The organism is Enterobacter cloacae complex sp. 2024EL-00214 (genome assembly GCF_043945575.1).
Taxonomy (GTDB): Bacteria; Pseudomonadota; Gammaproteobacteria; order Enterobacterales; family Enterobacteriaceae; genus Enterobacter; species Enterobacter cloacae_P.
On record NZ_JBIMRC010000009.1, the window covers coordinates 112,231 to 169,901 of the forward strand.

Here is a 57,671-nt window from a genome sequence, read left to right on the forward strand (position 1 = left end):
ATACGCTGGCGTAGCGAATTCAGCGCTTGCCCTTCAGTTATGAATGACGAGTGATCATAGTTACGCAGATTTTCAATGGTCAGGGGTTCGCTAAGCGCCGGGTGGTTCTGGCGACAAACAAGCACCAGACTGTCGGCATAGAGAACATGTTGCCCCAGTGCTCTGGCGCTGAAATGACTAATATCAATCACCACGTCGGTCTGGAACTGCGCAAGCTGAATTTCTGGTTCGTTGAGGGGAACATTGTGCAGCAGGAGCTGTGGCACATGGGATTTCATAGCCTGGAAGATCGCCGGCATCACCTGCACGCCTACTGAAGGGGTACAGCCGATGGTGATGGTTCTCTGTTTATCATAGCTTCCGGTTAAATCCAGTGCGCCCAGAATCGATTCCAGCCCCTGGCTGATGTACTCATGAAGATGCGTGGCATAGGCCGTTGGCGTGACGCCCTGACCTTTACGAATAAATAACGGATCGGGAAATATAGCGCGCAATTTCTGAATTGACTGGCTAATTGCAGAGGGCGTGAGATTGAGAATTTTCGCAGCGTTTACGATACCCTTGTGGACATATACAGCCTCAAAAATGGTCAGTAAATTGAGATCAATATTACGTAAAGTCCGAAAAATTTGCGGCTTGTCTTCTCCACCGGATTCATTCAGGCGCTTGGCTGGTAAATTATGATACACCACGCTTTCACTCCGTATACATTCACAATATGAATGATAGTTGAATTTATTTATTATGCTTGTAGAGATTCGTAAAGTGCTGGTTGTGTTTCACTTGTTTATCAAAAACAAACAATTGTGCGATTATCAGACAAGTTACATTGGTTCCGCAGGCAGCATTGTCTTGAGGTTAAATAATATGTAACGCTAATATTCGGGCGATTCGAAAATATAGAAGATGGGGATTATTGTAAAGCGTAAAAGCGGCAAATAAGCAGTGGCCCGTCAAATAATCGAGCCATGAGGTATGATATATTAAGCAGTGATATATTCGTGAGGAGGATTGTTAAGCAGTGCTAACATATTGTTCAACAGCACGGGACGAATATTATCTGGCGTAGCAGTTGCAACCCACTGGCGCATTTGCGTCATTTCCATTCCGGCATAGCCGCAAGGGTTAATGCGCTGAAAAGGCGTAAGATCCATATTAATATTCAGTGCCAGACCGTGGAATGAGCAGCCTTTACGAATACGCAGACCGAGTGAGCAGATCTTCATTTCCCCGACATAGACGCCCGGAGCATCGGCTCGCGGATGGGCATCAATACCATATTCAGCCAGCGTGTTGACGACAGTTTGTTCCAGCAGGGTCACCAGTTCACGCACGCCCAGCTTTCTGCGTTTCAGGTTAAGCAGGACATACATAACCTGCTGGCCAGGGCCGTGGTAAGTTACCTGCCCGCCGCGATCGCTCTGAATGACCGGTATATCACCCGTCATCAACAGGTGTTCGGCTTTTCCCGCCTGTCCCTGGGTAAATACCGGCAGGTGTTCTACCAGCCAGATCTCATCAGGTGTGGTGTCATCGCGTGAGTCGGTGAAGTCATGCATAGCCTGGGAGACAGGCTCGTAGGGTTGCAGCCCGAGATGACGGACAAGAATTTTATCCTGGTACAAAACAGCGTCTCCGAAGACGAGGGACAAAAGGTGAAGCGAGTATATCACAGGGGGGCGATGGGTTACCCGGCTAACCGGGTAACCGCAGAGGGTTACAGCACCATACGAACAATATCGATATTACCTAACTCTTCGTACAGTGTTTCAACCTGCTCAATGTGTGTAGCCGTAATAGTAATGGAAACTGAGTGATAGTTACCTTTACTGCTTGGTTTTACGGTTGGAGAGTAGTCACCTGGCGCATGGCGCTGTACCACTTCAACCACCTGATCAACCAGCTCAGGCAACGCCTGCCCCATTACTTTGTAAGTAAATGGAGTAGGGAATTCAAGCAGTTCGTTAAGTTTGGTTTTCATGTCAGCTCCGGCTTATGTGTAAAAAATAATAACTCCCGCCACAGGGCGGGAGTTTTACTGATACATAGTATATGGGGATCAAAATCACACTTTCAAGTGTTCAATTTTTATCCAAACCAGTGATGGAACATCAGCTTAATGTAATCAATGATTTTGCCGAAGAAATTGCCTTCAGGAATTTCCTGCAGAACAACGAGTGGGCGCTGATCGATAGTTTTGCCATCCAGCTGGAAGTTGATGGTACCCACAACCTGGTTTTTCTGCAGCGGTGCGTGCAGTTCGGTGGTGTTCAGCACGTAGCTGGCTTTCAGATCCTTCATACGACCACGAGGAATGGTCAGGTAGAGGTCTTTATCCACACCCAGGGAAGCACGGTCGTTGTTACCGAACCAGACTGGCTCAGAGGCGAACTCTTTGCCTGCTTTCAGTGGGTTCACGGTTTCGAAGAAACGGAAGCCCCAGGTCAGCAGTTTTTTGCTTTCTGTTTCACGGCCTTTAAAGGTACGGCCACCCATCACGGCAGAGATCAGACGCATCTGACCTTCTGTGGCAGAGGCCACCAGGTTGTAACCGGCTTTGTCGGTATGGCCCGTTTTGATGCCGTCAACGTTCAGGCTGTTATCCCACAGCAGACCGTTACGGTTGGTCTGGCGGATCCCGTTGAAGGTGAACTCTTTCTCTTTATAAATGGAGTATTCGTTCGGCACGTCACGGATCAGCGCCTGGCCAATCAGCGCCATGTCGCGTGCTGAACTGTACTGCCCATCGGCATCCAGGCCGTGAACGGTCTGGAAGTGGCTGTTTTTCAGGCCGAGTGCAGTAACGTAGCTGTTCATCAGACCGACAAACGCATCCTGGCTGCCTGCCGAGAAATCAGCCATTGCGACACAGGCGTCGTTACCGGACTGCAGGTTAATACCGCGGATCAGCTGAGAAACAGGAACCTGCATGCCAGGTTTCAGGAACATCAGTGATGAACCCTTGAACACCGGGTTTCCGGTTGCCCAGGCATCGTTACCGATCGTCACCATGTCGGATTCTTTAAATTTACCTGCCTTCATGGCCTGACCGATAACATAGCTGGTCATCATTTTGGTCAGGCTGGCCGGATCGCGGCGAGCGTCGGCATTCTGTTCTGCCAGAACTTTGCCAGAGTTGTAATCGATCAGGATGTAGGATTCCGCGTCTATTTGCGGAACGCCAGGGATCATGGTCTTGATATTCAGGTCATCGGCGTGAGCTGCAGAAAGAGCAGCTGCGCAAAGGGCCGTGGTCAGCGCCATGCGCTGCACAAAACGAGCAGAAAAAGTGGTCTTCATGGTCAGAACTACGACATCCGTGATGGAATTAAAAAAAGTGCCTTACTATAGCAAATGCTATACAGGCAGGCATCCGACTTTCAGTATGACTTTGTGAACGTGAGTTACACAAACCGACAATTCGGATACCGCCGATTACTTACTTCGCAACAGCAATAAAGGACTGCAGTTGCGCTTCATTTTGCAGACGCTGCTGCAGGGAGGCGGCCTGTGATTTGCTGGCAAACGGCCCCATCTGAATACGCCAGACGGCTCCGTTTTGCTCAACGCGCCCAGGTACACCAAACTGCTGGCTTAAGCGTTGCTGATACTGCTGCGCACGTGCCCGATCGCTGACCGCACCCACCTGAACCACGAAACCACCGCTGGCAGCTGCAGGAGCAGAAACGGCTGTACCAGGCGTGCTGGCTGGAGCCGTGACAGGCGCGGGCTGTGTGACAGGAGTGGACTGCGTGACAGGAGTGGCAACAGGAGCTGGCGTCGGTTCGCTGCCTTCCAGTACGCCCGGGGCTAAGGCCGTCGGAGCCCCCAGGAAGCCGCTACTCTTTACCGGTGCACCCGTGCTGTCATCGCTTTGCAGCGTATCGTTGCTGATTGCGTGGACATCTCCCCCTGCCTGAGCAGGCTCAGCGGGGGAAGAGGCACTCCCCATTCCGCCGTTCAGATCCGGGCGATCGGGAAGGGCGTACGTCTGTTTCGCCACAGTCGTACAGGCCGTACCCGGCCCGGAGAGCGAGCCGTCCTGCGCCACGATAATTGGGTCGATACGGACTTTGGTATTGTTCGACGTGTTCAGACGGTCTGCTGCAGCGCGAGACAACGAAATTACACGGTCGTTACCGTATGGACCACGATCGTTGATGCGTACCACGATCATTCGGCCATTTGCCAGGTTAGTGATGCGGGCATAGCTCGGAATGGGCAGCGTTGGGTGTGCCGCCGTGATCTGCACCGGGTCGAACGCTTCACCTGATGCGGTCAGGTTGCTACCGGGTTCAGCATCATAAATGGCGGCAAAGCCAGCCTGGCTGAAACGGGAAGGATCCTTAACGATTTTGTAGCTCTTGCCGTCGCGCTCATAATCCTGATTCGCGCTGGCATTCAGCGGTTCGTAAACGGGATCGGCTCCGCTGATTTCAACAATCGGGCCATTACAGACAGCAGGCTGCGGCGGCGCGACAGTCGCCTGTTGCTGACCATCATTTGTACAGGCCGCAAGTAAACTTGCTGCGATGCAGATACCCAGCCACTGCTTACGCATTCCTATCCCCTTATTTTTATACGCTTTTTGACAACATTTTTCTGTGAGTATGGATCGACATCACGATACCAAACCCGGCCATCAACACGATCAGTGCCGAGCCTCCGTAACTCACCAGCGGTAGCGGTACGCCTACAACCGGCAGAATACCACTCACCATACCAATATTTACGAAGACATAAACGAATAAAATCAACATCAACCCGCCCGCCATGACGCGGCCAAAGGTGGTTTGCGCGCGTGCGGCAATCCACAGTCCTCGCATGATCAGTAGCACGTAAAGCGCCAGCAGGATTAAGATGCCAACCAGTCCCAGCTCTTCCGCCAGTACCGCAAAGATAAAGTCGGTGTGGCGTTCCGGCAAGAATTCCAGCTGCGATTGGGTTCCGTGCAGCCAGCCTTTACCGCGCAGGCCACCGGAGCCAATAGCAATCTTCGACTGAATAATATGATAGCCCGCGCCCAGCGGATCGGTTTCTGGATCGAGCAGCATCATGACGCGCTGGCGCTGGTAATCATGCATCAGGAAGAACCAGAGTACAGGGATAAAGGCCGCGATCAGCACCACTGCGATACCAATCAGACGCCAGCTTAGCCCCGACAGGAACAGTACAAACAGGCCGGACAGGACGATAAGAATTGAGGTGCCGAGGTCAGGTTGTGCTGCTACCAGCAATGTTGGCAGGAAAATTAGCGCCAGTGCGATTGCGGTGTTTTTTAGCGAAGGTGGACAGACGTCGCGGTTGATAAAGCGCGCCACCATCAAGGGTACGGCAATTTTAGCAATTTCAGACGGCTGGAAGCGCACAACCCCCAGATCAAGCCAGCGCTGAGCCCCTTTTGAGATCGCACCAAAGGCGTCTACGGCGACCAGCAGGATAATACAGAAAATGTAGAGATAGGGTGCCCAGCCTTCGTAGACGCGTGGCGGTATTTGCGCCATGACGACCATAATGACCAGACCCATTGCGATCTGACCAATTTTACGCTCCATCATGCCGATGTCCTGGCCGCTGGCGCTCCAGATAACCAGCGCGCTGTAGGTCAGCAAAGCCAGCAGAATCAGAAGCATCGCTGGGTCGATGTGGATTTTATCCCACAGCGATTTTTTATTTGGATTATCCGTCATGATTATTGGTCCTCCGCCGCAGCGGATGCCGGGGTTTCAGTCGGCAGTTCGGTGTTGTTATCGCCCAGCATAATGTGGTCGAGGATTTGGCGCATGATGGTACCTACCGCCGGTCCAGCACCACCGTTTTCCAGAATCATTGCTACCGCAACCTGCGGGTTATCAAAAGGAGCAAACGCTGTCATGAGTTTATGGTCACGCAGACGTTCAGCAATTCTGTGCGCGTTATAGGTTTCATTCGCCTTCAGACCAAAGACCTGAGCGGTACCTGATTTGGCGGCCACCTTATACGGCGTTCCGGTAAAATACTTATGTGCTGTACCGTTCGGACGATTTGCTACGCCGTACATCCCGTCTTTGGCGATTTCCCAGAAGCCGGAGTGAATGTCACCCACTGGCGCTTCATGGGGCTGGTTCCACGGCACTTTTTTGCCGTCTTCAACCGTGCTCATCAGCAGGTGAGGCACTTTCACCACGCCATCATTGATGAGGATCATCATCGCTTTGTTCATTTGCAGCGGTGTGGCTGTCCAGTAGCCCTGACCGATCCCCACCGGAATGGTATCACCCTGGTACCACGGCTTTTTAAAGCGCTTCAGCTTCCATTCGCGGGTTGGCATGTTGCCTGAACGCTCTTCGGCGAGGTCAACACCGGTGTAATGTCCGTAGCCGAACTTGCTCATCCACTCCGAGAGGCGGTCGATACCCATGTCATACGCCACCTGGTAGAAGAAGGTATCCGCAGATTCTTCCAGCGACTTGGTGACGTTCAGATGACCGTGACCCCATTTTTTCCAGTCGCGGTAGCGCTTATCGGAACCCGGTAGCTGCCACCAACCCGGGTCAAACAGGCTGGTATTACGGTTGATGACGCCCGCGCTCAACGCCGAGACGGCCACGTACGGTTTAACCGTTGATGCCGGAGGGTAAACCCCCTGCGTCGCACGGTTCACCAGCGGGGTGTTCGGGTCATTAAGCAGACCGGAGTAGTCTTTACTGGAGATGCCATCAACAAAGAGGTTTGGGTCGTAGCTTGGCATGGAAACCATCGCCAGAATGCCGCCGGTACGAGGATCGGTGACGACAACGGCTGCACGGCTACCGGCCAGTAGTGTTTCGATATATTGCTGGAGCTTAAGGTCGAGCGTTAAATAGACGTCATGTCCCGCCTGCGGCGGCACCTCTTTCAACTGGCGAATAACGCGGCCGCGGTTGTTGACTTCAACCTCTTCATAGCCGGTCTGTCCGTGCAGGACATCTTCATAATAGCGTTCGATCCCCAGTTTACCGATATCGTGCGTGGCGGCGTAGTTCGCCAGCTTGCCGTCTTTATCGAGACGGTCGACGTCTTTATCGTTAATCTTGGATACGTAGCCAATCACGTGCGTCAGCGCAGAGCCATACGGGTAATAGCGTCGCTTATAGCCTTTGACTTCTACGCCGGGAAAACGGTATTGGTTTACGGCAAAACGCGCGACCTGGACTTCTGTCAGGTTCGTTTTGACCGGAATAGAGGTGAAACGGTGCGAACGGGCACGTTCCTTCTTAAAGGCGGCAATATCGTCATCGTTGAGATCGACAACGTTTTTTAGCGCATCCAGCGTATCCTGCACATTATCGACTTTCTCCGGCATCATCTCAATTTGATAGATGGTGCGGTTTAACGCCAGCGGTGTGCCGTTACGGTCGTAGATAATGCCGCGGCTGGGGGCGATAGGCACCAGCTTGATACGGTTTTCGTTTGAGCGCGTCTGGTAATCCGTAAAACGGACAATTTGCAGATTATAAAGGTTGGCGATCAGCACGCCGGTAAGCAGCAAAACCCCCGTAAAGGCGACCAGCGCCCGGCGCACAAACAGCGCGGACTCAGCCGTATAGTCGCGAAAAGAATTCTGTAGTTTCATCCGCTGCTTAATCTACCCTGGTCAAGTCACTATTCGCGGTGATAGGGGTGGTTAGTCGTAATACTCCACGCGCGATACAGGCTTTCTGCCACCAGAACCCGAACGAGCGGGTGGGGAAGCGTCAACGCGGAGAGAGACCAACTTTGTTCTGCCGCTGCTTTGCAGGCAGGGGACAACCCTTCAGGCCCGCCAATCAACAGACTGACGTCGCGACCATCCTGCTTCCAGCGCTCCAGTTCGTGCGCCAGCTGCGGTGTATCCCAGGGTTTGCCTGGAATATCGAGGGTGACGATGCGGTTTTTGCCTGCGGCTGCCAGCATCAGCTCACCCTCTTTATCGAGAATACGTTTGATATCGGCGTTCTTGCCGCGCTTTCCGGCGGGGATCTCCACCAGTTCGAACGGCATATCTTTCGGGAAACGACGCAGATACTCAGTAAAACCGGTTTGTACCCAGTCTGGCATTTTGGTGCCGACGGCGACCAGCTGCAACTTCACGCATTAACCCCAGAGTTTTTCCAGCTCATACAGGCGACGGCTCTCTTCCTGCATGACATGGACAATCACATCGCCAAGATCAACAACCACCCAGTCAGCGGTCGCTTCACCTTCAACGCCAAGCGGTAACAGCCCTGCTGCGCGAGATTCCTGAACAACGTGATCAGCAATTGAAACAACATGGCGAGTAGATGTACCGGTGCAGATAATCATGCAGTCGGTGATGCTGGATTTACCCTTAACATCGATAGCGATGATGTCCTGACCTTTCAGGTCATCAATTTTGTCGATAACAAAATCCTGGAGTGCTTTACCCTGCAAGTTTTCCCCCTGGGTGAATGAGATTGTGTAACTATGAATTCGTGGCCAGACAGTATACCTGAACTGACGCCAGTGTCGGGACAAATGTCACCGGCCGGGCTTTTGAAGGCGGGTATCATCCCACCCTCCGCCTGAGATTGCATCGCCATTTTTGTAAAACAATTTCTGTAAAGCAATGTACCGGCGGGAAAGTCTGGCAGCGGAGGATAACAGTATGGCTTAACCTGTCAAGGCAGGATAATCAATAACGTGCTTTTTCGTATCCACGGTTATGCATCTGTGCTTTTCTGATACAGCCCGTGCTGATGGATATACGCCAGCACTGACGACGGCAGCAGATCGTCACAGGCTAAACCGTGCTGCAGGCGTTCGCGGATCAGGGTGGCTGAAATATCAAACCACGGCGTTTCCGCCAGATAAATTTTCCCGGCAGGGTGATTATGCAGATCTTCCACATTGTCCGTCAGATGGTCTTCAAACCACTGCTGGTGCTGCTCTTCGCGCATGGTTAGCGGATAACCGGGGCGACGGCAGACGAGAAGATGGCTGTTCTCCAGGATGGTTTCATACTGATACCAACTGGGGAAGTTGAGCAGTGAATCCTGGCCAATAATAAAGGCCAGCGGTTTGTGCGGCCCTTGTTCGGCCCGCCACTCCTGTAGCGTCTGCGACGTCCAGGAGGGGGTGTCGCGGCGCAGTTCGCGCTCATCAAGGCTAAAAAGCGGTTTATCTGCAATGGCCAGAGCCAGCATCTCTTTACGTTGCTCGCTGCTTGCTTCGGGCTGGGGACGGTGCGGCGGGACATTATTGGGCATAATGATGACGTGCTGCAGGCCAATCAGATTCGCCAGGGTTTCAACCGGCTTCAGATGCCCGTAATGCACCGGGTCGAAGGTACCACCATACAGTGCCTGAAGAGAATGCATACTATCCATCGATAAATACGTCTGCCAGCGCCTTATGGCAGAGCAGCAGAGAAAGGCTTTCCAGTTCGGACCAGACCGACTGACCGTAGTCTTGCTTTAACGTTAGCTCTGCGCGCATCAGCAACTGTACCGCCTGGCGTAGCTGTTCATTGCTCAGACGGTTGATAGCCTCGGTGGTCATTACCCGGCGGTTTTGCCATACGCGATGTTTATCGAACAATGAACGCAGTGGCGTATGCGCAGACTGGCGTTTGAGATTGATCAGCAACAGCAGTTCACGCTGGAGCGTACGCAGTAAAATGACCGGTTCGCTACCTTCAAGCCGTAGCTGCTGCAAAATATGCAGGGCGCGTTTACTCTTCGCGGACAGCAACGCATCAACCCAGTGGAACGGCGTAAAGTGTGCGGCATCGTTAACGGCCTGCTCCACGCGTGGCAAGGTCAGTTTGCCGTCCGGCCACAGCAGGGCAAGTCTGTCCAGTGCCTGAGCCAGTGCCAGCAGGTTACCTTCATAGCAGTAGCACAGCAGTTGATTCGCCGCATCATCCAGCTGAAGGTTGTTCTGCTTCGCTCTCGCTGCCACCCATTTAGGCAAATGCGCCTGCTCAGGCGTCTGGCAGGTGACCAGTACTGAGCTAGTCGCCAGTTGGGTAAACCATGCTGCGTTTTCCTGCGCTTTGGTGAGCTTGTTGCCGCGAACAATCAGCAGCAGATCGCTATGTAACAGGCTGACCAGCGTGGCCAGTTGCTCGTTGAGGGCCGCATTAGGGCCACTTTCTGGCAGCAGGATCTGGATTGTCTGGCGCGATGCGAACAGGCTCATCGCCTGGCAAAGTGAGAAGAGGGCATTCCAGTCGGTGTTGTTATCCAGCTGGAACGTGTGGTGTTCATCAAAGCCCTGAGTGGCTGCCGCATGGCGGACGGCGTCGAGGCTTTCCTGAAGCAGTAATGGATCGTTCCCGAGAAGCAGATACGCCGCGCGCAGCCCTTCACTGAGCTGCGCGCGGAGTTGTTCAGGATACAACCTGATCATCAGTTACCCATCGAGGTAGAAACAGGAGGCGTGTCAGCATCCGGTTTTTCGATGATATCAGTGCCTTCTTTCGTCGACGCTGCAATGCTTGGCAGTTTACGGATCAGCTGTTCTGCTGCCTTGTCGTACATTTCGTTGATGATAATTTGCTGCTCGGCATCTTTTGCCAGCGCAGTTTGTGGGTTATCAAAGAACGAACGGTACACTTTCGTGCTGATTGGGTAGATATCTTTACCCGGGATCAGTACTGCTGCGTTGACCGACATAACCATCTGGTACTCTGCGGTATGGCCGTCCTGGAAGATAGACGCCGTATCTTTGCTCAGGGTCATACCCAGAACACGGAGAGATGGTACATCCTGGCGCAGCGTGCCTTTCTCGATAAGCTCAACGCCATTCAGACGCAGCTGGCTACGAATTGCCCGGCTGAGTGGGCCATTCGGATCCGACGAGTCGAAGATCATGGTTTTCATCTGGGCAGGCACTGCCGTGGTATTGCGCAGGTGCCAGCCACAACCAGCGGTGACAAGCACCGCCAGAGATAAGAGTATTGTTGCCAGTTGTCGCACGTTTCCTCCCGCGCTTAGCCAACGACCAGATTCAGCAATTTACCCGGTACGTAGATCACTTTACGTACGGTAACGCCCTCAAGATATTTCGCGACCAGATGTTCCTGACCTGCGCGCTCGCGAACCTGTTCTTCGGTTGCATCGACCGCAACGGTAATTTTACCGCGTACTTTGCCGTTCACCTGCACCACAACCAGCGTGGTGTTCTCTACCAGGGCAGATTCGTCAGCCACTGGCCACGGTGCGTTGTCGATATCGCCTTCACCTTTCAGCTCCTGCCACAGAGTGAAGCTGGCGTGCGGGGTGAACGGGTTCAGCATACGGACAACGGCCAGCAACGCTTCACGCATTAAGGCACGATCCTGCTCGCCTTCCTGCGGGGCTTTCGCCAGCTTGTTCATCAGTTCCATAATAGCCGCAATTGCGGTATTGAAGGTCTGACGACGACCAATATCATCGGTTACTTTCGCAATAGTTTTATGAACATCACGACGCAGCGCCTGTTGATCTTCAGACAGCGCGGCCACGTTCAGTGCTGGTGCATCGCCCTGAGAAGTGTGCTCGTAAACCAGTTTCCAGACGCGTTTCAGGAAGCGGTTAGCACCCTCAACACCTGATTCCTGCCATTCCAGGGTCATGTCTGCCGGGGAGGCAAACATCATGAACAGACGTACAGTATCCGCACCGTAACGTTCAACCATCACCTGCGGGTCGATGCCGTTGTTTTTGGACTTGGACATTTTGCTCATGCCGGTATACACCAGTTCATGACCTTCAGCGTCTTTCGCCTTGACGATACGGCCTTTCTCATCGCGCTCAACAATAGCATCTACCGGAGAAACCCAGTTACGCTCGCCGTTCACGCCGACATAATAGAACGCATCCGCCAGAACCATGCCCTGACACAGCAGCTGTTTCGCAGGTTCGTCAGAGTTCACCATGCCTGCATCACGCATCAGTTTGTGGAAGAAGCGGAAGTAGAGCAGGTGCATGATGGCGTGTTCGATACCGCCAATGTAGATATCCACTGGCAGCCAGTAGTTTGCTGCATCGGAATCCAGCATACCGTCCTGATACTGCGGGCACGTGTAGCGCGCATAGTACCAGGAGGACTCCATAAAGGTGTCGAAGGTGTCGGTTTCACGCAGCGCAGGCTGGCCGTTTACGGTGGTTTTTGCCCACTCAGGATCGGCTTTGATCGGGCTGGTGATACCGTCCATGACCACGTCTTCCGGCAGGATAACCGGCAGCTGATCTTCCGGCGTTGGCATCACAGTGCCATCTTCCAGGGTTACCATTGGGATTGGCGCACCCCAGTAACGCTGACGGGAAACGCCCCAGTCGCGCAGACGGAAGTTCACTTTACGCTCACCTACGCCCAGAGAAGCCAGTTTGTCGGCAATGGCGTTGAAGCCATCTTCGAAGCTCAGACCGCTGAATTCACCGGAGTTAAACAGCGTGCCTTTTTCGGTCAGTGCCTGTTCGGACAGATCCGGCTCGGAGCCATCGGCAGCCAGAATAACCGCCTTGATAGGCAGGCTGTATTTGGTCGCAAATTCATAGTCGCGCTGATCGTGACCTGGAACGGCCATCACCGCACCTGTACCGTATTCCATCAGCACGAAGTTTGCCACCCAGACAGGGATCGCTTCGCCTGTCAGCGGGTGTTTGGCATAGAAGCCTGTTGCAACGCCTTTTTTCTCCATCGTTGCCATATCGGCTTCGGCCACTTTGGTGCTGCGGCATTCGTCGATGAAGGAGGCCAGTTCCGGATTGTTCTCGGCTGCTTTCTGCGCCAGCGGGTGACCTGCGGCCACGGCCAGGTAGGTTGCACCCATGAAGGTGTCCGGACGGGTGGTGTAAACGGTCAGCGTTTGATCGTAGTTTTCAACGTTGAAGGTGATCTCTACACCTTCAGAACGGCCGATCCAGTTGCGCTGCATGGTCTTAACGGTGTCAGGCCAGTGATCCAGATTATCCAGATCGTTCAGCAGTTCGTCAGCGTAAGCGGTGATTTTGATAAACCACTGTGGGATCTCTTTACGCTCAACTTTGGTGTCACAACGCCAGCAGCAGCCGTCGATAACCTGCTCGTTCGCGAGAACGGTCTGATCGTTCGGGCACCAGTTAACGGCAGACGTTTTCTTGTACACCAGGCCTTTTTTGTACAGCTCGGTGAAGAATTTCTGCTCCCAGCGGTAGTATTCCGGGGTACAGGTTGCCAGCTCGCGGCTCCAGTCATAGCCGAAGCCCAGCATTTTGAGCTGGTTCTTCATGTAGGCAATGTTGTCGTACGTCCACGGTGCTGGTGCCGTATTGTTTTTTACCGCTGCGCCTTCTGCAGGCAGGCCGAACGCATCCCAGCCGATGGGCTGCAGAACGTTTTTGCCCAGCATGCGCTGGTAGCGCGCAATCACATCACCGATGGTGTAGTTACGCACGTGGCCCATGTGTAGTCGACCAGAAGGATAGGGAAGCATCGACAGGCAGTAATACTTCTCTTTGCTCTCGTCTTCGGTTACTTCAAAGGTGCGCTTCTCGTCCCAGTGTTGCTGGACTTTTGATTCTATCTCTTCCGGGCGGTATTGCTCTTGCATGGCAGACAGTGGTCCTGTTTTCAATACAGCTACAAATGTAGCCAATGGATGTGTTGTTTCAGATCGGCATAGCATAGCCCAAACGTCCGCGTCAAAACAGCCTTTCGCACAAATGCGCTTTGCAGGAATTTATCGGGTCTGTGGTTCACCTGGCAAAGCGGCAATGAAATAAGGTCTATTATTAGAAATAGTTACTTACCCGGGAGGCAAAATGATGAACAAGGTTGCTCAATTTTACCGCGAACTGGTGGCGACACTGACGGAACGGCTGCGTAACGGCGAGCGCGATATCGACGCGCTGGTTGAACAGGCACGCGCCCGGGTGATGCAAACGGGTGAGTTAACGCGAACGGAGGTCGAAGAGGTCACGCGAGCCGTGCGCCGCGATCTGGAAGAGTTTGCACGTAGCTATGAAGAGAGCCAGGACGAGATTACCGACAGTGTCTTTATGCGGGTCATCAAAGAGAGCCTGTGGCAGGAGCTGGCGGATATTACCGATAAAACGCAGCTGGAGTGGCGCGAAGTATTCCAGGATTTGAACCACCACGGGGTGTATCACAGCGGGGAGGTGGTGGGGCTTGGCAACCTGGTGTGTGAAAAATGCCATCACCACATTGCGGTTTATACGCCGGATGTGTTGCCGCTGTGCCCGAAATGCGGGCACGATCAGTTCCAGCGTCGGCCTTTTGAGCCCTAGGTAAAAGCAAAACGGCAACGGTGTTGCCGTTTTTAGTGTTTGTTCCCTCTCCCCGTGGGAGAGGGCCAGGGTGAGGGCATCAGGCCGCACTATAAAAACCGAGTCTCTCCGCCAGCAAATCCACAAACGCCTCCCGGTCAATATCTACCATTACCGTGGTATTGGGGGTGTTCCCGCTCAGCGAGTAGTAATCCACCACCGTCATCCCCTGGGTATATTTCCCCTGCGTTTCAACGCCGACCCACCTGTCTACCGTGGTAAACATTTCGGGTTTCAGCAGCCAGGCAATAGTACACGGGTCATGTAGCGGTGCGCCGTGGAAGCCCCATTTCTCCGCTTTATGGTATTCCATAAAGAAGTCGAGCAGCTCTGCAACCGTTGTGGCAACCGGGTTACCGATGGTACGAAAGCGTTCAATGTCGTCGGCCATAATCTGCGCACGGTGGGTCACATCAAGCCCTGCCATCACAACCGGCAAACCCGACTGGAAGACAATTTCTGCGGCTTCCGGGTCGACAAAAATGTTGAATTCCGCCGCAGGCGTCCAGTTCCCCAGCCCCATCGCACCGCCCATTATCACAATTCGGGCGATTTTGTCGTGCAGTTCCGGATGGCTGTTGAGCAGCAGCGCGACGTTGGTCTGCGGGCCGGTGGACACCAGTGTGACGGGTTCAGTGCTTTCGCGCAGCACTTTTGCCATCAGTTCAACGGCGGTGCAGTTTTGCGGCGCAAAACCCGGCTCAGGGAGGGCAGGGCCATCCAGCCCACTTTCACCGTGAACGTTGTCAGCAATGATCAGCTCACGCATTAACGGTTTCGCGGCCCCGCCAGCGACCGGGATATCGGTGCGTTTTAACAGCGTTAGCATACGCAGGACGTTGCGCAGCGTTTTTTCTGGCGTCTGGTTTCCGGCAGAGGAGGTGACGGCTTTGACCTCCAGTTCAGGGGAGGCAAGTGCAAGGACGAGTGCGATCGCGTCATCATGACCCGGGTCGCAATCAAGAATGATGGGCTGTGTCATAGGGTTCTCCATTCCTGGCGTTATTTTGTGACAAGGTTAACGCTGCATTGAGATACCGACGAGAACAAGAGACAGAAAGCGTGAAGCAGTGCGCAATCCGTAGACTGCGCACTGAGAAGATTAATGCAGGATTTTGGCGAGGAAGTCTTTCGCGCGTTCGGATTTCGGGTTGGCGAAGAACTCTTCTTTTGGCGAGTCCTCAACAATTTTGCCTTCGTCCATGAAGATCACGCGGTTGGCCACTTTACGCGCGAAGCCCATCTCGTGCGTCACTACCATCATGGTCATTCCTTCATGCGCCAGCTCAACCATGACGTCCAGCACTTCGTTGATCATTTCCGGATCAAGCGCGGAAGTGGGTTCATCGAAAAGCATGGCAACAGGATCCATACACAGCGCACGTGCAATAGCCACGCGCTGCTGCTGACCGCCGGAAAGCTGTGCCGGGAATTTATCGGCATGAGCGGACAGCCCCACACGTTCCAGTAACTTCAGCCCCTTCTCGCGCGCGAGTTTTTTATCACGCTTAAGTACTTTCACCTGCGCCAGCGTCAGGTTCTCGATAATGGAGAGGTGCGGGAACAGTTCAAAATGCTGGAACACCATCCCGACGTGAGAGCGCAACTGGGCAAGGTTGGTTTTCTTGTCATTGACTTTGGTGCCGTTGACGAGGATTTCACCTTGCTGCACCGGTTCCAGACCGTTGACCGTTTTGATAAGCGTGGATTTACCGGAGCCAGACGGTCCACACACCACCACTACATCGCCTTTTTTCACTTCGGTGGAGCAGTCGGTCAGCACCTGAAAGTGCCCATACCATTTAGAAACATTTTTCAGGGAAATCATTATACCGTCCTTTTCTTCAGCCAGCCGACCAACAGCGACGCGCTTAAACTAATCACAAAATAGACACTACCTGCGAAGAGCACCATCTCGACCTGCGTACCATCACGCTCACCAATGGTGGACGCAGTACGGAAGAAGTCTGCCAGGCTCAGTACGTAGACCAGCGAGGTATCCTGGAACAGCACGATACCCTGGGTCAGCAGGAGTGGAACCATAGCGCGAAACGCCTGTGGCAGAATAATGAGCTGCATTGACTGCCAGTGCGTCATCCCCAGCGCCAGAGCCGCGCTGGACTGCCCACGGGAGATGCTCTGAATACCCGCACGGATAATTTCTGAGTAGTAAGCGGCCTCAAACATTGAGAACGCCACCATCGCTGAAATCAGGCGGATATCGGTTTTGGGTGACAGCCCCAGTACGTTTTGCAGGAAACCGGGAACGATCAGGTAAAACCACAGCAGCACCATCACCAGCGGGATGGAACGGAAAACGTTAACGTAGGCCGTCGCAAACCAGGCGAGCGGCTTAAAGCTCGACAGACGCATGACCGCCAGCAGGGTTCCCCAGACGATACCAATAATAATGGCCGTCACGGTGATCTTTAAGGTGATCACCAGGCCATCCAGCAGGTATGGCATAGAAGGAACAATAGAACTCCAGTCAAAATCGTACATTATTTACCCCCCAGATTGCCCGGCAGGCGAATTTTGCGTTCAACCAGGTTCATCACCAGCATGATGAATGCGTTAATCAGAACATACGCGAGCGTGATTGCCGTGAAGGATTCCCAGGCATGAGCGGAATAATCCAGCAGCTTGCCAGCCTGTGCGGCCATATCCACCAGACCGATAGTGGAGGCGATGGCCGAGTTTTTCACCAGGTTCATCATCTCTGAGGTCATCGGCGGAACGATAACGCGGTAGGCGTTAGGCAGCAGCACATAGCGGTAGGTTTGTGGCAGTGTCAGACCCATCGCCAGACCGGCATTCTTTTGTCCGCGCGGAAGGGACTGAATGGCAGCACGTACCTGCTCGCACACACGGGCAGCGGTAAACAGCCCCAGACAGAGCATTGAGGAGACAAAGAACTGAATGTTCGGATCCAGTTCTGACTTGAACCACGTACCGATATTTTCCGGCAGCAGTTCCGGGATAACCAGATACCAGGTAAAGAACTGCACAATCAGCGGAACGTTACGGAACAGTTCCACATACAGGGTGCCGAGGGTTGAAAGAAAGCGGTTAGGGACGGTGCGCAGAATACCGAACAGTGAACCGACAAGAAACGCGATAATCCACGCCGTTATCGATAATGCAACGGTGACCTGAAAGCCGCTCCATAGCCAGCCAAGATAGGTGGTGTTGCCGAACGGAGCTTGTTGCAGAAAAATGCCCCAGTTCCAGTCTATTGACATAATAAACTCCAGAAAAAAAAGGGTAGCAGCGCTACCCTCGAAGATTGGTGAGAAGCTCATTTTTCGCGCTGAGTGGGGAACGACCACTCAACGTATAGTCTGTCCATGCTTCCCGACAATCGAGAGGGCAGGAGGTCCCGCCCCTGTTGTTCTAATTAGTTAAGAGCTTTGTCGTTTGGTGATTTGAACAGTGCTTTCATGTCGTCAGACAGTTCGAAGTTCATGTTCAGGTTCTTCGGTGGGATTGGGTTCTTGAACCACTTGTCGAACCATTTTTCCGCTTCACCGGAAGTTTGTGCCTGCGCGATGGTGTCATCGATCAGCTTTTTGAAGTCTGCGTCGTCTTTACGCAGCATACAACCGTAGGCTTCTTTTGATTGCGCGGTGCCGACGATTTCCCAGTTGTCTGGTTTCTTCGCTTTCGCGCGTTCACCTGCCAGCAGGGCGTCATCCATCATAAACGCAACGGCACGACCACTTTCCAGAGTACGGAAGGAGTCACCGTGGTCTTTCGCGCTGATGATGCGCATATCCATTTTCTTCTCGTCGTTCAGCTTGTGCAGCAGCACTTCTGAGGTGGTACCGGAGGTCACAACGACGGCTTTGCCTTTCAGGTCAGCAAAATCTTTAATCTCGCCGCCTTTTTTGGTCAGCAGGCGGGTACCAACCACGAAGATGGTGTCAGAGAAAGCAGCCTGCTTCTGACGTTCAAGGTTGTTAGTGGTGGAACCACATTCAAAATCGAAGGTGCCGTTTTGCAGCAGTGGAATACGGTTCTGAGAAGTGATTGGAATCAGTTTTACCTGCAGGTCAGGTTTGTTCAGCTTTTTCTTCACGGCTTCAACGATAGCGTTGGAGTAATCCTGTGAATAGCCCACGACTTTTTGCGTGTTGTCGTAGTAAGAGAACGGGACAGAAGATTCACGGTGGCCGACCACGATCACGCCGTTTTTGGCAATCTTATCGAGAGTGCTTCCTGCTGCCGGAGCGTCTTCAGCGTGAACGACGCCTGCGGACATCCCCATAACCAGCATTGCTGTGGCCAGTTTACGTAATTGCATACCCAACTCCTTTCTTATCAGCGCCAGCGACGCATTGATACCCATTGTGATGTTGTTATATCTCGCGCTATGCGAGTGCAGTGTTATGCAAGCTTGTTAACATTTAGTCTGGCTTAATGTAAAGATTTTGCTGCGTTATTGTTTATTTTTGCGAGGCGCGCCGCACCATTCAGAGGCAAAAATCTCTCGTTGCACCGTTTCGGTGCTACCGGTGATCGACTCTGGTGCGACAAGGTTGCACATTAAGCCAAACTGCGTTTGCCTGAATAAACAAAGCAATAGGCGTGCCAGAATGAGAGTTTGGAGGAAATTGTCGGGTGACGGCTACGCCTTACCCGACCTACAGCATGAGAAAGTAGGCCGGGTAAGGCGCAGCCGCCACCCGGCAGGAAAAGGTGAGATTATCTACGGCGCTGGCGAAGGCTCATCAGCACTGCACCAAAACCAAACAGCGCGGTCAGGATCCACAGCGGCCAGTTGCCGGTGCGGGCGTATGGTGTCAGACCTGTTGTCGGTGTGACCCTTGTCGTCAGCACGTCGCGGGTGAATTGCGGGATCATGGCCTGGATTTCGCCCTGCGGGCCAATCACGGCGGTGATGCCGTTGTTGGTGCTACGCAGCAGCGGACGCGCCAGCTCCAGGGAGCGCATACGCGCCATCTGGAAGTGCTGCCACGGGCCAATCGACTTACCAAACCAGGCATCATTGGAGATGGTCAGCAGGAAGTCGGTATCCGGGCGGAAGTTATCGCGTACCTGCTCGCCGAGGATGATCTCGTAGCAAATGGCCGCTGTCAGGGCAAAATTGTGCGCATGCAGCTGTGGCTGAACGTACGGGCCCCGGCTGAAGGAGGACATCGGCAGGTCAAAGAATGGAGCCAGGGGGCGCAAAATCGACTCCAGCGGTACAAACTCACCAAACGGCACCAGGTGGTTCTTATTATAACGGTCGGTGGAATTGTAGCTGTATTCGCTGTCTTTGCCGAGCGTAATGATGGTGTTGTAGGTGTCATAACGGTTTTGCTGATTCAGTCGTGCATCAACAATCCCGGTAATCAGCGTACTGCCGCGTGCGCGCAGCAGATCGTTCATCATGTTCAGGAACGGTTGCTGGTTCATTTCCAGATCGGGAATGGCAGATTCCGGCCAGATAATCAGCTGCGATTTCCCCATCACCTCTTCGGTCGCGTTGGCGTAGATTTTCAGCGTGTTCAGTAGCTGCTTCTCGTCCCACTTCATCGACTGCGGAATATCGCCCTGCACCATAGACACCTGTGTCGCGCGCTCTGGCTGCAGGGTATACCACTGGATGTAACGCAGCGGGAAGGGAAGGGCAAACAGCACCAGAGCGGCGACCAGCGGTCGCCAGCTGCGGGTAACCAGCGCCAGTACCAGCAGACCGCTTACCACCATCAGCAGGAAGTTAATGGCCTCAACACCCATTACCGGTGCCAGCCCTTTCAGCGGGCCGTCGATCTGGCTGTAGCCGAACTGTAGCCACGGGAAGCCTGTCAGCACCCAGCCGCGCAGGAATTCGGTAATTTGCCAGACAACCGGGGCCGCAATGGCGACGCGGATCCAGGTCGTTTTTGGCCACAAGCGAGAGAGGATGCCGGCGAAAAGACCGGTATACAGCGAAAGATACGCGGCGAGCAACACGACCAGGAAGACGTTAACTGGCCCCGGCATACCGCCAAACTGGGCGATGCTGACATAAACCCAGTTGATGCCTGAGCCAAACAGCCCCAGCCCCCAGACGTAGCCAATAGCGGCGGCCTGTACCGGACGGCGGTTTAAGGTTAACCCCTGCAGCCCCATCAGAGACAGGAGCGCGGCAGGCCAGATATCGTAAGGAGAAAAAGCCAGCGTACCGCTGGCTCCGAGCAACAGCGCCAGCAGCAAACGGACGCGCTGGCGTTCAAGCAATGAGGCAAATGCCATTTACATTAATCTTCCAGTTTTGGCACCGGTGAGTCGTCCGGCATTCTGACGTGAACCTGAATAATACGTCTGCTGTCGGCCATCGCGACCTTGAATTGGTAACCGTCGATGTCAACGGTTTCCCCGCGAGCCGGGAGATGACCAAAGGCCTGCATCACCAGTCCGCCGATGGTATCCACCTCTTCGTCACTGAAATGGGTGCCAAAGGTGTCGTTGAAGTCCTCAATCGAGGCTAGCGCGCGCACGGTCCAGGTATGGCGGCTGAGCTGACGGAAGTCGATATCCTCTTCTTCGTCATACTCGTCTTCGATTTCACCCACGATCAGCTCAAGAATATCTTCGATCGTGACCAGACCGGACACGCCACCAAATTCATCAATCACAATCGCCATGTGGTAGCGCTGAGAGCGAAACTCTTTCAGCATCCGATCCACACGTTTACTTTCCGGCACGACCACGGCCTGGCGTAACACTTTTTCCATGCTGAAGGCTTCGGCATCGCTGCGCATAAACGGCAGCAGATCTTTCGCCATCAGGATCCCTTCAATGTGATCTTTATCTTCGCTGATGACCGGGAAACGCGAGTGGGCGGATTCGATGATGACATCGAGGCACTCGTCCAGCGTCTGGTTACGTTTCAGGGTGATCATCTGCGAGCGGGGGATCATGATATCGCGAACACGCTGGTCGGCGATGTCCATGACCCCTTCGAGCATTTCGCGCGTATCTTCGTCGATAAGGTCGTTTTGCCCGGAATCACGAATCAGCTCCAGCAGTTCGTCACGGTTTTTGGGTTCGCCGTGGAAAAGCTGGTTCAGAATGAAGGAGAAAAATCCTTTTTTACCGTTTGTCGTGTCGCTACTGTGTGAATTGTCGTCGCTCATGGCGTTTGTTAAGGGTTCTCTTGTGAGTTCTCAGTTCACCGCCGCGTTAATTCCTTGCGCGGCGGCATGTTAGTCAGCCTGATGACTGACTATTCTTTCTCGGCAATGTACGGATCCTCATAGCCCAGAGCAAGCATTATCTCTGTCTCGAGGGACTCCATCTCTTCCGCTTCGTCATCTTCAATATGATCGTAGCCCAGCAGATGCAGGCTGCCATGTACCACCATGTGTGCCCAGTGGGCCTCAAGCGGTTTTTGCTGCTCTTTGGCCTCCTGTTCAACTACCTGACGGCAGATGATCAGATCGCCCAGCAGTGGCATTTCAATGCCTGGTGGGGCTTCGAAAGGGAAAGAGAGCACGTTGGTCGGCTTATCTTTCCCACGGTAGGTCAGGTTAAGCTCATGGCTTTCTGCTTCATCCACCAGGCGAATCGTGACTTCTGATTCTTCCTGAAACTGAGGGATTACGGCATCCAGCCATTTCTGAAACTGCGCCTCTTCTGGCATGCCGGAATTGTCTTCACAGGCCAGTTGTAAATCGAGGATCACCTGACTCATTTTTGTTCTTGCTCCTGCGCTTCGCGCTTACGTTCTGCAGCCAGTTCGGCCTTACGTTTTTGTTCTGCTTCTTCCCAGGCTTCATAGGCGTTAACGATGCGTGCGACAACCGGATGGCGTACCACGTCTTCGCTGTGGAAGAAGTTAAAGCTGATTTCGTCGACTTCGGCCAGCACTTCAATGGCGTGACGCAGACCCGATTTGGTGCTGCGCGGCAGGTCGATCTGGGTGACATCACCGGTGATGACCGCTTTCGAGTTAAAGCCGATACGCGTCAGGAACATTTTCATCTGTTCGATGGTGGTGTTCTGGCTCTCATCGAGAATGATGAAGGCGTCGTTAAGCGTACGGCCACGCATGTAAGCAAGCGGAGCCACTTCGATAACGTTGCGCTCAATGAGCTTCTCAACTTTCTCAAAACCCAGCATTTCGAACAGCGCGTCATACAGCGGACGCAGGTACGGGTCGACCTTCTGGCTGAGATCGCCTGGCAGGAAGCCCAGTTTTTCACCGGCCTCTACCGCCGGGCGGGTCAGCAGGATACGGCGAATATCCTGACGCTCCAGTGCATCAACGGCAGCGGCAACCGCCAGATAGGTTTTACCTGTACCCGCCGGACCTACACCGAAGGTGATGTCATGGTCGAGGATGTTGGCGATGTACTGCGCCTGGTTCGGCGTACGCGGTTTAATGACGCCGCGCTTGGTTTTGATGTTGATCGCCTTGCCGTAGTCCGGCACGCTTTCTGCGCTCTGCTCAAGCACGCGCGCCTCTTTAATGGCGAGGTGGATCTGCTCCGGTTCGATATCCTGCGTTTCGCCACGCATCGGGGCGGTATCGACATACAGGCTACGCAGAATATCCGCAGCGGCGTTGACGCAAATTGGGCGTCCGGTAAGTTTGAAATGGTTATCGCGACGATAGATTTCGATACCCAGACGTCGCTCCAGTTGTTTGATGTTGTCATCAAACGGCCCGCACAGGCTCAGCAGGCGAGCGTTGTCTGCAGGCTCAAGGCTAATTTCACGCGTGTCTATGTTCAAACCGTTCCTCTTTGATTGGTTAGCTGACCTGGTGCCATATGGCGTAATAAAGCGGTCATTACCGAAATTATTCACGCCACAGAATAAAGGCGCAAGCATTGCGGAAGATATTGGGACGTTGAGAGGAAATACAAGGCCTGCCGGACAGGCAGGCCAGAGGCATTAAGGCTGGTAAATACCTACGCCAGAATCGTTTTCTTTGCGGGTACGAGAAATAACGGATTCCGGTGATTCAGCAATACGCAGACCCATTTCATCTTCGGTACGTACCCGCTTCGCACGCAGAGAGTTGGTCAGCACCTCGACAATTTCGACGTCGACGAATTTGCCGATCATATCCGGAGTACCTTCAAAGTTCACCACGCGGTTATTCTCGGTACGGCCGGACAGCTCCATAATGCTTTTGCGGGAGGTGCCTTCCACCAGGATGCGCTGGGTGGTGCCGAGCATACGACGGCTCCAGGCGTTTGCCTGCTGGTTGATACGTTCCTGCAGAATGTACAGACGCTGTTTTTTCTCTTCTTCCGGCACATCGTCAACCATATCGGCCGCCGGGGTGCCAGGACGTGCAGAGAAGACAAAGCTGTAGCTCACGTCAAAATTCACGTCTCCGATGAGCTTCATGGTGCGTTCAAAGTCATCATCGGTTTCACCAGGGAAGCCGACGATGAAGTCTGAGCTAATCTGGATATCCGGACGAGCTTCACGCAGCTTGCGGATGGTGGATTTATACTCCAGCACCGTATGCGGACGCCCCATCAGGTTCAGTACGCGGTCAGAGCCACACTGAATCGGCAGGTGCAGGAAGCTCACCAGCTCCGGCGTATCGCGATAGACATCGATGATGTCATCGGTAAATTCCATCGGGTGGCTGGTGGTAAAGCGAATACGGTCAATACCGTCAATCGCGGCGACCAGGCGCAGCAATTCCGCGAAGCTGCCGGTGGTGCCGTCATAGTTTTCACCGCGCCAGGCGTTAACGTTCTGGCCCAGCAGGTTCACTTCGCGTACACCTTGCGCAGCAAGCTGTGCGATTTCAAACAGAATGTCATCGGCCGGGCGGCTGACTTCCTCACCGCGAGTGTAAGGTACCACGCAGTAAGTACAGTATTTGTTGCAGCCTTCCATGATGGAGACGAAGGCGGTCGGGCCGTCCGCGCGCGGCTCAGGCAGACGGTCGAATTTTTCGATCTCCGGGAAGCTCACGTCTACAACCGGGCTACGATTGCCGCGAACCTGATTGATCATCTCAGGCAGGCGGTGCAGGGTTTGAGGGCCAAAGACGATATCCACGTAGGGGGCTCTCTGGCGGATCAGCTTACCTTCCTGCGACGCGACGCAGCCGCCCACACCGATGATCAGGTCCGGATTTTTTCGTTTGAGAAGTTTCCAGCGACCTAACACGTGAAAGACTTTTTCCTGCGCTTTTTCACGAATTGAACAGGTGTTTAGCAGCAGCACATCGGCTTCTTTCGCATTTTCAGTCAGCTGGTATCCGTGGGTTGTATCCAGCAGATCGGCCATCTTTGATGAATCGTATTCGTTCATCTGACAGCCCCAGGTTTTTATATGGAGTTTTTTAGTCATCGACTTGCTCAGCTCAGGATTGCAAGCCGCGTATTGTAATGCTTTGGTGGGGTTGTGACCAGTATGAAGGTTGTCAACCTCAGGACCACAAAAATCCGGTAAACTTAAGGGATTCTCCAATAAGGATAAATGACCATGACTCTCCAACAAACCGAAGTTGCCGTTGTCGGCGGCGGTATGGTCGGCGGCGCACTGGCGCTGGGGCTGGCGCAGCAGGGATTTGAGGTAACGGTAATTGAACAGGCGGTGCCTGCGGCATTTGATGCAACGGCCAAACCGGATGTACGGATTTCCGCCATTAGTGCGGCTTCCGTTGATTTGCTTCGGGGGCTGGGCGTCTGGGATGCGGTGCTGGCGATGCGTGCCCATCCCTATAGCCGACTCGAAACGTGGGAGTGGGAAAATGCCCACGTCGCGTTTGATGCTGCTGAACTGAAGCTGCCGCGCCTGGGCTATATGGTGGAAAATAACGTCCTGCAGCTCGCGCTCTGGCAGGCGCTGGAGGCGCATCCGAAGGTAACGCTGCGGGTTCCTGCATCACTTAAGGCATTACATCATCACAAAAGTGGGTATGTGCTGACGCTGGATAATGACGATGAGCTGTCTGTAAAGCTGGTGGTGGGGGCTGATGGCGCTAACTCACAGGTCAGACAGATGGCGGGCATTGGTGTGCATGCCTGGCAGTATCAACAATCCTGCATGCTGATCACCGTTCAGTGTGAGAAGGCTCCCGGTGAAAGTACCTGGCAGCACTTTACGCCAAATGGGCCACACGCCTTTTTACCGTTGTTCGATAACTGGGCATCGCTGGTGTGGTATGACAAACCGGCGCGCATTCGCCAGTTGCAGGGGCTTTCAATGGCGCAACTGCAGCAGGAAATTATGCAGCACTTCCCGCATCGTCTGGGCAATGTGACGCCGGTTGCTGCCGGCGCATTCCCACTCACGCGACGCCATGCGTTGCAGTATGCCCGTGAAGGGCTGGCGCTGGTGGGCGATGCGGCACACACCATTCATCCGCTTGCAGGGCAGGGCGTGAATTTGGGATACCGTGACGTCGATGCTTTGCTGGATGTTTTAGGGAGTGCGCGTGCTCACGCTGAAGCCTGGGCCAGTCATCAGGTACTGAAGCGCTACCAGACGCGGCGCATGGCGGATAACTTCATCATGCAGTCGGGAATGGATCTTTTCTACGCCGGGTTCAGCAACGACCTGGGGCCGGTGCGCATTTTGCGTAATATTGGATTGATGGCAGCGGAACGCGCTGGTGGTCTGAAGCGCCAGGCGCTGAAATATGCATTAGGACTTTAATCTTTATTCCCTCTCCCTGTGGGAGAGGGGCAGGGTGAGGGCATCAGGCCGCACAATGCTGATCAACAAAAACAAAAAAGCCCGCAGAGCGGGCTTTTTTGTTACTAAGTGGCTGGGGTGCAGGGATTCGAACCCCGGAATGCTGGTATCAGAAACCAGAGCCTTACCGCTTGGCGACACCCCAATTGCGTTAAACAAACTGCTTAACGACTTTTTTAAATTGGCTGGGGTACGAGGATTCGAACCTCGGAATGCTGGTATCAGAAACCAGAGCCTTACCGCTTGGCGATACCCCAACAATTTTTTCTAGTCTACCGAATTACCCGATAGATTACTAATTTGGTGGCTACGACGGGATTCGAACCTGTGACCCCATCATTATGAGTGATGTGCTCTAACCAACTGAGCTACGTAGCCAGTACTGCATTCTTCGATGGCTGGGGTACCTGGATTCGAACCAGGGAATGCCGGTATCAAAAACCGGTGCCTTACCGCTTGGCGATACCCCAATACCGCGGAGAACCGCAAAATCGAAGAAATATGGCTGGGGTACCTGGATTCGAACCAGGGAATGCCGGTATCAAAAACCGGTGCCTTACCGCTTGGCGATACCCCATCCGTGCAACGCTTACCTGGGAATGGTGCGGGAGGCGAGACTTGAACTCGCACACCTTGCGGCGCCAGAACCTAAATCTGGTGCGTCTACCAATTTCGCCACTCCCGCAAAAAAGATGGTGGCTACGACGGGATTCGAACCTGTGACCCCATCATTATGAGTGATGTGCTCTAACCAACTGAGCTACGTAGCCATCTTTTTTTCGCGTTACCTTATCGGCGTTGCGGGGCGCATTATGCGTATAGACCCTTGCAGCGTCAACACCTTTTTCAACGAAAATGGCTGGAATGTGACTGTTTGGTTAGGTTGCGAACAGCGTGACCGAATATTCGGCAATTATTGGTTATTAATCGGTTTTGGGAAGTGAAAAGTGAGACAAAAAAATCAGGCCCCGGAGGGCCTGATTGCAATCTTATTGCTTATTTATAGGCAGACTGGTGAACGCCTACCGCACGCCCTGATGGATCGTTCATCGCTTTGAAAGATTCATCCCATTCAATGGCTTTCGCCGAAGAACACGCGACGGATGGGCCACCCGGAACACACTCGGCAGCGCTCGGTACCGGGAACAGTTCTTCAAAGATCTCGCGGTACAAATATGCTTCTTTAGAGCCCGGCGTGTTGTACGGGAAGCGGAAGCTCGCGGTTTCCAGTTGCTGGTCGGAAACCTGTTTAGCCGCCACCTCTTTCAGGGTGTCGATCCAGCTGTAACCTACACCATCAGAGAACTGCTCTTTCTGACGCCATGCCACGCTTGCCGGCAGATAGGATTCGAAACATTCACGCAGGATATGTTTTTCCATTTTGCCGTTGCCGCACATTTTATCCTGCGGGTTGATACGCATTGCCACGTCGAGGAATTTCTTGTCCAGGAACGGTACACGAGCTTCCACACCCCAGGCGGACATCGCTTTGTTGGCACGAGCACAGTCAAACATGTGCAGCGCCTGCAGTTTACGCACGGTTTCTTCGTGCAGCTCTTTGGCGTTCGGTGCTTTGTGGAAGTACAGGTAGCCGCCAAACACTTCGTCAGAACCTTCGCCGGAAAGCACCATCTTAATGCCCATCGCTTTGATTTTACGCGACATCAGGTACATCGGCGTGGAGGCGCGGATGGTGGTCACATCATAAGTTTCGATGTGATAGATAACATCGCGGATCGCATCCAGACCTTCCTGCACGGTGAAGTGAATTTCATGGTGTACAGTGCCCAGGTGGTTTGCCACTTCCTGTGCAGCTTTCAGGTCAGGAGCCCCTTCCAGGCCAACGGCAAAGGAGTGCAGCTGTGGCCACCAGGCTTCTGAACGTTCCTGATCTTCAACACGACGCGCAGCGTATTTCTTGGTGATCGCAGAGATCACGGAGGAGTCCAGGCCGCCGGAGAGCAATACGCCGTACGGCACGTCTGACATCAGATGGCTTTTTACGGAATCTTCCAGCGCCTGACGCAGTTCGGCTTTATCAGTGACGTTGTCTTTTACCGCGTCAAAATCGAACCAGTCACGCTGATAATACGAGCGGATCTCGCCGTCTTTGCTCCACAGGTAGCTGCCTGCCGGGAACTCTTTGATGGTACGGCAAACCGGTACCAGCGCTTTCATTTCAGAGGCGACATAGAAGTTGCCGTGTTCATCGTGGCCCATATACAACGGGATGATCCCAATATGGTCGCGACCAATCAGGTAAGCATCTTTTTCGCTGTCGTACAGGGCGAAGGCAAACATACCCTGCAGTTCGTCCAGGAACTCTGGCCCTTTTTCCTGGTATAACGCCAGGATGACTTCACAGTCAGAGCCGGTCTGGAAGGCGTAGCGATCGCCGTACTCTGCGCGCAATGCCTGATGGTTGTAGATTTCACCGTTGACCGCCAGCGCGTGCGTTTTTTTCTCGTTATACAGCGGTTGTGCACCGGCGTTGACGTCAACAATGGACAGGCGCTCGTGCGCCAGAATGGCTTTATCGCTGGCGTAAACACCTGACCAGTCCGGGCCGCGATGGCGCATCAGGCGGGACAGTTCGAGTGCTTTTTTACGCAGTTCGCCCGCGTCAGTTTTAATATCCAGTACGCCAAAAATTGAACACATAACCTTCTCCGTTAACCCTGTTGCTTTGTGATGTTGCTTGCTTATGAAAATGCCGTAAAGGGAGAGGGCGCGCAAGGGTTTTACGGGGTAAAACGGAAATAGTGCAATGGTGATTGCGGAATGTTGAAAAAAGAGTATGTCGTAAACGTTTTTATTGATGATTATGCAATGAATGATAGGTTTTGTTAGATGTGACTGTCTTTATCAGGGGTGAAAATGAAAAACCACGCCCTGAGGCGTGGTTCTGAATCAGATGACATCAATTTCATCGACAGAGGGGTAAATCCAGCTCGGCCGGAACGGCATGGAGTCGATATCATCGAGTGTGGATACCCCGGAAAGTACGAGGATCGTCTCAAGGCCCGCCTGGAAACCGGCCAGAATGTCGGTACGCAAATTGTCACCCACAATGACAGTCTGCTCTGAATGCGCCTGCATTTTGTTCAGTGCGGCGCGGATGATCCACGGGCTCGGTTTACCGACAACAAACGGCTTACGGCCGGAGATTTTTTCGATACCGGCACACAGCGCCCCGCAGGCCGGATAAAAACCACGACCGTGGGTGTCCGGGTTGGTGGCGATGAAACGCGCACCGTTGGCGACAAAGTACGCTGCTTTATGCATCATCTCCCAGTTAAAGGAGCGCGTTTCGCCCACAATCACAAAATCCGGGTTCACATCAGTGATGGTAAAGCCTGCTTTATACAGCTCGTGGATCAGCGCGCCTTCGCCCACCACATAGGCCTTTTTTCCTTCCTGACGTTTCAGAAAATCCGCCGTCGCCATTGCCGAGGTGTAAAACACGGTGTCCGGCACGTCGACGCCTGCTGTAGCAAAGCGGTTCGCCAGATCCTGACCTGTCTGGGAAGGGTAGTTCGTGAGAAGAACCAGTGGCATTCCTTTGTCGATGATGCGGTGAAGAAACTCCGCAGCACCTGGCACGGCAACGTTGTCGTGCATCAGCACGCCGTCGATATCACAAATTACATTCTTAATGGTCATGGACATTCCGACATCAAAAAAAGAAGGCGTTACTATAAGATCCGATCAGGATTCCAGCAAATGCTGGAGTAGGATCCCGTTAAGCATGGCGCGTTTTACCAGCGCAAAGGCACCAATCGCTGAACGGTGATCGAGCGTAGAGCGCACCACCGGTAAGTTCTGGCGAAATGCTTTCAGCGCCTGAGTATTAATGCAGCCTTCAATGGCGGGCAGTAACACTTTTTCTGCTTCGATAATCTCGCCGGCGATCACCACTTTTTGTGGATTAAACAGGTTGATGGCAATGGCGATGGTTTTGCCCAGATGGCGTCCAACTTGCTCGATCACTTCACAGGCCAGCGCATCACCTTTATTGGCGGCTTTGCAAATGGTGCCTATCTTGCAATCGTCCAGCGTGACGCGACTTTGATACCCCTGTTCCAGCAGGTGGCGAACGCGATGTTCAATGGCTGCGTTGGCGGCGATGGTTTCGAGGCAGCCAAAGTTTCCGCAGTGGCAGCGCTCGCCGAGCGGTTCCACCTGGATGTGACCAATTTCTCCGACGTTACCGTTGCGGCCAATAAAAATACGTCCATTGGAGATGATGCCCGCACCTGTACCACGGTGGACGCGCACCAGAATAGAGTCTTCGCAGTCCTGGCTCGCACCAAAGTAGTGCTCTGCCAGCGCCAGAGAGCGAATGTCATGACCCACGAAGCAGGTCACCTTAAAACGTTTTTCCAGCGCGTCGACCAGCCCCCAGTTCTCAACCTGAATATGCGGCATGTAATGAATGACACCGGTTTCCGGGTCGACAAGGCCGGGTAAAATCACCGAAATGGCAATGAGTTCACGGATCTTGCGCTGACAGTTCTCAATAAAGTGTGCGATGGTATTCAGCAGCGCGTGCTCCAGTGTTTCCTGGGTGCGCTCCGGAAGAGGGTAGTGCTCTTCGGCGATGGCTTTACTGCTCAGATCGTAGAGCGTGAGCGTGGTGTCATGACGACCGAGACGGACGCCAATAGCCTGAAAATTGCGGGTTTCGGTAACAATGGAGATAGCGCGGCGTCCCCCGGTGGAGGCTTGCTGATCGACTTCTTTGATCAGGCCGCGCTCAATAAGCTGACGTGTAATTTTTGTCACGCTGGCGGGAGCAAGCTGGCTTTGTTCGGCTATCTGAATACGTGAGATTGGCCCGTGTTGGTCAATCAGGCGATAAACTGCCGCGCTGTTAAGTTGTTTAACGAGATCGACATTACCGATTTGAGCTTGTCCGCCTGGTGTCATACTTTTACTTACTCAGTGACGACCTCGTTACCATTAACGATGGTCTTAATAATTTTATAATCGTGTGTGAATGCTGTCAGGTTTGCAACCATACCCGGTGCGATCCCACCCAGCTTTTTATCCACGCCCATTGCGCGAGCCGGATAGAGCGTTGCCATTCGCAGCACTTCATCAAGGGCAATCCCGCAATGTTCAACCAGGTTACGCACCCCTTCGATCATCGTCAGGGCCGAACCGCTCAGCGTGCCATTTTCATCCACACACAGTCCATTACGGTAGTATATTGTTTTACCAGCAAAAATGAACTGCTCAATATTTGCCCCTGCCGGTGCGGTGGCGTCAGTCACCAGGCACAGCTTGTCACCTTTCAGGCGCTTGGCGTTGCGAATGTTGGTGTAGTCGACGTGTAAACCGTCGGCGATGATACCGCAGTAGACGTCAGGTTCATCCAGAATCGCCCCGACCAGCCCTGGCTCGCGGCCGGTAATATATGGCATGGCGTTATAAAGGTGGGTTGCAAACGTGATACCGGCACGGAAGCCTGCTTTGGCTTCTTTCTGTGTGGCATTTGAGTGCCCTGCAGAAACGACAATCCCGGCGGCAGCCAGTTTGCTGATGACGTCAGTCCCCGCCATTTCGGGTGCCAGCGTCACTTTGGTGATCACATCGGCGTTTGCACACATGTAATCAACCAGTTCGGCGTCAGGTTTACGTACATAATCTGGGTTATGTGTACCTTTCTTGACCATGTTCAGCCACGGTCCTTCAAGGTGCAGACCCAGCGCCTGATTAGGGTGTTTTGCCAGGTATTCGCGCATCACGCGGATACCCTGTTTCATCAGATCATCACTGCTGGTGATGAGCGTTGGCAGATAGCTGGTGCAGCCCGATTTCTCGTTGGCTTTCTGCATAATTTCCAGCGTGTCGACCGTCACCGCTTCTGCGGTGTCATTAAACTGCACACCGCCGCAGCCGTTAAGCTGTACGTCGATGAAACCGGGGGAGATCACAGCTCCATTGAGTGAGCGCTGTTCAATCTCCGGTGGCAGTTCAGCCAGCGGGCAAACACGTTCAATCAGGCCATTGGCGACAACAATCGCATGGTCATCCAGAATTTCGTGGCCGGTATAAATCCGACCGTGGGTTAAAGCGTACATAACGACCCCCGGTTTAAAAAAAGCGACCGCCTCTGGATAAGAGGCGGTTATTCAATTACAGACCTTTGATGTTCTCAGCTTCCAGCTCGTTGAAGTATTTCAACGTTTTCACTTTCAGCTCCATCGTAGACGGCTCGTCACAGACGATGACTGATTTTGGATGCAGCTGCAGGCAGCTGATGGTCCACATGTGGTTAACGTTGCCTTCAACGGCAGCCTGAAGCGCCTGTGCTTTTACGCCGCCCAGTACCAGAATCATCACTTCTTCGGCATCCAGCAGGGTGCCTACGCCAACGGTCAGGGCGTATTTTGGAACCTGGCTAACGTCGCCGTCAAAGAAGCGGGAGTTTGCCACGCGCGTGTCATGAGTCAGCGTTTTAATACGCGTACGCGAAGCCAGCGATGACGCTGGTTCGTTAAAGGCGATATGACCATCGTTGCCCACGCCACCCATGAACAGGTTGATCTTGCCGTAAGAACGGATTTTTTCTTCATACTGACGACATTCTGCGTCAATATCAGGCGCGTTTCCATTCAACAGGTTAATATTTTCAGCTGGGATATCAACGTGATCAAAGAAATTACGGTGCATGAAGCTATGGTAGCTCTCCGGATGTTCCTTTGGTAAGCCGACATATTCGTCCATGTTGAAGGTGACAACGTGCTTAAAGCTAACCTGGCCCGCTTTGTGCATTTCTACCAGAGCTTTATACGCCGTCAGTGGTGTCCCGCCAGTTGGCAGGCCCAGAACGAAAGGACGATCGGCTGTTGGTTTGAACGCATTGATACGGTTAGCGATATGACGAGCGGCCCATTTACCGACTTGTTCAGCAGTTGCCAGGGGAATCAGTCTCATTGTTCACCTCAAGAGTTAAAGTAAAAGCGTGGGCGGATAGCTATCGGAACCTGATACTTAAGCGTAACCGGAACTTGTCAGGCCAGATCAATCCGTCTTGATTTTTTGAATGATAAAATAAGTTTTCGCTGTTAGCCAGTGTAAGGGAGGGGAATTAACGATATTTGGTGACAAAAATCACAAAAAATACGCGTTTAATTTGCGATACGAATTAATTTTTCACACACTCAGAATGCCAGTGAATCATCAACCGTATATATAGGTTAGTGACACAATAAAAACACAGCTGAGAATGTGCCTTAAACGGGGTCTCATAGGGGGAAGAAAGTGAGTATTCTAGGTTATTTACAAAAGGTTGGTCGCGCACTTATGGTGCCGGTCGCCACGCTGCCTGCCGCAGCCATCCTGATGGGTGTCGGCTACTGGATCGACCCCAACGGCTGGGGTAATACCAGCGCGCTGGCGGCGTTCTTCATCAAGTCAGGTTCCGCCATTATCGACAACATGTCCGTGTTGTTTGCTATTGGTGTAGCTTATGGTATGTCCAAAGATAAAGACGGTGCAGCTGCACTGACCGGCTTTGTCGGTTTCCTCGTATTAACCACTCTCTGCTCACCAGCAGCGGTGGCAATGATCCAAAAGATCCCGGCGGACCAGGTTCCGGCGGCATTCGGTAAGATCAGCAACCAGTTTGTCGGTATTCTCGTGGGTATTATTTCCGCAGAACTGTACAACCGCTTCAGTAGTGTGGAGCTGCCAAAAGCACTCTCCTTCTTTAGCGGACGTCGTCTGGTGCCGATCCTGACCTCCTTCGTGATGATCTTCGTTGCGTTTATCCTGATGTACATCTGGCCGCTGATTTTCGACGGTCTGGTGAACTTCGGTGAACACATCCAGAAACTGGGTTCTGCCGGTGCGGGCGTGTATGCGTTCTTCAACCGTCTGTTGATCCCGGTTGGTCTGCACCACGCGCTGAACTCCGTGTTCTGGTTCGACGTTGCTGGTATTAACGATATCCCTAACTTCCTGGGTGGCGCACAGTCCATCGAATCAGGTAAAGCGGTTGTTGGTATCACCGGTCGTTATCAGGCGGGCTTCTTCCCAATCATGATGTTCGGTCTGCCGGGTGCAGCACTGGCTATCTACCACTGCGCGCGTCCAGAAAACAAAGCGAAAGTGCTGGGTATCATGATGGCAGGTGCGTTTGCTGCCTTCTTCACGGGTATCACCGAACCGCTGGAATTCTCCTTCATGTTCGTTGCGCCAGTACTGTACGTTATCCACGCTGTGCTGACCGGTATCTCTGTGTTCATTGCTGCAAGCATGCACTGGATCGCGGGCTTCGGCTTCAGCGCCGGTCTGGTGGATATGGTGCTCTCCTCGCGTAACCCGCTGGCGACCCACTGGTGGATGCTGATCCCACAAGGTCTGGTGTTCTTCGCTATCTACTACGTGGTGTTCCGTTTCACTATCACCAAATTCAACCTGATGACTCCGGGTCGCGAGCTGGCTGTTGCCGGTAGCGAAGCAGATGGTCAGGATATGAATGTTAGCGGTGCTCAGGATCAGGACGTTTCTGGTCTGGCGCGTCAGTATATTGCTGCAGTTGGCGGTTCTGACAACCTGACCGGTATCGATGCCTGTATCACCCGTCTGCGTCTGAACGTAAAAGACTCTTCACTGGTTAATGAAGCGCTGGCAAAACGTCTGGGTGCATCCGGTGTTATCCGCCTGAACAAAACCAGCGTGCAGATTATCGTTGGCTTCGTGGCGGAAAAAATTGCTAATGCCATGAAAACTACCGGCCCGGTAGCCGCAGCGGAAGCGTCTGCTGCTCCAGTCGCCGCCCCCGCTGCTGCAAAACCACAGGCTGTGCCAAACGCGACAACCATCGCGGCGCTGGTTTCGCCAGTAACCGGTGAAGTGGTTGCCATTGAGCAGGTGCCTGATGAAGCGTTTGCCAGCAAAGCGGTCGGTGATGGCGTAGCAGTGAAACCAACGGAAAAAACCGTGGTGTCTCCGGCTGCCGGAACCATCGTGAAAATCTTCAACACCAACCACGCGTTCTGTCTTGAGACTGAAAAAGGTGCGGAGATCGTTGTCCATATGGGTATCGATACTGTTGCGCTGAACGGTCAGGGCTTTACTCGCCTGGTGGAAGAAGGTGCTGAAGTGGTTGCAGGTCAGCCGATTCTGGAAATGGATCTGGACTTCCTGAACGCCAATGCGCGCTCCATGATTAGCCCGGTGGTTTGCAGCAACATCGACGACTTCAGCGGCCTGGTGATTCAGGCGAAAGGTCAGGTGGTTGCAGGTCAAACCCCACTGTATGAGATTAAAGGCAAGTAATCGCTCCTGAGTAGAGTTTGTGCCTTAAGCGGCGGGGGGATCCCCCGCCGCTTTTTTTTGCAGCAAATGCCCCCATTATTTTCTTCAGAGACGTTTTAAGGGTTGTCACTACGTCCGGCTTATAAGATCATATGCCGTTATACGTTGTTTACGCTTTGAGGAATCCACGATGAGTGAGGCTGAAGCCCGCCCGAGTAACTTTATTCGTCAGATCATCGATGAAGATCTGGCCAGTGGTAAGCACACCACAATTCATACCCGTTTCCCGCCGGAGCCGAACGGCTACCTGCATATTGGTCATGCGAAATCTATCTGCCTGAACTTTGGCATTGCGCAAGACTACCAGGGACAGTGCAACCTGCGTTTCGATGACACCAACCCAGTAAAAGAAGACATCGAATACGTTGAGTCCATCAAGAACGATGTGCAATGGCTGGGCTTCAACTGGTCGGGCGACATTTGCTACTCCTCTGACTATTTTGATCAGCTGTTTGCCTATGCGGTTGAGCTGATTAACAAAGGTCTGGCGTACGTTGACGAACTGTCTGCTGACGAAATCCGTGAATACCGTGGTTCGCTGACCGCACCGGGCAAAAATAGCCCGTTCCGCGATCGCAGTGTTGAAGAAAACCTGGCGCTGTTTGAAAAAATGCGTGCCGGTGGTTTCGAAGAAGGCAAAGCATGTCTGCGCGCCAAAATCGATATGGCGTCGCCGTTCATCGTGATGCGCGATCCGGTGCTGTACCGTATTAAGTTCGCGGAACACCACCAGACCGGTAACAAATGGTGCATCTACCCGATGTACGATTTCACCCACTGCATCAGCGATGCGCTGGAAGGCATTACTCACTCACTGTGTACGCTGGAGTTCCAGGACAACCGCCGTCTGTACGACTGGGTGCTGGATAACATCACCATTCCTGTGCATCCGCGTCAGTACGAGTTCTCTCGTCTGAATCTGGAATACACCGTGATGTCCAAGCGTAAGCTGAACCTGCTGGTGACTGACAAACACGTTGAAGGCTGGGATGACCCACGTATGCCGACCATCTCTGGTCTGCGCCGTCGTGGTTACACCTCTGCGTCTATTCGTGAGTTCTGCAAACGCATTGGCGTGACCAAACAGGACAACACCATTGAGATCGCTTCTCTGGAATCCTGCATTCGTGAAGATCTGAACGAAAACGCTCCGCGTGCAATGGCGGTTATCGACCCGGTGAAACTGGTTATCGAAAACTACCCGCAGGGCGAGGGCGAGCTGGTTTCTATGCCTAACCACCCGGGTAAGCCGGAGATGGGAAGCCGTGACGTGCCGTTCAGCGGTGAGATCTGGATCGATCGTGCTGACTTCCGCGAAGAAGCGAACAAGCAGTACAAGCGTCTGGTGCTGGGTAAAGAAGTGCGTCTGCGTAATGCTTACGTTATTAAAGCTGAGCGCGTGGAGAAAGATGCGGAAGGTAACATCACCACCATCTTCTGCTCTTATGATGCTGACACCCTGAGTAAAGATCCGGCGGATGGCCGTAAAGTGAAAGGCGTTATCCACTGGGTAAGCGCAGCACACGCGCTACCGGTCGAAATTCGCCTGTACGACCGCCTGTTCAGCGTACCTAACCCTGGTGCGGCAGATGACTTCCTGGCGGTCATCAACCCGGAATCTCTGCTGATCAAGCAGGGCTATGCTGAACCGTCCCTGAAGGCGGCTGAAGCGGGTAAAGCGTTCCAGTTCGAACGTGAAGGTTATTTCTGCCTGGACAGCCGTTACAGCACGGCTGAAAAACCGGTATTTAACCGTACCGTGGGTCTGCGTGATACCTGGGCTAAGATCGGCGAATAATATTGCTGTTCTGGTCAATGAGAGACAAACGCCGCTAATTGCGGCGTTTTTTTATTTAACGATCATGCCATTAAGGCGTTGCTAAAATATTGCCTGCTGAAAATTGAGGTCAATGAGGTGCTACTTATTTTACTCAAAAAAAGTTTGAATATTTACGGAATATCTGAAGGCTAAAAAATAAGCGCAAATAATGGGCTTTTCCCCCTGAAAATATCTCTTTCTCCCTGTAAATCCACGCATTGATGGAAATGTTACAAATCACTACCAATTATGTGCACTTCGTCATAATCCTGACTTTTGTCCGCTGAAAAGCATTGATAATTCGCGTCGCGAAAAATAACCTAAAGGCGGTAGTTAATTCGAGGGTATTTCTAACTACCCCTGACCGACAGGTCATTTTTATTTTTCGCCGTTTTAGGCGTTTTAATTCGTCAAAGAGGAATAATCTATGCGTACGTTTAGTGGCAAACGTAGTGCGCTGGCGCTGGCTATTGCCGGTGTAACAGCAATGTCGGGCCTGGTTGTCGCACCAGAGGCTAAGGCAGCAGGTTTCGTTGATGATTCTACCCTCACGGGCGGTATTTATTACTGGCAGCGTGAACGTGACCGTAAAGACGTCACTGAAGACAAATACAAAACCAACCTTGCTCATTCCACCTGGAACGCCAACCTGGACTTCCAGTCCGGTTATGCTGCCGATATGTTCGGCCTGGATATTGCCGCATTTACTGCCATTGAAATGGCGGAAAACGGTGACAGTGGCCACCCGAACGAAATCGCATTCTCCTCCAGCAATAAAGCGTACGATGAAGACTGGTCCGGGGATAAAAGCGGTATTAGCCTGTATAAAGCAGCCGCGAAATTCAAATACGGCCCGGTATGGGCGCGTGGTGGTTATATTCAGCCAACCGGTCAAACACTGTTAGCCCCACACTGGAGCTTTATGCCAGGTACTTATCAGGGGGCGGAAGCCGGTGCCAACTTTGACTACGGTGATGCAGGTGCGTTGAGTTTCTCCTATATGTGGACCAACGAATATAAAGCACCGTGGCATATCGAAATGGACAAGTTCTACCAGAACGATAAAAAGACCAAAGTGGATTACCTCCACTCTCTGGGGGCGAAATACGACTTCAAAAACGATCTGGTTCTTGAAGCGGCCTTTGGCCAGGCGCAAGGTTATGTCGATCAATACTTTGCCAAAGCCAGCTATAAGTTTGATATCGCGGGTAGCCCGCTGAGTACCAGCTACCAGTTCTACGGTACGCGCGATAAAGTCAGTAACGGTGGCGTCAATGACATTTATGATGGCACCGCGTGGCTGCAGGCGCTGACCTTCGGCTACAAAGTGGGTCAGGTTGATTTGCGTCTGGAAGGGACATGGGTGAAGGCGGAAGGGCAGCAGGGCTACTTCCTGCAGCGTATGACCCCAACCTACGCCTCCTCCAACGGTCGTCTGGATATCTGGTGGGATAACCGTTCAGACTTCAACGCCGACGGTGAAAAAGCGGTGTTCTTCGGCGCGATGTATGATCTGAAAAACTGGAACCTGCCGGGTTGGGCTGTGGGGGCATCTTACGCTTACGCCTGGGATGCGAAACCTGCCGATATGGCAACACCTGACGCATACTACGATCCAAACTACCGTCTGAAAGAGTCCTCTTACAGCCTGGATGCCATGTACACCCTGCAGGATGGCCGTGCAAAAGGAACAATGTTCAAGCTGCACTTCACCCAGTATGACAACCACTCTGATATCCCAAGCTACGCGGGCGGTTACGGCAACATCTTCCAGGATGAGCGTGACGTGAAGTTCATGGTTATTGCCCCATTCACAATCTTCTGATGAACACCCCGGTGGGCTAAGCCCGCCGGGATGGAGACTGCACATGATGAAAAAAATCGTAATCGTCGCGTTGCTGGCATCGGGGTTGGTGGCTTGTGCACAGCCTCAGGCACCGAAAGAGGACTCGCGTCTGAAAGAGGCATACAGCGCCTGTATTAATACGGCGGAAGGTTCGCCGGAGAAAATTGAAGCCTGTCAGAGCGTGCTGAATGTACTGAAGAAAGAGAAAGCACATGAGCAATTCGCGACGCAGGAGAATGTCCGCGTGATGGATTACCAGGCCTGTATTCAGGCGCGTAAGACCGGTAACGATCAGGAAGTGGCGAAGCGTTGCGATCAGATCTGGAAAGAAATTCGCAGTAATAACAGTAAATAATCAGCTGTCTTGACGCCCGGTAGCACTGCGCTTACCGGGCTTTTTTTATGCCAGATTACAGGCAAAAAAAAGCCAACCTTTCGGCTGGCTCAGAGTATGAAAGCAGACTTATTTTGCGTCGTGCGCGTGCTCGTCTTCGCGGCAATCACCTTCCGCACAGTGGCCGTATAGGTACAGGCTGTGGTTGGTCAGGCGGATGCCATGACGGGCGGCAATTTCACGCTGGCGCGCTTCGATGGAATCATCGCTAAATTCAATGACCTTACCGCAATCAAGGCAGATCAGGTGATCGTGGTGCTGCTGTTGGGTCAGTTCGAAAACAGATTTACCGCCTTCGAAATTATGACGGGTCACAATACCCGCGTCATCAAACTGGTTCAGTACACGATAAACAGTGGCCAGCCCAATCTCTTCGCCCATGTCGATAAGACGCTTGTAAAGGTCTTCCGCGCTGACATGGTGGTTGTCTGGCCCCTGAAGCACTTCAAGGATTTTTAATCGAGGAAGCGTTACTTTCAGGCCAGCCTTCTTTAATGCGGTATTGTTGTCAGTCATGCGGAATCTGTCCTGTTGCTAAACGATTCACTTCTATAAAGGAAGTGACAGAAAATGCACTTGGGATAATGCGTCTCATTATAGAACTGCCATGCCTAAATGAAAACTGCAAGTCTCAAGCAAAGTATGCTTATAAAAACGTGGTATCACCAACAAACTTGTTCGATGGCTTCCACTTTTTGTCAGGGGAATATTGTACAGATTTGAACGAAAAAGTTAAAAGTTTGTAGCAATTAATTTAATCGGTTTTACCCGATTGGCGGGCGCAACCGGAGTTGCGCCACGTCAGAACTCAGGCGTTAAGAATGTCGTCCAGGTTCAGTTCTTCGCGGATCTGCTTAACCCATTTATCAACACGCTCAGCGGTCAGTTCCGGCTGACGATCTTCGTCGATAGCCAGGCCGACGAAGTGATCGTCGTCCGCCAGACCTTTAGAGGCTTCGAAGTGGTAGCCCGCTGTTGGCCAGTGACCCACGATTACCGCGCCGTGCGGCTCGATGATGTCGCGGATGGTGCCCAGCGCGTCGCAGAAATATTCTGCGTAATCTTCCTGATCACCGCAGCCGAACAGTGCAACCAGCTTGCCGTTGAAGTCGACTTCTTCCAGTGTCGGGAAGAAATCATCCCAGTCACACTGCGCTTCACCGTAGTACCAGGTCGGGATACCCAGCAGCAGAATGTCATAACCTTCGAGATCTTCTTTGCTGCTCTTGGCGATGTCATGCACATCGGCAACGTCTTTACCGAGCTGTTTTTGAATGTTTTTTGCGATATTTTCGGTATTGCCGGTATCACTGCCGAAGAAAATGCCGATGATTGCCATGAGTAAAATAACCTCTTGAAACTTAATGGTATGGTGGCGCAATTTGTCCACGGATAAGGGCAATAATAGCAGAACAGGCAACCCTGCGGAAACTGCTATCGCGCAGGACTGCACTCTGTGCTACATGAAAACGGTGAGAAAGGAGATTTTCAGACTTATACCTTGCCGCGCAACGTCTCAAGCTGTGTGATTAACATCTCTTCAATCAACTCACTGCGGCTGATGTTACGCGCGTCAGCCAGTTCATTCAGCGCATCGACAGCATCGGCGTTGAGCTTCAGTTCGACACGCTTAAGCCCACGATTTTTATCGCGTTTTAGCTGGTTGCGTTTATTAATACGCAGCTGTTCATCGCGCGAAAGCGGATTCGTTTTCGGTCGTCCCGGTCGACGCTCATTCGCGAACAGATCTAGTGTCGTACGGTCCGTTTGTTCTTTGGCCATGATTCTGAGACTTCGGGGGAAACAAGCCGCCCTGCTAATGCCCGGGCGATAAGCGCGCCATCATACATCACCGAAAACGGCACGCCAACGACTGGAAGCCTGCAGCCTTCCAGTCGCTGTCTTTTTAATCAATTTGCCGTATCAGAGAGATAGCGGCGGATTGCGCGTAATACGGCGTCCGGTTTTTCCGCATGAACCCAGTGTCCGGCTCCGGCAATCACATGGGCGCGTGCCTGCGGGAATTGCGCCAGCAAAGTGTCGCGGTATGCATCGGTCACGTAAGGTGAGTTACCACCACGAATAAAGAGAGTAGGGCGTTGCCAGGCCGGAACGGTTTCCCAGCCAACGATATTGTCATACTGGTCCCAGAGCGCTGGCACGTTAAAACGCCACTGGCCGTCAACAAACGACTTCAACAGGAACTGCACAACGCCTTCTTCATCAAGATGTTCACGCATCACGGTCGCCGCCTGCTGACGCGTAGAGACCCCCGCATCTGTCACCGCATTGATGGCGGCAAATATCTCATCATGACGACGCACGTCGTAATCCACGGGCGCGATATCAATGGCGATCAGACCGTTAATTCGTTCCGGTGCAAGCGCCGTCAGGGCCATCACCGCTTTGCCACCCATTGAATGCCCGATAAACGTCGCATTCTGGAGATTATTCGCATCAAGCGTATCCCGCAGATCCTGCGCCATTGCCGCGTAGGTCATTTCCGCTGAACGCCCGGACAGGCCGTGATTGCGCATATCGACCTGCAAAATATCGTGGTCGGTAACCAGCTCGCGCGCCAGCACGCCCAGGTTATCCAGGCTGCCAAAAAGCCCGTGAACCAGTACGATGGGAGAATTATTGTTCGGCGATTGTGCAGATTGCGCTCGGGTATTCAATTTCATGGCAAAGTTCTTTTTTTACGTATGTCAGGTTAGGGTATCATGTTGAACATTCTGCCGCCCGGCTGCAAGGTTCCAGTTTAATCTGACTTTTGCCGCCAACCTGGTTTGACGCTATCCGCTGTTGGGATTTGACCTTATAATCCCAACGACTTGTATTCAGATAAGATATCGCACTGGATTAAGATGAAAACAATCGAAGTTGATGACGAACTCTATCAGTATATTGCCAGCCAGACGCGGCATATTGGGGAGAGCGCGTCCGACATTTTACGGCGCATGCTTAAAATTTCCGCCGCCTCACAGCCTGCTACCCCAGTCACTAAAGATGTCGTGTCTCAGCCGAGCGTTGTTGCACAAGCAAAACCTGCCGTGACTCCGGCAAAAGATAAAGTGCGTGCGATGCGCGAGCTGCTGCTTTCTGATGAATATGCGGAACAGAAAAAAGCGGTTAACCGCTTTATGCTGGTGCTGTCTACACTCTATTCACTGGATAATAAAGCGTTTGCCGAAGCGACCGAGTCGCTGCACGGGCGTACGCGCGTCTATTTCGCAGGTGACGAGCAGACGCTTCTGCAAAATGGTAATCAAACCAAACCCAAACATGTCTCTGGCACACCATATTGGGTCATCACGAATACCAACACGGGCCGCAAGTGCAGCATGGTCGAACACATCATGCAGTCCATGCAGTTCCCGACAGAATTGATTGAAAAGGTTTGCGGTACAATTTAACCCCTGCATTAAAAGGACCAGGCCATGGCAAATCACAGCCGTGCAGGCCAACCTGCACAACAAAGCGATTTGATTAATGTCGCTCAACTGACCGCGCAGTATTACGTGCTGAAGCCGGTCGTGGGCAACGCAGAACACGCAGTGAAGTTTGGTACATCAGGCCACCGCGGCAGCGCGGCACGCCACAGCTTTAACGAACCGCACATTCTGGCCATTGCCCAGGCCATCGCGGAAGAGCGCGCTAAAAATGGCGTCACGGGTCCGTGCTATGTGGGGAAAGATACTCACGCCCTGTCTGAGCCTGCATTTATTTCCGTGCTGGAAGTGCTGGCCGCGAACGGGGTAGACGTGATCGTGCAGGAGAACAACGGCTTTACGCCTACGCCTGCGGTCTCTCACGCTATCCTTGTGCACAACAAAAAAGGTGGTGCGCTGGCTGATGGTATCGTCATTACGCCATCCCATAACCCGCCGGATGACGGTGGTATTAAATACAACCCACCTAACGGTGGCCCGGCAGATACTAACGTCACCAAAGTGGTGGAAGACCGCGCAAACGCGCTGCTTGCAGACGATCTGAAAGACGTAAAACGCATTTCTCTGGATGCGGCAATGGCGTCCGGCCACGTGAAAGAGCAGGATCTGGTGCAGCCGTTCGTGGAAGGGCTGGCAGATATCGTCGATATGGCCGCCATCCAGAAAGCGGGCCTGAAACTGGGTGTTGATCCGCTGGGCGGCTCTGGTATCGAATACTGGAAACGCATTGCTGAGTATTACAAGCTGGATCTGACCATCGTGAACGATCACGTCGATCAGACTTTCCGCTTTATGCATCTGGATAAAGACGGCGCGATCCGTATGGACTGCTCCTCCGAGTGCGCGATGGCGGGTCTGCTGGCGCTGCGCGACAAGTTTGATCTGGCATTTGCCAACGACCCGGATTATGACCGTCACGGTATTGTCACGCCTGCGGGCCTGATGAACCCGAACCACTACCTGGCCGTGGCGATCAACTACCTGTTCCAGCATCGCCCACAGTGGGGCAAAGAGGTTGCTGTTGGTAAAACGCTGGTTTCTTCGGCCATGATTGACCGCGTGGTTGATGCGCTGGGTCGTAAGCTGGTGGAAGTCCCGGTCGGCTTTAAATGGTTTGTTGACGGTCTGCACGACGGCAGCTTCGGCTTTGGCGGTGAAGAGAGCGCGGGAGCTTCCTTCCTGCGTTTCGACGGTACACCGTGGTCAACCGATAAAGACGGTATCATCATGTGTCTGCTGGCAGCGGAAATCACCGCTGTCACCGGTAAAAACCCGCAGGAACACTACAATGAGCTGGCTGCCCGCTTTGGCGCGCCAAGCTACAACCGTATTCAGGCGGCGGCAACGTCTGCCCAGAAAGCGGCGCTGTCCAAACTCTCTCCGGAGATGGTCAGTGCAAGCACCCTGGCCGGTGACCCAATCACCGCGCGTCTGACGGCGGCACCTGGTAACGGTGCGTCTATCGGCGGTCTGAAAGTGATGACTGAAAACGGCTGGTTCGCTGCGCGTCCATCCGGTACGGAAGATGCGTATAAAATTTACTGCGAAAGCTTCCTCGGCGCTGAGCACCGTCAGCAGATTGAGAAAGAAGCGGTAGAGATTGTCAGCGAAGTGCTGAAAAACGCGTAAATGTTGTACTGGTGTGGGCTGATACCCCACCCCAGTCCTTTTCCTTTCCACAGGGAGAGGGAGAAAAGACTAAAAACGGCAACCTTTGGGTTGCCGTTTTGCGTTTACTTCAACTGTGCTTATTCTTCAACTCAAACCGTGGCGACACCAGACCGTACAACGTCCAGCCCATAAAGGTCACCATCGCACCGTAGAGCATCGCCTCCTGGCCGGAAGAGTAGAGCGCATAGAAGCTGTAAATTGCCCCGATCAGCGCCACGATATTTGCCGCCCGCGCTTTGCGTGGATCGACCTTCGCCACCTTCTGAATGATCACCAGTGCCGCCATCGACAGAATATACGGAATGATATTCGTCACCACCGCCAGGTTAACCAGCACGTTGAACTGACTGTTCAGCGACGGGCTAATCGTCATCAGTGACAGGCCGCTCTGGAAGATAACAATCGCCAGCATGCCCTGTACTGGCGCATCCGCTTTGGAGACACGGGAGAAGATTTTTGGGAAATAACCTTCGTCAGCGGAGGATTTGAACACCTGGGCAATGGTGAACTGCCAGCCGAGGAGTGAGCCACAGCAGGACATGACCATTAATCCCATGATCACCTTCCCGACGCTCGGGGTAAACATCTGCGCGAAGGCCAGCCCGAAGGGGGCTGTGGAGTTGGCCAGATCCATGTTTGGCACAATCCCCGCAATCACGTTTGTTGAAACGATATAGATAACCGCTGCACCCAGCGTGCCGCCGAGTACTGCAATCGGTACGTTTTTCTCCGGGTTCTCCACCACTTCGGCGTTCGCGCAGGCCGATTCCAGACCGAGGAAAGCCCACAGCGTCATGGCGATGGATGAACCTACTGCGGTGAAGAACGGTACATGGTGTGGGTTCCAGGAATTTGCATACAGCGTTGGGCTAAACCAGAACCAGCCGATGATGCACAGCCCGACAACCGGGATAATCACACCCCAGACGGTGATGCTACTGATTTGTCCGGTAATGCGGGCACCACCAAAGTTGGCCACGGTGCAGATCCACAGTACGCCGATGGTTGCCAGCCCAATTTGCACCGGGCTGAGTGTGGCACCCAACAACTCCGTACCATAACCCACCGCAGAGATGGCAATCGCCACGTTAGCGATCAGTAGCGACACACCGTAGGTGTAGTTCGCCATAAAGTTGCCGGACTTGCCAAACGCGTATTCGGCATAACCGCCCATCCCGCCTGACTTGCGGCTGAACATCCCGCACTTGGCAAATGCCCATGCCAGCGCCATTGAGCCTACGGCGGTGACCAGCCAGGAAATAATCGAAATGGTCCCCACTTCGGCAAGCTTAGTGGGCAGCATGATGATCCCAGAACCCATCATGTTCACCATCGTGAGGATGGTTAGCTGCACCACGCCCATCTTGTTAGATTTACTCATAATTTTTCTCCTTTCAGCAGCGATGGCTGAGCGGCAGATTGTTTGATGACGTTACAGCGAACCTGCTTGCGACCGTCACACTCTTCGACGTACACGCCCTGCAGCTCTGGTGCGAAGCCCGGTAAAAGGTTGATCCCTTCTTCCAGGGCAGCAAAGTAGCGCAGCACGGAACCACCCCAGACTTCACCCGGAACAACACACAACACGCCTGGTGGGTAAGGGAGAGCACCTTCAGCGGCAATTCGGCCTTCTGCATCACGCAGGGAAACCAGCTCGACTTCACCACGCAGGTAGGCATAGTTGGCGTCTTGTGGTGACATCACCACGCGTGGGAAGTGAGACTTGCGGAACATCTCTTTCTGCAGCTGTTTCACGTTGTTGCGGGCGTATAGCGCGTGCATTTCCTGGCAAATCTGGCGCAGGGAGTAATCCGCGTAGCGTTCCGGATACTGTTTACAGATGGATGGCAGCACTTCTTTTAACGGTGCATCCGTCTGGAGCAGTTTTTCGAAGCGCACCAGCTGCGCGACCAGTTGCTGCAATTTGCCCATATCTTCCGCAGGCGTGAGCAGGAACAGGATGGAGTTGAGATCGCATTTTTCCGGAACGATGCCGTTTTCACGCAGGAAGTTGGCGAGAATGGTGGCAGGCACGCCGAAATCTTCATACTCACCGGTACGGGCGTTGATGCCGGGTGTGGTTAGCAGCAGTTTGCATGGGTCGATAAAATATTGATGCTCGGCATAGCCTTCGAAAGCATGCCAGTTTTCACCTGGTACGAAATGGAAGAAGCGCAGGTCGGTGGCAATATCCGATGTTTCCCAGCTTTCCCACGGACGACCATCAACCAGTTCTGGCACGAACGGGCGAATAAACTGGCAGTTCTGCAGGATCAGCTTGCGCGCTTCAATACCGGTTACCACACAGTCCATCCACATATTGCGGCCACTCTGGCCCTCATGCATGCGGGCGTTGATATCCAGGGCAGCAAACAGTGGATAGAACGGGCTGGTGGAGGCGTGCATCATAAAGGCGTTGTTAAGGCGCTTATGCGGTACATAGCGCTGCTGGCCTTTGATGTGGCTGTCTTTCTTGTGGATTTGTGAGGTCTGGGAGAAGCCAGCCTGCTGTTTATGTACTGACTGGGTAACGAGGATCCCCGGATCGTTCTCGTTCAGCTCCAGCAGCAGCGGCGAACAGTCAGCCATCATCGGAATAAACTGCTCGTACCCTACCCAGGCAGAGTCAAACAGGATGTAATCACACAGGTGGCCAATGTTATCCACTACCTGACGGGCGTTATAAATGGTGCCATCGTAGGTACCGAGCTGGATCACCGCCAGACGGAACGGACGCTCATCGCGTGCGCGGCCTGGAGCCACTTCTGCCACCAGCTCGCGCAGGTAGTTCTCTTCAAAACAGTGAGCGTCAATACCGCCGATAAAGCCGTACGGGTTACGTGCGGTTTCCAGATAAACCGGCGTTGCGCCAGCCTGCAGCAGTGCGCCGTGGTGGTTGGATTTGTGGTTGTTGCGATCGAACAGCACCAGATCGCCCGGCGTCAGCAGGGCATTAAGCACCACTTTGTTTGATGATGATGTTCCGTTCAGCACGAAATAGGTCTTATCGGCATTAAAGACTTTCGCCGCATGCTGTTGTGCAATGCATGGGGCACCTTCGTGAATCAACAGATCGCCCATTGCCACGTCGGCGTTACACAGGTCTGAGCGGAAAAGTGTTTCGCCAAAGAAATCGACAAACTGGTTACCGGCAGGGTGGCGGCGGAAGAACTGACCTCCCTGATGGCCTGGGCAGTCAAACGCACTGTTCCCTTGTTTGACATAGTCGACCAGGGCACGGAAGAACGGTGGGCGCAGTTGCGTCTCGTACTTCAGCGCTGCTGCTTCCAGTTGACGTCCGTAGAAGTCGTTACTGGTGTCTGAACACTCGAAAACGCCGTGGATCCGCGATAAATATTCAGCCGGAATGAACTCTTCTTTATGTGTAGCGATAAAAATGGGGATACCAAACCCGGTTGCTTCTATTTCTTCTATTTTTCCACTGGAAATATCGCTGATTGCCAGAACAATGGCAGCAACATCAATATAATCAGAGGTGCTGACATCCACCAGATCGCGGTGAGTAGTAAAACAATCAGGACATGCACGGCTGGCTGCGATTTTTAAACTTTTCATCTTTCACTCTTTATTTTAGGTAATAGAAGTCCCTCGATTTCTTGCAATAAAGAAACCGATAATTTCCCGGAAAAAAAGCAAGGTGTGGCCGCTGATACGAAATCAGTAAATTGCTTTTTGATGAATGAGATTCAGTCCGCCCGGTTGCGGATGAGCCTGAATCAAGAGAAATGAGCGCACGTGTTCACAGGCAATAGCCTGTAAAATAAAGCGTTTCAGGATGACCTGTAAGCAGATGCGCCAGAAGTCGAAGGACTACCGGGCGTTAAAGATGTGAAAGTCAAAGCAGTTACGGTGGGCAAACATCATGATATGAGTTGTCCGCCTTATATGGGGCATCAAACGATTATTGTTTTCCATGTTTATTTTCCTTTCAGCAATTGAAAGCATGGTCATTTTATCCAGAAGAAAGCGATTAACTGTGATTCAGATCACCGCTAACAGATCAAATCAGAAATAAATATTCGTTTTTTATGAATATCACAGATCAAAATGCTGATTTGTTGGGCATGTGTTAAAAGTCTGTTTTTGTAATGTTTTAAATGAACAAAAATAAGCCATGAAAATAACCAATGGCTTATTTTGTGAATATTTTTCTGGCGATTTGTTCTTTATTTGAAATTAAATGAATAGTTATTCAAAGCATGAACCGATAACCGATACCGGTTTCAGTTAATAAATGGCGGGGGCGCGCGGGGTCGACTTCGAGTTTCTGACGAAGGTGGCCCATATAAATGCGTAAATAGTGACTATGTTCAACAGCGTTCGGCCCCCATACCTGACTTAACAGTTGGCGTTGGGTCAGTACCTTGCCGTGGTTGTTGAGCAGAACGGCGAGCAGACGAAACTCGATAGGGGTGAGATGGATCTCTTCTTCACCGCGCACAATGCGTCGTGCGGCAAGATCAACCCGGGTATCACCAAACGTATACGCCGGGTCAGAGGAGGGAGGGGCGCTGTGGCGACGTAACGCGACGCGGATCCGTGCCTGTAACTCGCCAATGCCAAAGGGCTTACTGAGATAGTCATCCGCCCCGGCATCCAGCGCTGCAATTTTATCGGTCTCTTCGGTACGGGCAGAGAGCACCAGAATGGGCATCTGGCTCCACTGGCGAACCTCACGTATAAAATCGATACCGTCACCATCCGGTAACCCGAGATCGAGGATCACCAGATCCGGCTTGCGCGTGGCAGCTTCAATGAGCCCTCGTTGCAGTGTACCGGCATCATGAACGCGCAGGCCATCGCCTTCCAGCGCCGCACGCAGAAACCGGTTAATAGCGAGTTCATCTTCAACAATCAGAACGCTAATCACAAATCCTCTGGTAATTCATCAAGTTCTGGTGGGGTATCCAGAGGAAGTGTAACACAAAAACGAGCGCCTCCTTCCGGGCGGTTCTCTGCCGAGATGGTTCCGCCGTGTACGTCGATAATGGCCTGGCAAATTGCCAGACCTAGCCCGACGCCCGGGATGGCTGATTCTTTATTGCCGCGCGCAAATTTTTCAAAAATTGCGTGCTCTTTCCCGGCAGGGATCCCCGGCCCGGTATCCCAGACTTCAAGCCGTAACGCCTGATCTTCAACGGTTGCATTGACCCCAATCTGTGCCTTTGCCCCCGCATATTTACCGGCATTTTCCAGCAGGTTGATCAGCACGCGTTCAAACAGCGGGCCATCGACGTGGATTAAGGTCAATGGTTCGGGCATGTTCAGCGCAATATGGCGACCACCGAGCCCCGGCTCCAGCATTTTCAGCGCACTACCGACCACTTCCTCAAGCGTTAACCACTCTTTTTTGAGGTTAAATCCGCCTGACTGAATGCGTGCCATATCGAGTAAATTATTCACCAGACGCGTGGTATTTAGCACATGCTGGCGGATTTCACTGGCCTGCAGCGCATGGGGGGAACCTTCTGCGGCGAGATCCAGCGTCAGGATCTCTGACTGCCCGAACAGCACGGTAAGAGGGGTTCGCAGGTCGTGCGACAGGGCCGACAGCAAGGAGTTACGAATACTTTCGCGCTCGCTTGCCAGCCGTGCCTGCTCTTCACTGGCAGTGAGCGCCAGCCGCTCCAGCGCGCTGGCAACCAGCAGGGTGAAGGTTTCCAGCAGGCGTTGCTGCTCGGGTATCATCAGTTGACGCAGATTGCTCGGTTCAACGATGACCAGTCCCTGGTTTTTTTCGGCACTGCGCAGCGGCAGGATCTGATATGGCACTCCGGGCAGGGTATCTGTCCCAGCTCCTGCAGGTAATCCCTTGTCAAAGCTCCACCGTGCGATGGCTTCATCCCAGGGCGTCATACCCGAGGCAGAGGTGAGCGGGCGCAGTTTTCCGTGTTCGTCAGGGAGCAAAATCAGATTGTTGGCGTGAAACGTCGAACGGATAAACTGCTCGCTGGTTTGCACAATATCCAGCGGCGTACGACCCACCGCCAGCGATTTGGACATCTCATATAAGTGGCGCGTGCGCTGCTCACGATAGCGGGCAATACGTGCCTGGTAGCGAACGCCCGCCGTCAGATTCCCGATCACCAGCCCAACGGTAAGCATCACGCCAAAAGTAAGAATGTACTGCACGTCAGAAACGGCAAGCGTCCCGCGCGGGGCAATAAAGAACAGATCGAAGCTGATGACGTTGATAACCGTCGCCAGTACCGAAGGCCAGCGTCCGAAGAAAAGCGCAATCACGACCACGCCGAGCAGGTAGATCATCACCAGGTTGGCGGCATCGAAGGCAATCAGCCACTGGCTGGCAATAATGGTAATCAGCGCACAGAGGAGGACGGCGATAAGGCAACCCCGGATCTGAATACGCCATTTATCACCAAAGGCCCGGGCGTCTGGCGTACGGTTGGGCAGGGGGGTGGGTTTGTCATCAAGTGCCACGACCACCAGATCCAGATCGGGGGCGCGTCGGGCCAGCTTGTCGGCAAAGGATTCGCGGCTAAACCAGCGGCGATGCTGGCGGCGACCAATAACAATCTTGCCCAGGTTGTGCTCGCGCGCATAGCGCAGAATGGCTTTATCTTCTTGCGGATCGGAAAGAGTGGCGGTTTCTGCACCGAGTTCCTGTGCCAGGCGTAGCGAACTCAGGATCGCGCGGCGCTGGTTTTCGGGCAGAGCGTGAAGCTGCGGGGTTTCGACATACACCGCATGCCAGACGCTGCCAAATTTAGCCGCAAGCCGGGCGGCGGTGCGGACGAGCTTTTCATTGCCGCTGCCGTGGCCAATACACAGCAGTATGGCATCCCGCGTATGCCAGACACGTTCCTGGCCTTGCAGATCGCGCCAGGCTCGCATCTGGTCATCAACGCGATCGGCGGTGCGACGCAGGGCCAGCTCGCGCAGGGCAATCAGGTTACCTTTACGGAAGAAATGTTCAATGGCGCGCTCGGCCTGGCCTGCAATGTAAACCTTCCCTTCATGCAGGCGCTGGCGCAGGTCGTCCGGAGGCAGGTCGACCAGTACCACTTCGTCTGCGGAGTCAAAAAAGGGATCGGGCACTGTTTCCCGCACCTGGATGCCGGTCACACCGCTGACCACGTCGTTCAGGCTTTCGAGATGCTGAACGTTAACCGTAGTGAACACGTCAATGCCGGCTTCAAGTAGCTCTTCAACATCCTGCCAGCGTTTAGGGTGACGTGAGCCTGGCGCATTGCTGTGCGCCAGTTCGTCCATCAGGATCAGGGCGGGGCGACGGGCGAGGGCCGCGTCGAGATCGAACTCTGTGACCAGGCGGCCACGATGGCTGATGCGGTGAGGGGGCTGTGTGGCCAGCCCCTTCAGCAGCGCCGCTGTCTCTTTACGGCCGTGGGTTTCCACCACGCCGATAAGAATATCGAGCCCCTGCGCCCGGAGCCGCTGGGCTTCGGTCAGCATAGCGAACGTTTTCCCGACGCCTGCACAGGCACCGAAGAAGACTTTCAGTTTGCCACGATGGGCTTCAGCCGTCTGTTCGAGCAACCTGTCCGGATCCGGGCGCATGGGCTCTTCAGTCATTTAGTTTTTCCTTAGCGCGTCCAGCGCCAGATTCAGCTCAACAATGTTCACTACCGGCATGCCAATGAAACTCGCCAGCGGCTTTTGTGTGTGCTCTGCAACCAGCAGGCTCACCTGTTCGACAGTCAGCTGGCGGGCTGCGGCGACGCGTGGAATTTGCCATGCCACCGCTTTCGGCGTCAGGCTGTAATCCAGCCCACTGGCAGATGCTGTCACCAGCTCGACAGGTACCTCACGGCTGGCCTGTGGGTTTGCCGCGCGCAGAGTCGCGACGCGCTCAGCGATGGCTTTGTCCAGCTCCGGGTTGCTGCCTGCCAGGTTACTGCCACCGGATGCCATCGGATTATACGGGCTTTCGGCAGTGACGGAAGGGCGTCCCTGGAAGTAGCGGGCATCCGTAAAGTTTTGACCAATCAGGCGTGAACCACGGTTCTCGCCGTTCTGAATAATCATCGAACCGTTGGCCTGATCGTTAAACCACCACTGGCCCAGCGCGGTGGTTACCAGCGGGTAAAGCCCGCCGGTAATAAGAGCCAGAAAAATAAACAGAAGTATAGCGGGGCGTAACATTGTCATTTGATTCACCTTTTAAACCAGCCCGAACAGCGTTAACAGCACGTCGATCACCTTGATACCGATGAAGGGGACGAGCAGCCCACCCAGACCGTAGATCCACAGGTTCCGGCGCAGCATGGCGGCGGCGGTCAGCGGCTTATAGCTCACCCCTTTCAGCGCCAGCGGGATCAAAAACACAATGATCAGGGCGTTAAAAATGACCGCACTGAGAATGGCCGATGCCGGGGAGTGCAGATGCATGACGTTCAGCGCATTCAGCTGCGGGTACGTGGCAGCAAAGGCGGCCGGAATGATGGCGAAATACTTCGCCACATCGTTGGCAATACTGAAGGTGGTGAGCGAGCCACGCGTCATCAGCATCTGTTTCCCGATGTGTACCACTTCAATCAGCTTGGTCGGGTTGGAGTCGAGATCGACCATGTTCCCCGCCTCTTTAGCTGCCTGCGTACCGGAGTTCATCGCTACCGCGACGTCAGCCTGTGCCAGGGCAGGGGCGTCGTTGGTACCATCCCCCGTCATCGCCACCAGACGACCTTCCGCCTGATACTGGCGGATCAACGCCAGTTTGGCTTCCGGTGTTGCTTCGGAGAGAAAATCATCCACCCCCGCTTCAGCGGCAATGGCGGCAGCGGTCAGACGGTTATCCCCGGTGATCATTACCGTCTTGATCCCCATCTTACGTAACTGGGCAAAACGCTCTTTAATGCCGCCTTTGACGATATCCTTCAGGGCGATCACGCCCAGCACATGCGCACCTTCGGCAACGACCAGCGGTGTGGCCCCCTGGCGGGCCACGTTGTCCACCATTTCATCCACTTCTGCCGGGAAATGACCGTTGTTGGCTTCAATGTGGCGACGGATCGCGTCAACGGAGCCTTTACGGATCATCCGATCCTGAATGTTGATGCCGCTCATGCGAGTTTGTGCCGTGAAAGGAACAAAGGTGGCATGCAGGCTCTGCACGTCGCGCTGACGCAGGTTAAAGCGCTGTTTCGCCAGAATGACGATGCTGCGGCCTTCCGGGGTTTCATCAGCAAGTGAAGAGAGCTGCGCCGCATCGGCCAGTGTTTTTTCATCCACGCCGGGAGCGGGTAAGAACTCTGATGCCTGGCGGTTGCCGAGCGTAATCGTCCCGGTTTTATCCAGCAGCAGGACATCAACGTCACCTGCGGCTTCAACGGCACGTCCGCTGGTGGCGATGACGTTAGCGCCGAGCATACGACTCATACCGGCCACACCGATGGCTGACAGCAGGCCACCGATGGTGGTTGGGATCAAGCAGACCAGCAGAGCGACCAGTACGGTAACGCTGACCGCTGCGCCACCGTAAGAGGAGAATGGCCACAGGGTTGCCGTTGCCAGTAAAAAGACGATGGTCAACGCGACCAGCAGAATGGTCAGGGCGATTTCGTTTGGCGTTTTACGACGCTGTGCGCCTTCCACCATCGCGATCATCCGGTCGAGGAAGGTTTCACCCGGGTTAACGCTGCACTGGATCACCAGCCAGTCGGAGAGAATACGCGTCCCGCCCGTGACGGAAGCAAAATCGCCGCCGGATTCACGAATAACGGGTGCGGATTCCCCGGTGATGGCGCTTTCATCGACCGATGCGCCCCCTTCAATGACTTCACCGTCGCAGGGAATAATGTCACCGGCTTCGACCAGCACCACATCGCCTTTACGCAGCTCATCCGCCGGAACGTGATCCATCTGCGCACCGTATTTCGGCTCACGCAATTTGCGGGCGAACGCTGTCTTTTTCACCCCTTTCAGGCTGTTGGCCTGCGCTTTACTACGGCCTTCTGCCAGTGCTTCAGCGAAGTTGGCAAACAGTACGGTAAACCACAACCACAGGCTGATTGCACCGGTAAACAGCGCGTCTCCCGGCAGATGGCCCGTTCCCATAGCAATCGCCAGCGCGGTAGTGAGTACGCTCCCTATCCAGACGATGAACATCACCGGGTTGTGCCACTGTACGCGCGGACTCAGCTTTTTCACCGCATCCATGAGGGCCTGGCGAACTAAAGACGGTTCGAACAGGGCCATTTGTTTACGACTCATGACAAATTCTCCGCAAAATCAGCGTAAAGAGAGATATTCCGCGACCGGGCCTAACGCGAGGGCGGGGATAAAGGTCAGGGCACCCACCAGCAATACGGTACCAATCAGCAGGCCAATAAACAGCGCGCCGTGGGTGGGTAGCGTACCGGTGGTGGCAGGCTGAATTTTTTTACTCACCAGCGATCCTGCGATAGCCATAACCGGCACAATGACGCCAAAACGACCGACGAACATGCAAAACGCCAGCAGGCAGTTCCAGAATGGAGAGTTGGCGCTTAAACCAGCAAAGGCGCTACCGTTGTTGTTGGCGGCTGACGAAACCGCGTAAAGCACTTCGCTGAAGCCGTGGATGCCTGGGTTGAAGATGCCGCTGCGACCGGCCTCGGTCATCAGTGCCAGCGCCGTGCCGAGCAGTACGAGGGTAGGGGTAACCAGAATGGCCAGTGCGGTTAATTTCATCTCGCGAACGTCGATTTTTTTACCCAGATATTCCGGGGTGCGGCCAATCATCAGACCGGCGATGAACACCGCCAGCAGAACGAACAGCAGCATGCCGTAAAGCCCTGAACCTACGCCACCAAATACCACTTCGCCAATCTGCATGAGCCACATCGGGATCATACCGCCCAGTGCGGTAAAGGAGTCGTGCATCGCGTTAACTGCCCCACATGAGGCCGCCGTCGTCACCACGGCATAAAGGCTACTCGCAAGAATACCGAAACGGCTCTCTTTGCCTTCCATGTTGATATTGCTGTTGGCACCCAACTGCATGAAGTGACTGTTACCATGCCATTCTGCCCACATCACCAGCGCGACGCAGACGACAAAGATAATCGACATAGCCCAGAGCAGGGTGCGACCCTGACGGCGATCGTTTACAACATCACCAAAGGCAAAGCACAGCGCTGCAGGGATCAGGAAGATCGCCAGCATTTGTACAAAATTGGTCAGTGCCGTTGGGTTTTCAAACGGGTGTGACGAGTTAGCGTTGAAGAAGCCACCGCCATTTGTGCCGAGCATTTTAATGGCTTCCTGCGAGGCCACTGGCCCCATAGGCAGAAGCTGTTTTGCCCCTTCCAGTGAGGTGTAAGGTGTGTACGGCAGCAGGTTTTGTAACGACCCCTGCTGGATAAAGAACAGGGCAATAAGCAGTGCAACCGGAAGCAGTATCCACAGCGTGATGCGAGTCAGATCGACCCAGGCGTTGCCGAGGGTACGGACATTCTGACGGGCAAACGCACGTGTCAGCGCAAAGATCACCGCAATGCCGCTTGCCGCAGAGAGGAAGTTCTGCACGGTTAACCCGACCATCTGGCTAAAGTAGCTGACGGTGGTTTCCCCGGCATAGGATTGCCAGTTGGTGTTGGTCACGAAGCTGACCGCCGTGTTCAACGCCAGATGCCAGGACAATCCAGGGAAGTGCTGCGGGTTCAGCGGCAGGATGCCCTGCAGCATCAGCATGATAAAGAGGGCGATAAGACCAACAATGTTCAGCAGCAGAATGGCCATCAGATACTGACACCAGCCCATCTCCTGATCGCGTATACCCAGCGCGCGCCAGATCCCTTTTTCAACACTACCAGCAACCGGTAACGCGACGTTGTTGATCATCCGTGCCAGCAATGTTCCCATCGGTCTTGCCAAAAGGAACAGCACGACTAAAAAGCTGGCAAGAAGCAAAAATGCCTGAGCAGCCATCAGAATGCCTCCGCATTAATCAGGGCGTAGACCAGATAACCCAATAACAGGAAAACCAGCACGATGCCGGAAATCAGACCTGCACTCACAATTCACCTCCGGGTGACATTTGTATTTGTATTAAAGGTAGGATTTACGGCGCAAAGATTTCGCAAAAATCAGGAAGAGGGGTGTAAAAAAAGTATAAAAATGCTTTACCCACAAATTAACCATTGGTAAGTAAATCGTTAACTTTTTTGTAACTTAATTACGCGTGAAGTGTAAATATTCGCTAAATAGACGAAAATAAGTGGTCGGATGAGTAGTAAAATTACGAACAAAGCGATATTATTTTAGCCAGGTCACAGATTTTTGAATTTTCCGGAGCAGATTTCCGGCCAACTATAGGGGAGAAACTATGGATCTTTATAAAGAGTATCCGGCTCATATCGTTTACATGCGTCGCGCTTTCGCTGTAGTGGCGGGGGTGCTGGCTCTGCCGGTGATGATTTTCTGGAAAGATCGCGCACGTTTTTACAGCTACCTGCACCGCATCTGGGCGAAAACCAGCGAGAAGCCGGTGTGGATGGATCAGGCTGAAAAAGCGACCTGCGATTTTTACTAATACTCAGTAGATACGCAGCAATAAAAAAACCGCCAAACAGTCATGTGGCGGTTTTTTTGTCCCTCAGGATTCGCGGTCCGTTGGGAAATTCTCAAGCTCTCATCAGAGGGTTATGATCATACTTCTACTCTCTGAATAATCAAACGTTGCTGCTCTAAATATAATCTTAAAACTCTGTTTAGAGAATTCCGCTTCGCACGGATGCCTACTACCATGCAGCGTCCCTTTCCGCCATCTCGCAAATGGGCACCGGTTCCGGGAAAGGTGTTACCACAACCGTGAGTCAGGCTCTCATCAGAGCTTGTGTCCACAGACTTATCACCGGTGGTGAACGGTGGAGCGGTTTGCTGCAGGGACCGCATGATGAAACGCTATTTATGCATTGCGTTCATTGTCGCCAGCGTACTCGTGGTAAAGAGTGATGAACCCACCAGGTTTGTTGCTTTCAACCCGATAACGCAGGACAAGTAGCGTTAAGGCCGCCCCGGGCGGCCTTTTTTATTTCATCACGGCTACACTTCATGGCAAAGTAGTTCAATGCGTGCCCCATTTTATCTTTGGCGGCATGGCCTTACGGACATAACAGACAATTGCCTGGAGTTTTATGCCCACCCATCTGGTTTGGTTTCGCGCCGACCTGCGCGTTCACGACAACACTGCCCTTGCTGCGGCCTGTCGCTCTCAAGATGCCAGAGTGCTGGCGCTGTT

General features: G+C 53.3%; 51 protein-coding genes and 7 tRNA genes (2 of these 58 only partly in view). 10 read left to right on the forward strand and 48 right to left on the reverse strand.

What is annotated here, in order from left to right; translation table 11 throughout:
• From ACHHZ6_RS12365 to leuS, 13 genes are all read right to left on the reverse strand, one after another.
• Positions 1-692, reverse strand: the 5' portion of a protein-coding gene (locus ACHHZ6_RS12365) for a YbeF family transcriptional regulator (protein WP_182274099.1). It extends 262 nt beyond the left edge of the window; only the first 692 of its 954 coding nucleotides appear in the window; the start codon lies at positions 690-692; the stop codon falls past the left edge of the window.
• Between the two features lie 291 nt (positions 693-983).
• Positions 984-1,625, reverse strand: coding sequence for a lipoyl(octanoyl) transferase LipB (lipB, locus tag ACHHZ6_RS12370; RefSeq protein WP_182274100.1), 642 nt, complete (start codon positions 1,623-1,625; stop codon positions 984-986).
• Positions 1,626-1,717: 92 nt separating this feature from the next.
• Positions 1,718-1,981 carry a DUF493 family protein YbeD gene (gene ybeD / locus ACHHZ6_RS12375; RefSeq protein ID WP_003022706.1) on the reverse strand — a complete coding sequence of 88 codons (264 nt, stop codon included), beginning with the start codon at positions 1,979-1,981 and terminating at the stop codon, positions 1,718-1,720.
• Between the two features lie 107 nt (positions 1,982-2,088).
• Positions 2,089-3,300: a D-alanyl-D-alanine carboxypeptidase DacA gene (gene dacA, locus ACHHZ6_RS12380; RefSeq protein WP_182919587.1), complete on the reverse strand. Its 1,212-nt coding sequence runs from the start codon at positions 3,298-3,300 to the stop codon at positions 2,089-2,091.
• A 139-nt stretch (positions 3,301-3,439) separates the two neighbouring features.
• Positions 3,440-4,561 (reverse strand): endolytic peptidoglycan transglycosylase RlpA, encoded by a 1,122-nt coding sequence (gene rlpA / locus ACHHZ6_RS12385; protein WP_182919588.1) that lies wholly within the window; start codon positions 4,559-4,561, stop codon positions 3,440-3,442.
• 16 nt (positions 4,562-4,577) lie between these two features.
• Positions 4,578-5,690 carry a peptidoglycan glycosyltransferase MrdB gene (gene mrdB, locus ACHHZ6_RS12390; protein ID WP_182274103.1) on the reverse strand — a complete coding sequence of 371 codons (1,113 nt, stop codon included), beginning with the start codon at positions 5,688-5,690 and terminating at the stop codon, positions 4,578-4,580.
• A 2-nt stretch (positions 5,691-5,692) separates the two neighbouring features.
• Positions 5,693-7,594, reverse strand: coding sequence for a peptidoglycan DD-transpeptidase MrdA (gene mrdA / locus ACHHZ6_RS12395; protein WP_182274104.1), 1,902 nt, complete (start codon positions 7,592-7,594; stop codon positions 5,693-5,695).
• 29 nt (positions 7,595-7,623) lie between these two features.
• A complete protein-coding gene (rlmH, locus tag ACHHZ6_RS12400) occupies positions 7,624-8,091 on the reverse strand; it encodes a 23S rRNA (pseudouridine(1915)-N(3))-methyltransferase RlmH (protein WP_003858701.1) in 468 nt (155 codons plus the stop codon).
• Between the two features lie 3 nt (positions 8,092-8,094).
• Positions 8,095-8,412: a ribosome silencing factor gene (gene rsfS / locus ACHHZ6_RS12405; RefSeq protein WP_003858696.1), complete on the reverse strand. Its 318-nt coding sequence runs from the start codon at positions 8,410-8,412 to the stop codon at positions 8,095-8,097.
• Between the two features lie 269 nt (positions 8,413-8,681).
• Entirely contained in the window at positions 8,682-9,347 is a 666-nt protein-coding gene (nadD, locus tag ACHHZ6_RS12410; RefSeq protein ID WP_395122283.1) for a nicotinate-nucleotide adenylyltransferase, read from the reverse strand.
• On the reverse strand, positions 9,340-10,371 hold the full coding sequence (gene holA, locus ACHHZ6_RS12415; protein ID WP_395122284.1) for a DNA polymerase III subunit delta: 1,032 nt from the start codon (positions 10,369-10,371) through the stop codon (positions 9,340-9,342). The genes nadD and holA overlap by 8 nt, the downstream gene beginning before the upstream one ends.
• Positions 10,371-10,940 (reverse strand): LPS assembly lipoprotein LptE, encoded by a 570-nt coding sequence (lptE, locus tag ACHHZ6_RS12420; RefSeq protein WP_182274108.1) that lies wholly within the window; start codon positions 10,938-10,940, stop codon positions 10,371-10,373. Before lptE ends, holA begins: the two co-directional genes overlap by 1 nt.
• A 14-nt stretch (positions 10,941-10,954) precedes the next feature.
• Positions 10,955-13,537, reverse strand: a complete 2,583-nt coding sequence (leuS, locus tag ACHHZ6_RS12425) for a leucine--tRNA ligase (protein ID WP_182919591.1) — start codon at positions 13,535-13,537, stop codon at positions 10,955-10,957.
• A 214-nt stretch (positions 13,538-13,751) separates the two neighbouring features.
• Between leuS and ACHHZ6_RS12430 the strand changes: the two genes are divergently transcribed.
• Positions 13,752-14,234, forward strand: a complete 483-nt coding sequence (locus ACHHZ6_RS12430) for a zinc ribbon-containing protein (protein WP_182274639.1) — start codon at positions 13,752-13,754, stop codon at positions 14,232-14,234.
• Positions 14,235-14,313: 79 nt separating this feature from the next.
• Here ACHHZ6_RS12430 and rihA read toward each other — a convergent pair whose 3' ends face one another.
• The 10 genes from rihA to miaB all read right to left on the reverse strand — a co-directional run bounded on the left by rihA (position 14,314) and on the right by miaB (position 24,587).
• Positions 14,314-15,255 (reverse strand): pyrimidine-specific ribonucleoside hydrolase RihA, encoded by a 942-nt coding sequence (rihA, locus tag ACHHZ6_RS12435; RefSeq protein WP_196390987.1) that lies wholly within the window; start codon positions 15,253-15,255, stop codon positions 14,314-14,316.
• Positions 15,256-15,375: 120 nt separating this feature from the next.
• Positions 15,376-16,101, reverse strand: a complete 726-nt coding sequence (locus tag ACHHZ6_RS12440) for an amino acid ABC transporter ATP-binding protein (RefSeq protein WP_014069335.1) — start codon at positions 16,099-16,101, stop codon at positions 15,376-15,378.
• On the reverse strand, positions 16,101-16,775 hold the full coding sequence (gltK, locus tag ACHHZ6_RS12445) for a glutamate/aspartate ABC transporter permease GltK (RefSeq protein WP_395122285.1): 675 nt from the start codon (positions 16,773-16,775) through the stop codon (positions 16,101-16,103). The genes ACHHZ6_RS12440 and gltK overlap by 1 nt, the downstream gene beginning before the upstream one ends.
• A complete protein-coding gene (gene gltJ / locus ACHHZ6_RS12450; protein ID WP_182274113.1) occupies positions 16,775-17,515 on the reverse strand; it encodes a glutamate/aspartate ABC transporter permease GltJ in 741 nt (246 codons plus the stop codon). The genes gltK and gltJ overlap by 1 nt, the downstream gene beginning before the upstream one ends.
• A gap of 155 nt (positions 17,516-17,670) precedes the next feature.
• The gene (locus tag ACHHZ6_RS12455) at positions 17,671-18,576 is read right to left on the reverse strand and encodes an amino acid ABC transporter substrate-binding protein (protein WP_182274114.1); all 906 of its coding nucleotides are present in this window, start codon (positions 18,574-18,576) and stop codon (positions 17,671-17,673) included.
• 401 nt (positions 18,577-18,977) lie between these two features.
• On the reverse strand, positions 18,978-20,516 hold the full coding sequence (gene lnt, locus ACHHZ6_RS12460) for an apolipoprotein N-acyltransferase (RefSeq protein WP_182274115.1): 1,539 nt from the start codon (positions 20,514-20,516) through the stop codon (positions 18,978-18,980).
• A gap of 5 nt (positions 20,517-20,521) precedes the next feature.
• Positions 20,522-21,400 carry a CNNM family magnesium/cobalt transport protein CorC gene (corC, locus tag ACHHZ6_RS12465; protein WP_182274116.1) on the reverse strand — a complete coding sequence of 293 codons (879 nt, stop codon included), beginning with the start codon at positions 21,398-21,400 and terminating at the stop codon, positions 20,522-20,524.
• Positions 21,401-21,489: 89 nt separating this feature from the next.
• On the reverse strand, positions 21,490-21,957 hold the full coding sequence (gene ybeY / locus ACHHZ6_RS12470; protein ID WP_003858677.1) for an rRNA maturation RNase YbeY: 468 nt from the start codon (positions 21,955-21,957) through the stop codon (positions 21,490-21,492).
• The gene (locus ACHHZ6_RS12475) at positions 21,954-23,000 is read right to left on the reverse strand and encodes a PhoH family protein (RefSeq protein WP_182274117.1); all 1,047 of its coding nucleotides are present in this window, start codon (positions 22,998-23,000) and stop codon (positions 21,954-21,956) included. The genes ybeY and ACHHZ6_RS12475 overlap by 4 nt, the downstream gene beginning before the upstream one ends.
• Positions 23,001-23,162: 162 nt before the next feature.
• Entirely contained in the window at positions 23,163-24,587 is a 1,425-nt protein-coding gene (gene miaB / locus ACHHZ6_RS12480; protein ID WP_182274118.1) for a tRNA (N6-isopentenyl adenosine(37)-C2)-methylthiotransferase MiaB, read from the reverse strand.
• A 135-nt stretch (positions 24,588-24,722) separates the two neighbouring features.
• Here miaB and ubiF point away from each other — a divergent pair, with 135 nt between their 5' ends.
• On the forward strand, positions 24,723-25,898 hold the full coding sequence (ubiF, locus tag ACHHZ6_RS12485; RefSeq protein ID WP_196390989.1) for a 3-demethoxyubiquinol 3-hydroxylase: 1,176 nt from the start codon (positions 24,723-24,725) through the stop codon (positions 25,896-25,898).
• A gap of 109 nt (positions 25,899-26,007) precedes the next feature.
• Here the strand turns inward: ubiF and ACHHZ6_RS12490 are convergent.
• From ACHHZ6_RS12490 to nagB, 12 genes are all read right to left on the reverse strand, one after another.
• A tRNA-Gln gene (locus tag ACHHZ6_RS12490) sits at positions 26,008-26,082 on the reverse strand.
• A gap of 37 nt (positions 26,083-26,119) precedes the next feature.
• Positions 26,120-26,194: transfer RNA gene (locus ACHHZ6_RS12495), tRNA-Gln, on the reverse strand.
• 44 nt (positions 26,195-26,238) lie between these two features.
• Positions 26,239-26,315: transfer RNA gene (locus ACHHZ6_RS12500), tRNA-Met, on the reverse strand.
• A gap of 17 nt (positions 26,316-26,332) precedes the next feature.
• Positions 26,333-26,407, reverse strand: a tRNA-Gln gene (locus ACHHZ6_RS12505).
• A gap of 32 nt (positions 26,408-26,439) precedes the next feature.
• Positions 26,440-26,514, reverse strand: a tRNA-Gln gene (locus tag ACHHZ6_RS12510).
• A 23-nt stretch (positions 26,515-26,537) separates the two neighbouring features.
• Positions 26,538-26,622, reverse strand: a tRNA-Leu gene (locus ACHHZ6_RS12515).
• Positions 26,623-26,630: 8 nt separating this feature from the next.
• Positions 26,631-26,707 (reverse strand) — tRNA-Met (locus ACHHZ6_RS12520).
• Positions 26,708-26,933: 226 nt separating this feature from the next.
• Positions 26,934-28,598 (reverse strand): asparagine synthase B, encoded by a 1,665-nt coding sequence (gene asnB, locus ACHHZ6_RS12525; protein WP_182274120.1) that lies wholly within the window; start codon positions 28,596-28,598, stop codon positions 26,934-26,936.
• A gap of 249 nt (positions 28,599-28,847) precedes the next feature.
• A complete protein-coding gene (nagD, locus tag ACHHZ6_RS12530; protein WP_166717394.1) occupies positions 28,848-29,600 on the reverse strand; it encodes a ribonucleotide monophosphatase NagD in 753 nt (250 codons plus the stop codon).
• A gap of 45 nt (positions 29,601-29,645) precedes the next feature.
• Positions 29,646-30,866, reverse strand: coding sequence for an N-acetylglucosamine repressor (locus ACHHZ6_RS12535; RefSeq protein ID WP_182919595.1), 1,221 nt, complete (start codon positions 30,864-30,866; stop codon positions 29,646-29,648).
• Between the two features lie 8 nt (positions 30,867-30,874).
• Positions 30,875-32,023 (reverse strand): N-acetylglucosamine-6-phosphate deacetylase, encoded by a 1,149-nt coding sequence (gene nagA, locus ACHHZ6_RS12540; protein WP_182274122.1) that lies wholly within the window; start codon positions 32,021-32,023, stop codon positions 30,875-30,877.
• A 55-nt stretch (positions 32,024-32,078) separates the two neighbouring features.
• On the reverse strand, positions 32,079-32,879 hold the full coding sequence (gene nagB, locus ACHHZ6_RS12545) for a glucosamine-6-phosphate deaminase (protein ID WP_182274123.1): 801 nt from the start codon (positions 32,877-32,879) through the stop codon (positions 32,079-32,081).
• Positions 32,880-33,206: 327 nt separating this feature from the next.
• On the opposite strand from nagB, the gene nagE reads away from it, so the two are divergent.
• From nagE to chiQ, 4 genes are all read left to right on the forward strand, one after another.
• Positions 33,207-35,228 carry an N-acetylglucosamine-specific PTS transporter subunit IIBC gene (gene nagE, locus ACHHZ6_RS12550; protein ID WP_182274124.1) on the forward strand — a complete coding sequence of 674 codons (2,022 nt, stop codon included), beginning with the start codon at positions 33,207-33,209 and terminating at the stop codon, positions 35,226-35,228.
• A gap of 169 nt (positions 35,229-35,397) precedes the next feature.
• Positions 35,398-37,065, forward strand: coding sequence for a glutamine--tRNA ligase (gene glnS / locus ACHHZ6_RS12555; RefSeq protein ID WP_182274125.1), 1,668 nt, complete (start codon positions 35,398-35,400; stop codon positions 37,063-37,065).
• Between the two features lie 448 nt (positions 37,066-37,513).
• Complete coding sequence (gene chiP / locus ACHHZ6_RS12560) at positions 37,514-38,911, forward strand: chitoporin (protein WP_182274126.1); 1,398 nt, start codon at positions 37,514-37,516, stop codon at positions 38,909-38,911.
• Between the two features lie 46 nt (positions 38,912-38,957).
• A complete protein-coding gene (gene chiQ / locus ACHHZ6_RS12565) occupies positions 38,958-39,287 on the forward strand; it encodes a ChiQ/YbfN family lipoprotein (protein WP_182274640.1) in 330 nt (109 codons plus the stop codon).
• Positions 39,288-39,395: 108 nt separating this feature from the next.
• Here the strand turns inward: chiQ and fur are convergent, their stop codons facing one another.
• From fur to ybfF, 4 genes are all read right to left on the reverse strand, one after another.
• A complete protein-coding gene (gene fur / locus ACHHZ6_RS12570; RefSeq protein ID WP_182274127.1) occupies positions 39,396-39,842 on the reverse strand; it encodes a ferric iron uptake transcriptional regulator in 447 nt (148 codons plus the stop codon).
• A gap of 292 nt (positions 39,843-40,134) precedes the next feature.
• Positions 40,135-40,665 (reverse strand): flavodoxin FldA, encoded by a 531-nt coding sequence (fldA, locus tag ACHHZ6_RS12575; protein WP_182274128.1) that lies wholly within the window; start codon positions 40,663-40,665, stop codon positions 40,135-40,137.
• Positions 40,666-40,820: 155 nt separating this feature from the next.
• On the reverse strand, positions 40,821-41,108 hold the full coding sequence (gene ybfE / locus ACHHZ6_RS12580; RefSeq protein ID WP_182274129.1) for a LexA regulated protein: 288 nt from the start codon (positions 41,106-41,108) through the stop codon (positions 40,821-40,823).
• Positions 41,109-41,236: 128 nt separating this feature from the next.
• Entirely contained in the window at positions 41,237-42,010 is a 774-nt protein-coding gene (gene ybfF / locus ACHHZ6_RS12585) for an esterase (RefSeq protein WP_395122286.1), read from the reverse strand.
• A 183-nt stretch (positions 42,011-42,193) separates the two neighbouring features.
• On the opposite strand from ybfF, the gene seqA reads away from it, so the two are divergent.
• Together seqA and pgm are read left to right on the forward strand one after the other, a co-directional pair.
• Positions 42,194-42,742 carry a replication initiation negative regulator SeqA gene (gene seqA / locus ACHHZ6_RS12590; RefSeq protein WP_182274131.1) on the forward strand — a complete coding sequence of 183 codons (549 nt, stop codon included), beginning with the start codon at positions 42,194-42,196 and terminating at the stop codon, positions 42,740-42,742.
• 24 nt (positions 42,743-42,766) lie between these two features.
• Positions 42,767-44,407: a phosphoglucomutase (alpha-D-glucose-1,6-bisphosphate-dependent) gene (pgm, locus tag ACHHZ6_RS12595; protein ID WP_395122287.1), complete on the forward strand. Its 1,641-nt coding sequence runs from the start codon at positions 42,767-42,769 to the stop codon at positions 44,405-44,407.
• A gap of 109 nt (positions 44,408-44,516) precedes the next feature.
• On the opposite strand, the gene potE is transcribed toward pgm, so the two are convergent.
• The 9 genes from potE to kdpF all read right to left on the reverse strand — a co-directional run bounded on the left by potE (position 44,517) and on the right by kdpF (position 56,448).
• A complete protein-coding gene (gene potE / locus ACHHZ6_RS12600) occupies positions 44,517-45,830 on the reverse strand; it encodes a putrescine-ornithine antiporter (RefSeq protein WP_182274133.1) in 1,314 nt (437 codons plus the stop codon).
• The gene (gene speF, locus ACHHZ6_RS12605; protein ID WP_182274134.1) at positions 45,827-48,025 is read right to left on the reverse strand and encodes an ornithine decarboxylase SpeF; all 2,199 of its coding nucleotides are present in this window, start codon (positions 48,023-48,025) and stop codon (positions 45,827-45,829) included. The genes potE and speF overlap by 4 nt, the downstream gene beginning before the upstream one ends.
• Before the next feature lie 255 nt (positions 48,026-48,280).
• Positions 48,281-48,385: a leader peptide SpeFL gene (gene speFL / locus ACHHZ6_RS12610; protein WP_106503839.1), complete on the reverse strand. Its 105-nt coding sequence runs from the start codon at positions 48,383-48,385 to the stop codon at positions 48,281-48,283.
• Positions 48,386-48,662: 277 nt separating this feature from the next.
• Complete coding sequence (gene kdpE / locus ACHHZ6_RS12615) at positions 48,663-49,340, reverse strand: two-component system response regulator KdpE (protein WP_395122288.1); 678 nt, start codon at positions 49,338-49,340, stop codon at positions 48,663-48,665.
• Positions 49,337-52,024, reverse strand: coding sequence for a two-component system sensor histidine kinase KdpD (gene kdpD, locus ACHHZ6_RS12620; protein ID WP_182274136.1), 2,688 nt, complete (start codon positions 52,022-52,024; stop codon positions 49,337-49,339). The genes kdpE and kdpD overlap by 4 nt, the downstream gene beginning before the upstream one ends.
• Positions 52,025-52,600: a potassium-transporting ATPase subunit KdpC gene (gene kdpC, locus ACHHZ6_RS12625; protein ID WP_182274137.1), complete on the reverse strand. Its 576-nt coding sequence runs from the start codon at positions 52,598-52,600 to the stop codon at positions 52,025-52,027. It abuts the gene before it with no gap.
• Between the two features lie 12 nt (positions 52,601-52,612).
• Positions 52,613-54,661 carry a potassium-transporting ATPase subunit KdpB gene (gene kdpB, locus ACHHZ6_RS12630; RefSeq protein ID WP_182274138.1) on the reverse strand — a complete coding sequence of 683 codons (2,049 nt, stop codon included), beginning with the start codon at positions 54,659-54,661 and terminating at the stop codon, positions 52,613-52,615.
• Between the two features lie 18 nt (positions 54,662-54,679).
• On the reverse strand, positions 54,680-56,359 hold the full coding sequence (gene kdpA / locus ACHHZ6_RS12635; protein WP_182274139.1) for a potassium-transporting ATPase subunit KdpA: 1,680 nt from the start codon (positions 56,357-56,359) through the stop codon (positions 54,680-54,682).
• Positions 56,359-56,448, reverse strand: a complete 90-nt coding sequence (gene kdpF, locus ACHHZ6_RS12640; RefSeq protein WP_182274140.1) for a K(+)-transporting ATPase subunit F — start codon at positions 56,446-56,448, stop codon at positions 56,359-56,361. The genes kdpA and kdpF overlap by 1 nt, the downstream gene beginning before the upstream one ends.
• Before the next feature lie 308 nt (positions 56,449-56,756).
• Between kdpF and ACHHZ6_RS12645 the strand changes: the two genes are divergently transcribed.
• Entirely contained in the window at positions 56,757-56,963 is a 207-nt protein-coding gene (locus tag ACHHZ6_RS12645) for a YbfA family protein (protein WP_182274141.1), read from the forward strand.
• Between the two features lie 604 nt (positions 56,964-57,567).
• A protein-coding gene (gene phrB / locus ACHHZ6_RS12650) for a deoxyribodipyrimidine photo-lyase (protein WP_182919598.1) crosses the window boundary here: on the forward strand, positions 57,568-57,671 show its 5' portion. It continues 1,309 nt past the right edge of the window; only the first 104 of its 1,413 coding nucleotides appear in the window; its start codon is at positions 57,568-57,570; its stop codon lies beyond the right edge, outside the window.

What these genes read in the sequence shown, in the direction of transcription:
- rihA (WP_196390987.1), bottom strand. Translation starts at nt 15,255, where the DNA reads ATGACACAGCCCATCATTCTTGATTGCGACCCGGGTCATGATGACGCG.
- ACHHZ6_RS12430 (WP_182274639.1), top strand. Translation starts at nt 13,752, where the DNA reads ATGAACAAGGTTGCTCAATTTTACCGCGAACTGGTGGCGACACTGACG.
- chiQ (WP_182274640.1), top strand. Translation starts at nt 38,958, where the DNA reads ATGAAAAAAATCGTAATCGTCGCGTTGCTGGCATCGGGGTTGGTGGCT.
- leuS (WP_182919591.1), bottom strand. Translation starts at nt 13,537, where the DNA reads ATGCAAGAGCAATACCGCCCGGAAGAGATAGAATCAAAAGTCCAGCAA.
- seqA (WP_182274131.1), top strand. Translation starts at nt 42,194, where the DNA reads ATGAAAACAATCGAAGTTGATGACGAACTCTATCAGTATATTGCCAGC.
- gltJ (WP_182274113.1), bottom strand. Translation starts at nt 17,515, where the DNA reads ATGTCAATAGACTGGAACTGGGGCATTTTTCTGCAACAAGCTCCGTTC.
- fur (WP_182274127.1), bottom strand. Translation starts at nt 39,842, where the DNA reads ATGACTGACAACAATACCGCATTAAAGAAGGCTGGCCTGAAAGTAACG.
- dacA (WP_182919587.1), bottom strand. Translation starts at nt 3,300, where the DNA reads ATGAAGACCACTTTTTCTGCTCGTTTTGTGCAGCGCATGGCGCTGACC.
- nagA (WP_182274122.1), bottom strand. Translation starts at nt 32,023, where the DNA reads ATGTACGCTTTAACCCACGGTCGGATTTATACCGGCCACGAAATTCTG.
- asnB (WP_182274120.1), bottom strand. Translation starts at nt 28,598, where the DNA reads ATGTGTTCAATTTTTGGCGTACTGGATATTAAAACTGACGCGGGCGAA.
- ACHHZ6_RS12535 (WP_182919595.1), bottom strand. Translation starts at nt 30,866, where the DNA reads ATGACACCAGGCGGACAAGCTCAAATCGGTAATGTCGATCTCGTTAAA.
- mrdB (WP_182274103.1), bottom strand. Translation starts at nt 5,690, where the DNA reads ATGACGGATAATCCAAATAAAAAATCGCTGTGGGATAAAATCCACATC.
- ACHHZ6_RS12645 (WP_182274141.1), top strand. Translation starts at nt 56,757, where the DNA reads ATGGATCTTTATAAAGAGTATCCGGCTCATATCGTTTACATGCGTCGC.
- kdpC (WP_182274137.1), bottom strand. Translation starts at nt 52,600, where the DNA reads ATGACAATGTTACGCCCCGCTATACTTCTGTTTATTTTTCTGGCTCTT.
- corC (WP_182274116.1), bottom strand. Translation starts at nt 21,400, where the DNA reads ATGAGCGACGACAATTCACACAGTAGCGACACGACAAACGGTAAAAAA.
- ybfF (WP_395122286.1), bottom strand. Translation starts at nt 42,010, where the DNA reads ATGAAATTGAATACCCGAGCGCAATCTGCACAATCGCCGAACAATAAT.
- kdpD (WP_182274136.1), bottom strand. Translation starts at nt 52,024, where the DNA reads ATGACTGAAGAGCCCATGCGCCCGGATCCGGACAGGTTGCTCGAACAG.
- mrdA (WP_182274104.1), bottom strand. Translation starts at nt 7,594, where the DNA reads ATGAAACTACAGAATTCTTTTCGCGACTATACGGCTGAGTCCGCGCTG.
- pgm (WP_395122287.1), top strand. Translation starts at nt 42,767, where the DNA reads ATGGCAAATCACAGCCGTGCAGGCCAACCTGCACAACAAAGCGATTTG.
- nagB (WP_182274123.1), bottom strand. Translation starts at nt 32,879, where the DNA reads ATGAGACTGATTCCCCTGGCAACTGCTGAACAAGTCGGTAAATGGGCC.
- ybfE (WP_182274129.1), bottom strand. Translation starts at nt 41,108, where the DNA reads ATGGCCAAAGAACAAACGGACCGTACGACACTAGATCTGTTCGCGAAT.
- rlpA (WP_182919588.1), bottom strand. Translation starts at nt 4,561, where the DNA reads ATGCGTAAGCAGTGGCTGGGTATCTGCATCGCAGCAAGTTTACTTGCG.
- fldA (WP_182274128.1), bottom strand. Translation starts at nt 40,665, where the DNA reads ATGGCAATCATCGGCATTTTCTTCGGCAGTGATACCGGCAATACCGAA.
- glnS (WP_182274125.1), top strand. Translation starts at nt 35,398, where the DNA reads ATGAGTGAGGCTGAAGCCCGCCCGAGTAACTTTATTCGTCAGATCATC.
- speF (WP_182274134.1), bottom strand. Translation starts at nt 48,025, where the DNA reads ATGAAAAGTTTAAAAATCGCAGCCAGCCGTGCATGTCCTGATTGTTTT.
- ACHHZ6_RS12455 (WP_182274114.1), bottom strand. Translation starts at nt 18,576, where the DNA reads ATGCAATTACGTAAACTGGCCACAGCAATGCTGGTTATGGGGATGTCC.
- chiP (WP_182274126.1), top strand. Translation starts at nt 37,514, where the DNA reads ATGCGTACGTTTAGTGGCAAACGTAGTGCGCTGGCGCTGGCTATTGCC.
- kdpA (WP_182274139.1), bottom strand. Translation starts at nt 56,359, where the DNA reads ATGGCTGCTCAGGCATTTTTGCTTCTTGCCAGCTTTTTAGTCGTGCTG.
- potE (WP_182274133.1), bottom strand. Translation starts at nt 45,830, where the DNA reads ATGAGTAAATCTAACAAGATGGGCGTGGTGCAGCTAACCATCCTCACG.
- lnt (WP_182274115.1), bottom strand. Translation starts at nt 20,516, where the DNA reads ATGGCATTTGCCTCATTGCTTGAACGCCAGCGCGTCCGTTTGCTGCTG.
- holA (WP_395122284.1), bottom strand. Translation starts at nt 10,371, where the DNA reads ATGATCAGGTTGTATCCTGAACAACTCCGCGCGCAGCTCAGTGAAGGG.
- ybeD (WP_003022706.1), bottom strand. Translation starts at nt 1,981, where the DNA reads ATGAAAACCAAACTTAACGAACTGCTTGAATTCCCTACTCCATTTACT.
- nadD (WP_395122283.1), bottom strand. Translation starts at nt 9,347, where the DNA reads ATGGATAGTATGCATTCTCTTCAGGCACTGTATGGTGGTACCTTCGAC.
- speFL (WP_106503839.1), bottom strand. Translation starts at nt 48,385, where the DNA reads ATGGAAAACAATAATCGTTTGATGCCCCATATAAGGCGGACAACTCAT.
- nagD (WP_166717394.1), bottom strand. Translation starts at nt 29,600, where the DNA reads ATGACCATTAAGAATGTAATTTGTGATATCGACGGCGTGCTGATGCAC.
- gltK (WP_395122285.1), bottom strand. Translation starts at nt 16,775, where the DNA reads ATGTACGATTTTGACTGGAGTTCTATTGTTCCTTCTATGCCATACCTG.
- miaB (WP_182274118.1), bottom strand. Translation starts at nt 24,587, where the DNA reads ATGACTAAAAAACTCCATATAAAAACCTGGGGCTGTCAGATGAACGAA.
- ACHHZ6_RS12440 (WP_014069335.1), bottom strand. Translation starts at nt 16,101, where the DNA reads ATGATTTCCCTGAAAAATGTTTCTAAATGGTATGGGCACTTTCAGGTG.
- ybeY (WP_003858677.1), bottom strand. Translation starts at nt 21,957, where the DNA reads ATGAGTCAGGTGATCCTCGATTTACAACTGGCCTGTGAAGACAATTCC.
- kdpB (WP_182274138.1), bottom strand. Translation starts at nt 54,661, where the DNA reads ATGAGTCGTAAACAAATGGCCCTGTTCGAACCGTCTTTAGTTCGCCAG.
- ubiF (WP_196390989.1), top strand. Translation starts at nt 24,723, where the DNA reads ATGACTCTCCAACAAACCGAAGTTGCCGTTGTCGGCGGCGGTATGGTC.